Source organism: Collinsella aerofaciens (genome assembly GCF_040920445.1).
Taxonomy (GTDB): Bacteria; Actinomycetota; Coriobacteriia; order Coriobacteriales; family Coriobacteriaceae; genus Collinsella; species Collinsella aerofaciens_BH.
Genome location: NZ_JBCOTQ010000007.1, coordinates 5064 through 62734, shown reverse-complemented (window position 1 = coordinate 62734; position 57671 = coordinate 5064). Strand labels below are relative to the sequence as shown.

Genomic DNA, 57671 nt, shown 5'->3' with positions numbered 1-57671 from the left:
CCGTGACCCAGCAGGACGGTGCTATCGGTAACGCTATGGGACATATCGAAAACTCCAATCGTGGGTGGAATTATATGGGTGAGGCTCAGCGTCGACCGGTCCGCCGTCCGTTAGAACGGCGGAACCAATTAGCCTCGGTAGCGGAAATATGCTGCGCAGCTGCCCTCGGAGCTCACCATGCACGGGCCGACGGGGTGCTCGGGTGTACAAGCGTGGCCGAACAGAGGGCAGTCGCTCGGCGTAATGGCCCCGCGCAGCACGTCGCCGCAGCGGCACCCACGCGGCTCGACCGTCGCCTCAACGGGCACGTCAAAGCGAGCGCGGGCATCAAAGCGCGAGAACTCGGGGCGGATGGAAAGGCCCGAGTTGGCAATCGGCCCCAGCCCGCGCCACGTGGTGTCGCATGGCTCAAACACCTGCTCGACCAGCTGGCGCGCCACGGGGTTGCCGTCTGTGTTGACGCCACGGCGGTAGGCGTTGCCAATCGCGGGCTTGCCCTCGACAACCATCTGGACCAGCATGCAGATACCCTGCAGGATATCGACCGGTTCAAATCCTGTGACCACGCCCGGGGTATCGAACTCATCGACCAAAAAGCTAAAGGGCGTCAAGCCCGTGATGGTGGCGACGTGGCCCGGCAGGATAAAGCCGTCGATGGTGGTCTCGGGATCGTTGGCGATGGCACGCAACGCCGGCGGCGTGGTCTTGTGGGCGCAATAGACCGAAAAGTTCAAAAGCCCACGCGCCTCGGCCTCCAAGATGGCGGCGGCGATGGTGGGCGTCGTAGTCTCAAAGCCCACGCCCATAAAAATGACCGGGCGATCGGGGTTTTGCTCGGCAATGTCGAGCGCGTCGAGTGGGGAGTAGACGATGCGGATGTCGCGCCCTGCCGCCTTTTGCGCAGCGAGCGAGGTGGACGATCCGGGCACGCGCATCATGTCGCCAAAGGTGGTGATGATGGCGCCGTCGATGTTGGCGAGCGCGATTGCGTGGTCGATGTTGCGGTTGGCGGTAACGCAGACGGGGCAGCCCGGTCCGCTCAGCAGCTTGAGCCCGGCCGGCATAATGGAGCGAAAGCCATAGCGGCCGATGCTCACGGTGTGCGTGCCGCAGACTTCCATAAGGTTGATGGTGTGGTCGCCGACGAGTTCATGGATGCGTTCGATGAGCTCGCGGGCCAGCTTGGAATCGCGAAATGCCGAAAAGTCGATACCGGAGCGAGCCGGCTGTCCGGCCGCCACTAGTATGCCTCGGCCGGGTTGCTGGCCAGTTGGTCTTCTTCGACCAGTTCGGTCATGGCATTAACGAGCTCGAGCGTTTCTTGCGCTTCCTGCTCGTCGACGATCTGGATGCCAAAGCCGGCGTGTACGAGAATATAGTCGCCAACCTGCGCCGTCGGCACGAGTCTTAGCGAAACAGGGCGCTCGATGCCCATCATGTCGACGGTGGCCTTGAGGTCGTCGTCGCGTTTGACTACTTTACCGGGAACGGCAAGGCACATATTGTTCCCCTTTTATACGCTTTGCGCTGGACGGGCGCTCAATAATCCATCAGTTGATGGTAGCGCTCGCGGGGTTCGCGGGCAAACGCGTTACGCCTGTGAGACGGCGGCGTGCGAGGGCGAGCTACTGTGATGCAATCTGCGCAAGACGAGCGCTTGCGACCGCCGCCTGACCGTAGGCGATGCAGCCGTCATTGACGGGTACGGTGTGGGGGACAAGGACAGTAAGGCCCGCGCTTTTGAGCTCGCGGGCGAGGAGCTGAAGCAGAAGTCGGTTCATGAACACGCCGCCCGAGAGCGCGACGGTGTCGATGCCCTCGTGCACGCAGATATCGCTGGCGATGCGCGCCGAGGAGCGCGCGATGCCGACATGGAAGTCGAGTGCGAGCCTGTTGGCGGGCGCTCCGGCTTCAATTCCTCCCAAAAGTGCCTCAAAGAGTGCTTTCTGGTCCAGAACATAGGGGCCGTCCAGCCACGATGGGTTAGATGCGGAGTAGCCGGCGTTGTCGTCGGGAAAATGGGCGATTTCGCTGTCGAGCGCGCGCCAGGCGGCGGCTTCGAGCTCGATGGCGGGTTCGCCCTCGTAGGTTGCCTGGCCGCAAATGCCCAAAATCGCGGTTGCGGCATCAAACAGGCGACCCATGCTGCTAGTGCGCGGACTGTTGATGCCGCGCTCGATCATCGTTGCCGTTATGCTGCGCGTTTGCTCGTCAAGGCTGTTCAAGAGCCCCGCGGCTCCCGGGTGCTCGAGCAGGTCGAGCTCGCTGAGCAGGGCAAAGGCGTTGCGGCGGGCGTCGCGCACGGAGGCCGCGCCACCGGGAAGCGCCCAGGCGCGCAGATGCGCGACGCGCTCAAAATCGGTGAGACGGGCGACAAGAAACTCACCGCCCCATATGGTGCCATCGGTGCCGGCGCCCGTGCCGTCGAAGGCGATGCCGAGGACGCGTGCATCGGGCGCAAGCCGGCCTGCGACAATCGCCTCTGCCATTACGCTCGCGATGTGCGCATGGTGGTGCTGGACTTCGATAAGCGGCAGATCGTGCTCGCGCGCCTGCTCGCGCGCCCATTGGCTCGACAGATAGCTGGGATGCATGTCGCATGCCAAGGCGGCAGGCGCCAGGTCAAAGAGGTTTTCCAGACGCGAGCGCGCGGCGCTCCAAGCATCGAAAGTCGCGCCGTTTTCGACATCGCCGATATGCTGCGACACAAAACAGGTCGTATGACCGTCCGAGTCCGTGCGAGTGAGTGCAATCGTGGCTTTTTGCTGCGGCCCGCAGGCGAGTACGCAGGGCGTGGTGCCGTCGAGCGCCGGCAACGACAGCGGTTGCGGCGCATATCCGCGTGCACGACGTACGGGCATGACGTCGCCGTCGACCACGCGTACCACGGAGTCGTCGTAGCGCGACAGGATCGCGCGGTCGTTGCCGAGCAGCGCGTCGGCGATGCCGGCGGCAACGAGATGCTCCCATGCAAGGGCGTCGTCGGTCTCGATGGGCTCTTCGCTCAGGTTTCCGCTGGTCATGACCAGCGCATGCATGTCATGCGACGCGGCAGCTGCAAGCAACAGATGTTGAAGCGGCGTATAGGGGAGCATGACGCCGAGCTCGGGCAAGTCGTGCGCGACAGATGGCGCGAGGGCGAGGATGTCGGGGGAACCGCCGTTGCCCTCGCCAACAGTGCGCCGGCGCAGCAGCACAATGGGGCGGATACTGCCGGCGAGAAGCTCGCGCTCAGCGTCGTCGATATGGCACAGGCGCCCGGCATCGGCAAGACTGCGCACCATGACGGCAAGCGGCTTATTGCTGCGACGCTTGCGACGGCGCAGCTCGGCCACCGCCTGCTCGTTGGCAGCGTCACAGGATAGATGGAATCCGCCCAGGCCCTTGATGGCGACGATGCCACCGCTGGCCAGCAGCTCAACGCAGCGCTCGATGATAGCGTCGCTGGCCTCGCGTGTGGTGCCGACGGCCGGTGTCGCGGACGAATTCCCGCACGCATCGCCGTTCACAGCCTCACGCCACGTAATATGCGGCCCGCAATCAAAGCAGGCATCGGGCTGCGCGTGAAAACGCCGGTCGAGCGGATTGGCATACTCCGCGGCACACTCGGGGCACATGGGAAAACGGTCCATCGAGGTAGCCGCTCGATCGTAAGGCAGCGAGCGGATGATGGTAAAGCGCGGTCCGCAGTTAGTGCAGTTGATAAAGGGGCAGTGATAGCGTCGGTCGGCGGGATCGAACAACTCGCGCAGGCAATCGTCACAGGTGGCGATATCGGGCGAGACAAGTGTGGTGTGCGCGGTCTGGTCCTGCGACGCCACAATGTGAAAGCCCTGCTCATCGGCAGTGCTCCAACCGCCAGGCTCCAAATCCGCAATATCGACTCGCTCAACGCGAGCCGCCGCGGGCGCATGCTCAGAAAGCGCAGCGACAAATCCGTCAACCGCCTCGGCACAAGCGTGCGCCTCGATATGCACGCCGTCGCCCGCATTGAGCACCCATCCGCAAATGCCATGCGCCATGGCCTCGCGATACACAAACGGTCGCATGCCAACGCCCTGCACAATGCCCGTCACATGAATATGCACATGCCGCATGCGACACCCCTCATCAAAACCGACCAAAAAGGGACAGGTTTATTTTGGTAGGTAAAACGCTAAACCTGCCAAAACAAACCTGTCCCTTTTTGGCAGGTGCGCTGCGGGAAATTCCGCTACAGCCCCAGGCTCTGCTTAGTGGCGGCGCACGTGAGCTCGCCGTGCTTAACGCCGCGCAGGCCCAGCAGGCGGTCGGCTAGTTCGTAGACGCGCTCGCCGCGACCCTTGAGCGCCAGAATCTCCAAGCAGTTGTGGTGATCCAGATGCACGTGCATGGTCGATACGATCTCGTTGGTGTAGTCGTGCTGCACCTCGTCCAGGCGGCGTGTCAGATCGCCGGTGTGATGGTCGTAGATCATGGTGAGCGACCCGATAACATGCTCATCGGGCGTGCGCATCTGCTCCTTGGCGATCGAGGCGCGAATCAGGTCGCGCACGGCCTCGGAGCGGTTGGCCACGTCGCCGCGGCGCGCGATCTGTTCGTCAAAACGGCGCAGCAGGTCGTCGGGTGCGGTAACCGAAAAACGGACCAGCTCGGAGCCGGAGCCACTACAGTGGCAGCCCGCGTCACCGTCCGCCCCGTGCGGATGCTCGTGCTCGTGCCCGCAGCCGTGCTCGTGTTCGTGTTCGGACACCCTACACCAGCTTCACGGATCCGACGGAGTTGTGGTCGGCCTCGATGGCCTCTTCGTAGCCCTCGAGCGCGTCATGCGCCTCGTGCAGCGCGGCCATGGCTGCCTCGAGCTTGGCGCCGATGCGCTCCATGTCAAAAATCTCGGTCGCATGCAGCAACTGATGGCTCCATTCGTGAGCGAGCTCGATGGTGTCGTCGACCTGCTTGACGCTCATGGCAAGCTGGCTCATGTTCATTCCAACATCATGCATGGAAAATCTCCTTTTGTATGGGGCAGTTCAGTGGTTCAGATTTTACTACGCCCGCTCTGCGCGCAGCTGCATAAGAAAACGGGTACGAGTCTGTGCGACCCGCACCCGTTCACTGGGGGCTGTTTGTGACTACCATACTATCCGTGGTTGCACTCGGTGCATCCAGAAGTCCGGCGAGCGGTGCAAAACCGCTCATAGACGGCGAGTAAGTAACAAGCGTATTACAGATGCTTCTCCAGCAGCGCCTGCAGCCTCGCCTTGGGTAGAGCGCCAACTGAGCGGTCAATCTCCTCGCCGTTCTTAAACACAATCAGCGTGGGGATGCTCATGACGCCATACTTCATGGCCAGGTCCTGGTTGTCGTCGACGTTGCATTTGGCAACGGCAAGCTTGCCCGCCAGCTCATCGGCAACCTCGTCAACGATGGGCGAGAGGGATCGACAGGGCCCGCACCACGGTGCCCAAAAATCGACCAGCACGGGCAGGCTGTCGTTAACGATGGAATCGAAGTTCTCGGGGGTAATCTGATTAATGTCAGCCATGGTGACCTCCATAATGCGACGCGGCTCGGCCGCGTAAAACTCAGTACGACCGTGCTTATACCCAGCCGCCCGCAAAGCAACCACTCGCGGGCAGCTCTTTTATATAATGGTGGGCACGCAAACGATTGGAGAGCGCATGTCCACGTCACAAAGCCAGAAAAAAGAAGCCATCGCCCAGGCGGCCGAGCAGGAGCTCACATCGCTTGCGGTCCGTGGCGTGCGTATCGCGGGCAACGCGTGCTCGCCGATCGTGCTGGTCAAAGGCGATTTGGACGAGGCCGAGCGTTCGGGTGGCGAGCTTGCCGCCGGCCCGGATGGCGCGGCGTTGCGCAAGGCGCTTGGGGCCATCGGCTACGCGCCCGAGGATTTTTGCGTGCTGGCAAGCGTCGCCGGCGTGGGCGACGGAGCGGTCGCGGTGGGCGAGACTCTGCCGTGCGAGCTGTTCCGCGAGGCGCTTGAGGCCTTGGACCCCGAGGCGGTGCTACTGCTCGACAACAACGCGGCTGACGCCATGCGCGAGACCTACGCCGATATGCTTGTGGCGATCGATGACTTCGACACCGCCATGCTCAAGCCCGGCCTGGTCGCTCATGTGCAGGGCCGCCGCGTGCTCGCGCTCGACGGTTTTGAGGCGGCGCTCACTGACAAGGCCGCTAAGCAGCGCATGTGGGCCTACATCAAGCAGCTGACTCCGGCGGCCGCCCCGCTGTAGCGAGCCCGCGTCGACAAACGACCCCGAGCGGGCGAGCCGTACCCGCGGAACGCAAATCCGTCGCGCCCGCGCCCTTACATCACAGCGCGCAGCTCAAACCGATCGCCGTTAATGCGGAACTGGCAGTTGCCGTTCATGCGTTCGACGGCAAGCTTAATGCTCTTGGTTCCAAAGCCGTGTCCGGTGTACCCGGCTACGGGCATGCCGTCGACCATGCGCGGCGTGCGGTCAAACGTGTTGGAAACTAACAACAGCAGCTGGCCGTCCTCTAATCGCAGGTCAAAGTCGACGAATCGCTTTCCTTGGGGTGCGGCGCTTGCAGCGGTGATAGCGTTTTCCAAGGCATTTGAGAGCACGCTAAACAGGTCGGCGTCACCTACGTGGATGGTTTCGGGTACGGCGGCGCGCAGGTTGGCGGTAATGCCGTTTCTATTGATATCCGAGTTAAATGACGAAAGCGCGATGTTTACGGTCTCGTTGGCGCAGAAGCGGCGTACGGCGGTGCGATCGCCGACTTCGCAGAGTTCATCGATGCGTTTGAGCGCCTCGTCGGTGTGGCCCTCCTCAATTAAAGCGGCCAGGCCGCGTAGGAAGTGGCGCATATCGTGGCGAAGAATCGACAGCTCGCGCCCAGATTGACGCCAAGCCTCGAGCTCTTTGATGGCGGCGCTGTCGCGGGTTTCGAGCATCCAGCGCTCTCGCTCGGCGGTTTCCTTTTCTTCGTATTCGCGCAGGTAAACGGCAAGAAACATAAGATAGAAGGCACAGAGCGCAAATGCCAAAAACTCAACCGTCACCACCGAGCCCGAGTGGAACAGCGTGGTGTAGACGTTGGTGGCATAGTCAAAGACGTAATAGACGAGCGGCAGGATTAAAAGGATGCCCAGCTCGGTGGTACTTTTAATCGCCAAGCGCGGACCGATGTCACGGGCCCAATGCAACAGGACGGCAAAGACGGCGAGTGTGGTCGCGATGCGCGCCAGATAGTACGCGATCTGAGAATCGGTTGCGGCAAATGCGGCGATGCCCATCCAATTGCTGAACTGGCAGCTCAGATAGGCACTCGTAATGCCGAGCACGGCAAGCAGCGGGCTCAGGCGGTAGCGCGCGCACAAATAGATGACGAGCGGCAGATGCACGACGAGCGGATATACCTGGCGGGCAAAAAGCTCGCCGCCGACGGCATTGGCGAGGCCAAATGCGCATCCGGTTACGGCACCGACCAACACCAGTTCAAGCGCATGACGCCGGTTGATCTCGACACCGCACAGCGCCGCCGAGGCAAAGACGCCAAAGAGTAGCGTCGTGGCGTGGTGGATTGCCCAAAGGACCATTTCGACCGAGGAGACCATCAGTGTCTCCCACCCTCAAAGCGCGCCGCAAAGTAGGCGTCTTGGAATCCCTGCTTGCAGCTGCGCGAAAGCGGGATGCACGCGCCCGAGCGCATGACGATGTCCGTGCGGTCAAAGTGATCGATATTGCGCAGGTTGACCTGGTAGCTGCGGTGGCATTTAAAGAAGACCGCGTTTTGCTCCAAGCGGTCCTCGACGCTGCGGAACGACTCGAGTGCCTCGATATCGCGTCCGTCGCGCAGGTGGAAGACCACGTGCTTGTTGCGCGCCTCGGCATATTCGATGTCGGACAGGCGCAGGGCGTGGTAGCCAAAGGAAGTTTTGATCACGAGCTCGTCGGTTGCCGCCGGGCGCATGCTCGAAAGCTCGTCGAGTAACTGCGCCAGGCGTTCGTAAGTCACGGGCTTGAGCAGATAGTCGAAGGCGCGGACCTCGTAGGATTCAAGCGCGAACTCGGGCGACGAGGTGAGGAACACCAGGCGCACGGCGGTGTCGGCCTGGCGCAGTTCGCGTGCGGTGTCCATGCCGTTGACGAGCGGCATGATCATGTCGAGCAGAATGATGTCGGCGCGCGATGCGGCATGGCGGGCCAGCAGGTCCTCGCCGCGCGTGACGAGCGCAACATCGACCGTCGTGCCCGTCTCGGTCGACCAACGGTCGATCATCCGGTGCAGTCTATCTAGAAAAGCGACATCATCGTCGCAGGCAATAATCTTGAGCATTCTAAGCCCCCTTAGTAGTTCGATTTTGCCACATTGGGTGCGGACCGCTTGTGGGGGTGCGGACCGTTTGCGCCCCACGGCGTGCAACTCGCGCCAAGCGGTATTGCGGTGGCGAAAGATGCCTCCTGCGCCATCGAGAGCTCAGCTATCCTCAGCTTGCCAGTTCGAATATGGACCTGCCACATGATTGAATCTTTATTTCAACTTTACACCTAGGTTTACAGCTGTCTTGTCAGCTGTAAACCTAGGTGTCATACTAAAGCCCCAAGATTCGCCAAAAGAGAGGGGCCTTGATGGCACAGAGCGCGAACATGGATGCGTCGGAGCTTGCACGCGATATCGCGGCCGGCCTGGCATCGGCAACGACGGCAACGGAGCGTGCGGCACTGGTGCCCGCAGAGCTCGTCGAGGCCATTCAGCAACTAAAAACCCAACGTGACGCGGTGATCCTGGCGCACTATTACGTGGCGCCCGAGGTGCAGGCCGTGGCTGATTACGTCGGCGACAGCTTCTACCTGGCCAAGCTCGCCAAGAGCCTGCCGCAGCAGACCATCGTGTTGTGCGGCGTGGAGTTTATGGGCGAGAGCGCCAAGCTGCTCAACCCCACCAAGACCGTGCTGCTGCCCGAGCCGGGCGCGGACTGTCCCATGGCGCACATGGTCAAGCACGAGACGGTCGACGCGGCGCGCGCCGAGTACGGCGACGACCTGGCTGTCGTCTGCTACGTCAACTCCACGGTCGAGATCAAGAGCTGGAGCGACGTGTGCGTCACCAGCTCCAACGCCGTTAAGATCGTGTCCGAGCTGCCGCAGCAGCATGTCCTGTTCATTCCCGATCAAAACCTGGGACGCTTCGTAGCCGAGCAGGTGCCGCAAAAGCACGTCATTCTCAACAACGGCTACTGCCCGCGCCATCACATCATCACCGTCGAGCAGATCGTCGACGCGACGGAGGCCCACCCCGACGCGCTCGTGCTGGCGCATCCTGAGTGCAAGGCCGACGTCCTGGCCGAGGCCGACTACATCGGCTCCACCGCCGGCATTATCAAGTACGCCGAGGAGTCCGACGCGAGCGAGTTCATTATCGTGACGGTCCGCGGCGTGCTCTACGAGCTCGAGCGCCGCTGCCAGGGCACCGGCAAGAAGTTCTACTTCCCCGCGGTGCAGCCCACCTGCGTCAACATGGATCTTATCACGCTCGAAAAGCTCGTGCGCTGCCTGGAGACGGGCGAGGGCGAGGTGCAGATCGGCGTCTCGGACGAGGCAGCAGACCAGGCCAAGCTCACGCTCGACCGTATGCTCGAGTACGCAGCACGCTAGAACAATGTTGCATGAGGGACGGTCCCTTATGCCACATTACAAGGGAGAGGATTCCTGTGGAAACCAAGCAATACCCCGATATGGAGCGCGACGTCGTCATTGCCGGCTGCGGCGTGGCGGGTCTGTACGCGGCCCTCAATCTGCCGACGAGCACGCGCGTGATCATGCTCTCCAAGGGCGCGGTCGATGAGTGCGATTCGATGCTCGCGCAGGGCGGCATCTGCGTGCTGCCCGAGGGCTCGGACTATGATGCCTTCTTTGAGGACACCATGCACGCCGGCCATTACGAGAACCGCCGCGAGAGCGTCGACATCATGATCCGCTCGAGCCGCTCGGTCATCAACGACTTGCTAGCGATGGGCGTGGATTTTGAGCGCAAGGCCGACGGCAGCCTCGACTTTACCCGCGAGGGCGCGCACAGCCGTCCGCGCATTGCCTTCCATGCCGATATCACCGGCAAGGAGATTACGACCAAGCTGCTCCAGGCCGTTCGCAAGCTGGATAACGTGCAGATTTTGGAGCACGTAGCCATGACCGATATCCTGACGGGCGAGCGTGACGGCGCCACGGTGTGTGCCGGTGTCGTCGCCGTTTCCGTGGACGAGGACAACTCGGTTCGCCCCGCCGACGAGCTGGCAAATGCCGCCGAGGGCGTGCATGCCGGTAAGCCGTTTAAGATCCATGCCCGCCATACGCTGTGGGCGACGGGTGGCATCGGCGGCGTGTACGATCACTCCACCAACTACCCGCAGCTCACCGGTGACGCCTGCTACATCGCTCAGGGGCATGGCATTAAGATGGAGCACCTGGACTACGTGCAGATCCACCCCACGGGCCTGTTTTCGCCGCAGCCGGGCCGCACCTTCCTGATCAGCGAGAGCTGCCGCGGCGAGGGCGCGATTCTGCTCAATGCCGCCGGCGAGCGCTTTACCGACGAGCTTCAGCCGCGCGACGTTGTCGCCGCCGCTATTCGCGAGCAGATGAAGCAGGACGGTACCGAGCACGAGTGGCTGAGCTTCGCCCCCGTCGAGCGCGATGTGGTGACCGGGCACTTTGCCAATATCCGCGCGCGCTGCCTGGAGGACGGCCGCGACATCCTGGACGAGCCCATCCCCGTCACGCCCACGCAACACTACTTTATGGGCGGCGTATGGGTCGACAAGGACGGCCGCACCTCGATGCCCGAGCTCTACGCCGCGGGTGAGACGGCCTGCAACGGCGTTCACGGCAAAAACCGCCTTGCATCAAACAGCCTGCTCGAGGCGCTGGTCTGGGGTCGTCGCGCCGCGTGGTACATGCGTACCGGCGAGTCGCTGGCCGTGGAGCAGGCGGGCGATCCCGCGCTCGATGGCCGTCATCGCGCCCTGAGCGCCGACACCCTGGCAATCGATGATTTGGCCCGTGCCGCCGGCACGCAGGCCGTGGAGGAGTAGACCATGAATCCCATTACCATGAAGCTCGTCGTCGATGATCTGATTCTGCAGGCTCTGCGCGAGGACATTACCTTTGAGGACGTGAGCACGGTGAGCGTGTGCCCCACGGCGCGTCCCGCCACGGTGGAGCTTATCGCCAAGGCCGACGGCATCATCGCCGGCTTGGATGTGTTTGCCCGCACCTTTGAACTGCTGGATTCGCAGAGCTCGGTGCTGCTCGACGTTGCCGATGGCGACGAGGTGCACGCCGGCGACCATGTGGGTCAGGTGCGCGGCGACGCGCGCGTGCTGCTTTCGGGCGAGCGCGTGGCACTCAACTACCTGCAGCGCATGAGCGGTATCGCTACCTATACGCACCAGATGGCCGCGGCGCTCGAGGGCACCAAGACCGTGCTCGTCGATACGCGTAAGACCACGCCGGGCATGCGCGTCTTTGAGAAGGCCGCGGTCGAGATTGGCGGCGGCAGCAACCACCGTTACAACCTGTCGACGGCCGTCATGCTCAAGGACAACCACATCGATGCCGCCGGCGGCGTGACGCGTGCAATCGAGATGGCGCGCGCCCATGCATCGTTTACTGCGACGGTCGAGATCGAGTGTGAGAACCTGGACATGGTGCGCGAGGCCGTGGAAGCCGGTGCCGACATTATCATGCTCGACAATATGACCCATGACGACATGGCGGCCGCTATCGAGCTTATCGCCGGTCGTGCCAAGACCGAGTGTTCGGGCAACGTGGACGCCGACAACATTCGCGCCCTGGCCGATCTGGGTGTCGACTATATTAGCTCGGGCGCCCTGACGCACTCTGCGCCGATTCTCGACCTCTCGCTTAAGCACCTGCGTCTGCTGGACGGTAAATAATGGACGCCCGCGAGCGTCGCCGTGCCATCATGGGCGTGCTCGAGCGAGCCAAGGGCCCCGTCTCCGGCAGCGCACTTGCTCGTGAGGTGGGTGTGAGCCGCCAGATTGTCGTGCAAGACATCGCCCTGCTGCGCGCCGATGGGCACGATATCGTGGCGACCAATCGCGGCTACGTGCTGCAGGAGGCGGCGAGCAGTCCGGCTGTTCCCACGCGCTTGGTCAAGGTTCGCCACGGCGTGGAGCAGGCAGGCGATGAGCTCACGAGTATCGTCGACGCCGGTGGTGCCGTGCTCAACGTGATCGTCAATCACCGCGTGTACGGTAAGATCACGGCCGACCTGGACATCCGCAATCGTCGCGATGTTGAGCGCTACCTGCACGATATCGAGAGCGGCAAGAGCTTTCCACTACTAACGGTGACGAGCGGCTACCACTTCCATCGCATCGCGGCGGAAGACGAGCAGACCCTCGACGAGATCGAGGCCATGCTCAAGGAGAAAGGCTACTTGGCTGACCTCATGCCCTACGAAGACGACCTATCGTAGCCGATGCTGCAAACGCCCCTAAGCGGCAATCTGCAGCGGTGCCAAATTAGTTATCCGCACAAACAAAAAGGAGGCCTCCGCGGCGATGCGGAAGCCTCCTTTTTTGTGCACGGTGTACTTTTGAGTGTGCAAGTGGGGAGTTGTTACTCCTCGACGATCTCAGTGATCGCGCCAGCGGGGCAAGCGTCCTGGCAAGCGCCACAGGCGACGCAGGAGTCCTCGTCAGCGACGGTAGCGACGTCCTGGAGCTCCAGAACGCCAGCGGGGCAGGAGTCGACGCAAACGCCACAAGCGATGCACTCGTCGGCATCAATTACGGGATGAGCCATGGTAGTTTCCTCTCTGTTGACCGACGCTACAGGCGATGCGCGCCGGTTTGATTCGGGCAAAAACATACCACGGGAGCGACCGTTTGCAATACCCTCTGACCGGCATCTTCATACCGTTCGCCGAGTATGCCAAGGTTTACTAAAAAACGCGCAGGTGGGGCCGTTGAGCTGCGCAAATGTTAGCTAAAGGTGACTTGAAATATTGAGCTATTGAGCGCGCCTGCGGAAAGGGCATCCCGTTATTTGGCCGAAAAACGGGTCGTAGTTTCCGGTTGGGCCCGCTAGCGGAAACTGCGACCCGGTATCAGCTCTCAAAACGGGATACGGTTTCCGGTTGAGCCTTCAGACGGAAACTGCGACCCGGAATCCACGCTCAAACCGGGATGAGCTTTCCGCAAGACGGCCCCCAGGCACCCCCGGACGCAAACCTCAGCCATCTCTACATAGATCTCGATAGATTTGCCGAGAACTCAAACAGTGCGTCTACCTGCGCATTTAAGAACCTAAACTCTCAGCAATAAGAAATCTTATATGAATTGACTTAGATTTTGTATATTCCGGCCCATAAGGGGATACACTACATCCTGAAAGACAAGCCGAAGCGCCGCGCGACAGATCGTCGAGGCGGCGCGAACGCAAAAGAGAGAGGGAATTTCTAATGAGTAAGATTCTTGGTATCGACCTTGGTACTACTAACTCCGCTATGGCCGTCCTCGAGGGCGGTTCGCCGACCATTATCGTGAACGCCGAGGGCGACCGCACCACCCCGTCCGTCGTGGGCTTCCGTGCCGACGGCGACCGCGTCGTTGGTAAGGCCGCTAAGAACCAGGCTGTCACCAACCCCAAGAACACCGTGTTCTCCATCAAGCGCTTCATGGGCCGCAAGTACTCCGAGTGCACCTCCGAGATCAAGACCGTGCCGTATGAGGTCAAGGAGGGCCAGGGTGGCCGTGCCGTCGTCGACATCGAGGGCAAGGATTACACCGCTGAGCAGGTGAGCGCCATGACGCTCGCCAAGATGAAGGCCGACGCCGAGAAGTATCTGGGCGAGACCGTCACCGACGCCGTCATCACCGTCCCGGCCTACTTCAACGACGCCCAGCGTCAGGCCACCAAGGACGCCGGTAAGATCGCCGGCCTCAACGTCAAGCGTATCGTCAACGAGCCGACCGCTGCTGCTCTTGCCTATGGCCTGGACAAGCAGGGCACCGACCAGCGCATCCTGGTCTTCGACCTGGGCGGCGGCACCTTCGACGTCTCCATCCTCGACCTCGCCGACGGCGTGTTTGAGGTTCTGTCCACCTCGGGCGACAACCACCTGGGCGGCGACGACTGGGATCAGCGCGTCATCGACTGGATGGCCGATAAGTTCCAGCAGGAGAACGGTGTCGACCTGCGTCAGGATCCCATGGCCCTGCAGCGTCTGAAGGAGGCCGCCGAGAACGCCAAGAAGGAGCTCTCCGCCGCCCAGCAGACCACCATCAACCTGCCGTTCATTACCATGAACCAGTCCGGCCCGCTGCACCTCAATTACACGCTGACCCGCGCCGAGTTCGAGAAGATCACCCGCGACCTGCTCGAGCGCTGCAAGCAGCCTGTCACCAACGCCCTGCGCGACGCCAAGCTTAAGCTCTCCGATCTGACCGAGGTCATCCTCGTCGGCGGCTCCACCCGTATGCCCGCTGTCCAGGAGCTCGTCAAGACCATGACCGGCAAGCAGCCCAACATGTCCGTGAACCCCGACGAGGTCGTTGCCGACGGTGCTGCCGTCCAGGGCGGCGTGCTCACCGGCGACGTCGAGGGCATCCTGCTGCTCGACGTTACCCCGCTGTCGCTGGGCGTCGAGACCATGGGCGGCATCATGACCAAGATGATCGACCGCAACACCACGATCCCGACCTCCAAGACCGAGGTCTACTCCACCGCTGCCGACAACCAGACCAGCGTCGAGATCAACGTGCTCCAGGGCGAGCGCGAGCTTGCCCGCGACAACAAGTCGCTCGGTAAGTTCCAGCTGACCGGCATTCCGGCTGCCCGCCGCGGCGTGCCGCAGATCGAGGTCACTTTCGACATCGACGCCAACGGCATCGTCAAGGTCTCCGCTAAGGACAAGGGCACCGGCAAGGAGCAGCAGATCACCATTTCCGGCTCCACCGCTCTGTCCGACGACGAAGTCGATCGTATGGTCAAGGACGCCGAGGCTCATGCCGAGGAGGACAAGAAGCAGAAGGAAGAGGTCGAGGTCCGCAACCAGACCGACAGCCTGTGCTACTCCACCGAGCAGACCCTCAACGAGCTGGGCGACAAGGTTTCCGCCGACGTGAAGTCCAAGGCCGAGGCCGCTATCGCCGACGCCAAGAAGGCGCTCGAGGGCTCTGACGTCGAGGCCATCAAGGCCGCCGGCGAGTCCCTGCAGTCCGTGGCCTACGAGCTGGCCCAGGTTGTCTACGCCGACGCTCAGCAGCAGACCGACGGTGCCGCCGGCGCCCAGCCTGCCGACGATGACGTCGTCGACGCCGACTACGAGGTTGTGGACGACGAGGACAAATAATCATGTCCGCCCGTAAAGCTCGCACGGAGGCGGCCGCCGCTGGCGCCGCCCCCGTTGACTCTGAGGAGAAGGACGTGAAGATTCCCGTAGAGGCCGCAGACGTTACCGAGGCCAACGAGGCCTCGGCCGCCGAGGCTGCCGAGAACCAAGTAGAGGATTCCAACAAGGAGGCGACGATGACCGAGGACGAGATGGTGGAAGCCGCTATCCGCGCCGGTGAAGAAGCCGCCGACAACGACTTTAAGCTCAAGTTCGAGCAGGCTCAGAAAGAGCTTGCCGACGTGCGCAATGAGCTCGATGCTGCGGCAGAGGCTCAGAAGGCCGCCGAGGACAAGGCAAAGGACGCCACCGAGCGCACCGCCCGTCTGCAGGCCGACTGGGAGAACTTCCGTCGCCGCACCGCCAACGAGCGCATCGCCGAGCGCGAGCGCGCGACCGAGAAGCTTGTCACCGCGCTGTTGCCGGTGATCGACGATATCGAGCGCGCGATCGACCATGCCCGCAGCCAAGAGCTTTCTGACGACTTTAAGCAGTTCGTCGATGGCGTCGACGCGGTACATGCCAAGCTGCTCGACGTGTTTGCGCATGAGGGCGTTGAGCCCATCGACCCCAAGGGCGAGGCGTTCGATCCGCTCGAGCACCAGGCTGTGGGTCGCGTCGAGGACGCGTCGCAGTACGATGAGACCGTCAACGACGTGTACCAGAAGGGCTACCGCATGGCGGATCGCATCCTGCGTTCCGCGATGGTGACGGTGACCTACGGCGGCGAGAAACGCCCCGCACCGGAGCCCGAAGCGGCGCCCGAGGATGCTGCGGCCGATACGGCCGAGAGCACCGAGGAGTAATTGAGAGGGGCCCCGGGGCAACACCCGGGGCCCTTTCTGGCCTAGTGCCATATGAAAGCATGGGCCGTCGTCTGCATGGGCGGCGGACGTAACAGGAGAGGAGCTACGATGGCTGCAGGCAAAACCTTCTATGACATCCTGGGCGTATCCAAGAGCGCCTCCGACAAAGAGATCAAGAGCGCGTTTCGCAAGCTCGCGCAAAAATATCACCCCGATGCCGGCGGCGATGAGGCCAAGTTCAAGGAGATCAGCGAGGCCTACGAGACGCTTTCGGACGAGAAGAAGCGCAAAGAGTACGACCAGATGCTCATGTTTGGCGGCATGCCGGGCGCGGGCGGCGCGTATAGCGGTGGCTACGGAGCCAGTGCCGGCGCGAGCGGCTGGGGCGATATCTTTGACAGCATCTTTAGCGGCAACGGCGCCTGGGGCAGCGATTGGGGCTCGGGCTTTGCCGGGGCCGCGGGCGCTGCCGGTGCCGGTGCGGGCCGCAACCGCGCGCGCAAGGGCGGCGACCTGTCGCTGACTGTCGACGTGACGGCCGAGGACGCGTTTCGCGGCGTGACGCACAAGGTCACCTACCGCATTCCCTCGACGGGCGAGCAGCAGACCATTACGGTCTCGGTCCCTGCGGGCGCGGTCGATGGCGGCAAGCTGCGCTACAAGCGTCGCGGCGAGTATGGCGTTGCCGGCGGCGAGCGCGGCGACCTGGTCGTGACCACGCACGTGGAGGAGCATCCGCTGTTTAAGCGTAAAGGTGCCGACGTGACCATGGAGGTACCGGTCTCGGTCTATGAGGCGGCGCTCGGCTGCACGGTGGACGTGCCGACGCCCGGCGGTGCGACGGTTCGTTTGAAGGTGCCCGCGGGTACCCAGACGGGCAAGAAGTTCCGCTTTAAGGAAATGGGGGCGCCCGACGTTAAGCACCGTGGCCGCACGGGCGCGCTGCTCGTCGAGATCAAGGTGCAGGTCCCCACGAACCTATCCGATGACGAGCGCGATGCCATGACCAAGCTGCGCGAGGCCGACACGCGCGATTATCGCGAGAAGGTCAACCGTTACAAGGCGACGTACTAGGGCGGTCGTGGCGCACACCCGCGCCCGCGGGCTTATGATGGACGATAACGAGACGGAAAGGGGTCAGGTAGCATGGCCGAGGACAATAGGAATAAACCGCTGTACATGATCAGCGTGGCGGCCGAGTTGACCGGCATGCATCCGCAGACTCTGCGCGTCTACGAGTCCAAGGGCTTGGTGAACCCCCAGCGCTCGGGCGGCAACACGCGCCTGTATTCGCGTGCCGATATCGAGCGCCTAGAGCTCATCAACCAGCTGACCGACGAGGGTATCAACCTCGCCGGCGTGGTGCGCATTCTCGATATGAAGGAGCGTGCCGAGGAGCGCGAGCACGAGAACGAGAAGCTCCGCGCCCGCGTACGCCAGCTCGAAGATGAGCTGCACGAGTACAAGATGCAGAAGAAGATCACCGCCCTGGCCCCGCGCGACGGCTCAGTCAACCCCGAGCAAGTCATGCGCAAGCTGCTGGGCGCCGGCGGGGATTTGTAGTTACGCGGGTTTACCAACCCGCGTAACGGGCCGACGCTGCGCGCCGCCCAGAGCGACAATTTGTCATTCAAAAGGCAAGGCATGACCAGAAGGTCTATGCCTTGCCTTTTTCATGCCAACTTGTTCGCTCTGGACGCCGCTCGCTGTCCGTCCTCTACCTGCGGCGTTGCCTTGCTCCGGATGCGGTGGTCATTGGGGACGTTCTTAAATGACTAGTTAAAGGGGACATTCTTGCGGCACTTGGCACTTGGGGACGTTCCTTTTGTGCCGGCACTTTGGGACACTCCTTGTCCAGAGAGTGATGCAAGGGGCTCGTCCTTTGCTTTACCGAGATAAAGTGAACGTGTAGATTCGTAACCCACTCGCAACCGTTCTATGGCACGATATTGAACGAATGTATGCTATGCGCCCAAATCTTTTGGGCAGAGTGGGAGACAGTATGGTCAAGCTGTACGAGGACGGCATCTACCTGCGTAACGGCAGTGAGGTTGTGCCTGTGGCCGAGGCTGCCGAGCGCGGTATTACGCAGACGCCCGAGGATGCCAAGCGCGGCACCATCGCGTATTCGATCCTTCAAGCACACAATACGTCCGGCGACCCCGAGGCGCTCAAGATTCGCTTCGACGCCATGGCGAGCCACGACATCACCTTTGTCGGCATCATCCAGACGGCGCGCGCCTCGGGCATGGAGCAGTTCCCGCTGCCTTACGTGCTTACCAACTGCCATAACTCGCTGTGCGCCGTGGGCGGCACCATCAACGAGGACGACCACGTCTTTGGCCTTTCCGCGGCCAAGAAGTACGGCGGCATCTTCGTCCCGCCGCACATCGCCGTCATCCACTCCTTTATGCGTGAGAACTTCGCTGGTTGCGGCAAGATGATCCTGGGTTCCGACTCGCACACCCGCTACGGCGCCCTGGGAACCATGGCCGTGGGCGAGGGCGGCGGCGAGCTGGCAAAGCAGCTGCTACACGACACCTACGATGTTGCCTATCCCGGCGTTGTCGCCATCTACCTCACGGGCGCCCCGCGCCCCGGCGTTGGCCCGCACGACGTGGCGCTCGCCATCATTCGTGCCGTCTTTGCCAAGGGTTACGTTAAGAACAAGGTTATGGAGTTCGTGGGCCCCGGTATCGCGAGCATGACGACCGACTACCGCAACGGCGTCGACGTCATGACCACCGAGACCACCTGCCTGTCGAGCATCTGGGCCACCGACGAGGACACGCACGCGTTTTTGACCATGCACGGTCGCGGCGAGGACTACCGCGAGCTCAAGCCCGCCGATGTTGCCTACTACGACGGCTGCGTCGAAGTCGATCTGTCGAGTATCAAGCCCATGATCGCGCTGCCGTTCCATCCTTCTAACGGCTTTGAGATCGACGAGCTCAACGAGAACCTCGAGGACATCCTGCATGAGGTGGAGCTCGAGGCCGTCAAGATCGGCGAGGGCAAGACGCACTTTAGCCTGCTCGACAAGATCGTCGACGGCAAGTTGCACGTGCAGCAGGGCGTTATCGCCGGCTGCTCGGGCGGCAACTACGACTCCGTGGTCCAGGCTGCTCGCGTGCTCAAGGGCGCCAACACCGGCTGCGGCGAGTTCTCGCTGTCGGTCTATCCCACGAGCCAGCCCGTGGCACTCGAGCTTACACGCCGCGGCTACATCTACGACCTTATGGAGGCCGGCGCGATTGTGCGCACGGCGTTCTGCGGCCCGTGCTTCGGCGCCGGCGACACGCCTGCCAACAACGGTCTGTCCATCCGCCACACCACGCGCAACTTCCCCAACCGCGAGGGTTCCAAGCCGGGCAATGGCCAGCTGAGCGCCGTGGCCCTGATGGACGCTCGCTCCATTGCGGCGACGGCTGCCAACGGCGGCGTCCTGATGCCGGCGACCGACCTGCCCGAGGAGACTTGGGACGAGGCCTGCGAGTACACCTTTGACGACGCGCCGTACAAAAAGCGCGTGTATTGGGGCTTTGGCAAGGCGGAGCCTGCCGACGAACTGGTCGAGGGTCCCAACATCAAGCCGTGGCCCGCGATGGAGCCCCTCGGCGACGATATCCTGCTCAAGGTGTGCTCTAAGATCATGGACCCGGTCACCACGACTGACGAGCTCATTCCTTCGGGCGAGACGAGCTCCTTCCGCTCCAACCCGCTGGGCCTGGCAGAGTTTACGCTGAGCCGCCGCGACCCGGCCTACGTGGGCCGTTCCAAGGAGGTCGACGCCGTGGAGAAGCGCCGCGTGGCTGGCGAGTCCGCGGGTGACCTGGCAGCACTCGATGCCGAGCTTGCCAGCGTGTTTGAGGCGTTGGCCGGCGCGGGTGTCGCGGCAGATGCCAAGGCGACCGAGTACGGCTCCATGCTCTACGCCAAGAAGCCCGGTGACGGTTCTGCCCGCGAGCAGGCTGCGAGCTGCCAGCGCGTAATTGGCGGCCTGGCCAACATCGTCCACGAGTACGCCACCAAGCGCTATCGCTCCAACGTGATGAACTGGGGCATGGTGCCCTTCCAGATGGAGGCCGAGCCCAACTTTGAGGTGGGCGACTACGTCTTCGTGCCGGGTATCCGCGCCGCGCTCGACGGCGACCTAAAGGGGATCACCGCCTACGTGGTGCGCGCCGACAGTGCGGTCGAGCAGATCGAGCTCTACATTGCCGATATGACGGCAGAGGAGCGTGCCATCGTCAAGGCCGGCTGCCTGATCAACTACAACAAGTTCAAGGCCGCTGCCGAGTAACGTTGCTGTACGCCCCGGACACACCTTTCCCTCGTGCTCACGCGCTTCGCGAGGGTCGCCCGAGGGAAAGGTGTGTCCGGGGCTACCGCGACGTTCTCGTTGGGTCTTGAGGGACGCTGATAAATAGACTTGTTTGATGCCGCCTCCTTTTATTGGGGCGGCTTCTTTTTGTCGAAAACCACCACGAAGGGGTAGGCGCCTTTGCGGTGGTTCCGTTTGTCTCGACCTGTAACATCTGGGCCCCTATTTGACGAGCGGCTGTTACAGATTGAGACAAACGATCGCCGCCGATCATTTCATCTCAATCTGTAACATCTAGGATCGAAAAGGGCCGCTAGATGTTACAGATCGAGACAGTGGAACATCGGAACCGAAACCACCACAAAGGTGCCTGCCTGGCGGGTCCTTATTTCGATGGGGCCCAGGTTATTTCATCGTCAAATAGCCAAGTGCGTGCTGAGCCACTGTCGCGCGCTGTCTGTGGATCGGGCTCGCAAGTTTGTTCGTAGGCATCCTCGGTACACCGATCCATAAAATCGACGACTGCCGTCTGGTCGCCCTCCATGACGTAGATTACGTCGCCATCCGAGATATAGACCCCCGGTCCTTCATTGTCCACGCAGCCGGGGTCGTATGAGACGTTGCACAATTTGCTCCCGTTTGCCGCATCGAGCTCAAGGGTCGAATGATACCCGCCAACCATTTGGCCGTTCTTGGCTCGATATGTTGCGGCGCCGTACCACCGCTTAAACGTCTTGCCTTTGAGTAAACTGGTTGCCTTGCCGATAAGCTGCTCATCTTGGGTATAGCGCGTGGCTCCAAGTTCGATTCGGGGATAGTTACTGACCCCAAGCGCTGCGGGCGTACCGTCGAAATCGACGGTGATCGAATCGGGTTTGACGATATCGGTGAGGATTTCGATGGGGTAGCTTACGGTTTCAACCGCCGCCTGCGTTGCCGAGGCAGGGAGAAATGCGAGATAGATAATTCCTACGCCGACTGCGGTAATCGCAAACGCTAAGACGAGCAGGCCGATATAGGTGGAGCGTTTCACGGCGGGTACCTCGCAAACAGTATGCATTCATTAAGATAAGTGATACCAGCTTACGACAATATTCAAAAGAAAGCGATCGGTCGAAATGACGGGGCGAAAAGGCCCTATTGGGCTTCGATTTGACCTCTAATAGGAATATTTGCCTCCCCTCATTCTGGGCGAGGGGTCAAAATTGAGTTCACGAGTTTTGCGCAATACTATTCTCACTAAACCCGCTATTTTTACTATAAGCACTATAAAAACGACAGGGACGATGACGAGAGTATTGTGGCGTACGATAACCAAGCCGTTTAAGCCGGCACCCTTGTCTTGAATCGCCATCTATATCTGCGCGAACGGGCTATCGGTGGCTCTCGATTTTGTCGCTGTGCTCTCGTTGGATCTTGGGATCGCCAAACGTAGACTGGGCTTGATGTCGCCTCTTTTAATCGGGGCTGATTCTTCTCTGGACCACCACAAAGGGGACGGGCATCTTTGTGGTGGTTCTTGGTTTGTCTCGATCTGTAACAGTTAGACCCTAATTTGCCGAGTAGATGTTACAGATTGAGACAAACGGGCGCCGTTGGTCATTTCGTCTTGATTTGTAACATCTGGAGCCATAAACAGTCGCTAGATGTTACAGATTGAGATAGTAAGGGGACGAGGCCGCAGTGGGTGAGCGTGCCTGCCCCTATCTCTCAATCACTCAGAAAATCTTATATATAGAGACTTAGATTTGTGTATAAGATCGCGCAAAGCTGGCAACAATACTTCTCGAACAACGTGAAGCCGCCCCGTAGGGCGGCCGCCCCAAGAGAGGTGATTCCATGAGAATCGATAAGCTAGCAATGACGTCGCGCGAGGCGTTGCAGACCGCCATGAGCACGGCTGCCGACGCGCAGGCCGGCGCGGTGGAGCCGATTCACCTGCTGTCCGCCCTGCTCGGTGCCGGCGAGCGCAATATCTCCGTGATCATCGAGCGCATCGGTGCCGACCCGGCTCAGCTTGCACGCTCCACGCAGGATGCCATTGACCACGCGCCCAAGGTTTCCGGCGAGGGTCAGCAGATGGGTCTTTCCAACGAGCTCGTCCGCGTTATCGAGAAGGCCGAGAAGAAGGCCACCAAGATGGGCGACAGCTTTGTGGTGACCGAGCATTTGCTGATGGCGCTTGCCGAGGACAAGGGCGAGGCCGGTCGTGTACTGCGCGACGCCGGCGTCACCAAGGAGCGCATCGAGCAGGTCTACGAGGAGCTGCGCGGCGATGACCGCGTGACGTCCGCCGAGGACAAGACACAGTTTGAGGCGCTGGAGCAGTACGGCCGCAATATCTGCGACCTTGCCCGCGCCGGTAAGCTCGACCCGGTCATCGGCCGTACCGACGAGATTCGCCGTACCATCCAGGTCCTGTCCCGTCGCACCAAGAACAACCCCGTGCTCATCGGCGAGCCGGGCGTCGGCAAGACGGCCATCGTCGAGGGCATCGCCCAACGTATCGTGGCCGGCGACGTGCCGAGCACCCTGCGCGACCGCGACCTCATCGAACTCGACATGAGCGCGTTGGTCGCCGGCGCCAAGTACCGTGGTGAGTTCGAGGACCGCTTGAAGGCTGTGCTCAAGGAGGTACAGAAGTCCGAAGGCAAGGTCATCCTGTTCATCGATGAGCTCCACACCATCGTGGGCGCTGGTGCCACCGAGGGCTCCATGGACGCCGGCAACATCCTCAAGCCGGCGCTTGCCCGTGGCGACTTGCACGCGATCGGCGCGACCACGCTCGACGAGTATCGCAAGTACATCGAGAAGGACGCGGCGCTCGCCCGTCGTTTCCAGACCGTTATGGTGAGCGAGCCTACCGTCGAGGACACCATCTCGATCCTGCGTGGCCTCAAGGAGAAGTACGAGATCTTCCACGGCGTGCATATCACCGATGGCGCGCTCGTGGCTGCCGCCGACCTCTCCGATCGCTATATCGCCGACCGCTTCCTGCCCGACAAGGCCATCGACCTGGTCGATGAGGCCGCAAGCCGCCTGCGCATGGAGCTCGACAGCATGCCGGTCGAGATCGACGCCACCACGCGTCAGCTCACCCAGCTGCAAATCGAGGAGCAGGCGCTCATGAAGGAGACCGACGACGCCTCCAAGGAGCGTCTGGAGGCCCTGCGCCAAGAGATTGCCGAGGTCCAAGAAAAGCTCAACGTGCAAAAGGCCGGCTGGCTCAACCAGAAGAACGCCATCGACCACGTGCAGGAGCTCAAGGGCCAGCTCGACGAGGCCAAGAGCGAAGAGGAGCGCGCGACGCGCAATGGCGACCTGGGCCGTGCGTCCGAGCTGCGCTACTCCGTGATCCCGGGCTTGCAGCAGCAGATTCAGGATTCCGAGGCCGCGCTCGAGGCGCAAAAGCAGCAGGACGGCGAGGGCCTGAACGAGCAGGTGACCTCCGATGAGATCGCCGAGGTCGTGAGCGCTTGGACCGGTGTGCCCGTCTCCAAGATGATGCAGGGCGAGCTCGACAAGCTGAAGGGCCTGGAGGGCGAGCTGCATAAGCGCGTCATCGGCCAGGACGAGGCGGTCTCCGCTGTCGCCGCGGCCGTGCGCCGCAGCCGTGCGGGTCTCTCCGATCCGGACAAGCCCATCGGCAGCTTCTTCTTCCTGGGCCCCACCGGCGTGGGCAAGACCGAGCTCGCCAAGGCGCTGGCCGAGTGCCTGTTCGATGACGAGCGCGCGCTCGTGCGTATCGACATGTCCGAGTATATGGAGAAGTTCAGCGTCCAGCGTCTGATTGGTGCGCCCCCGGGATACGTGGGCTACGACGAGGGCGGTCAGCTCACCGAGGCCGTGCGCCGTCGTCCGTACTCTGTGATCTTGCTCGACGAGATGGAGAAGGCTCATCCGGATGTCTTTAACGTGCTGCTGCAGGTACTTGATGACGGTCGTCTGACCGATGGCCAGGGTCGCCAGGTGTCCTTCAAGAACACGATTATCATCATGACGTCCAACGTGGGCTCCAAGGCCATCGCCGATCTGTCCGGTAAGGACGAGGAGGAGATGCGCCATCAGGTCGACGCTGCCATGGCTCAGACCTTCCGCCCCGAGTTCCTCAACCGTATCGACGATATCGTGGTGTTCCATCCGCTCGGTATGGCGCAGATCGAGAAGATCGTCGACATCCAGCTTGCCGACGTTCGCGCGCGTCTGGCCAAGGAGCGCATGACGCTTGCCATCACCCCGGCGGCCAAGCAGATGCTCGCCGTGGGCGGCCTGGACCCGGTCTTTGGCGCCCGTCCGCTCAAGCGTCTGGTTCAGCGCGAGGTCGTGGATGCCATCGCCGCCGCTATCATCGACGGCACGGTGCGCGAGGGCGATCAGGTGACGGTCGATGCCGACAAGGACGGCGGCTTTACCGTCGTGTGCGACAATACGCCGGCGGCCACCTACGAGGTCCCCGACGCCGAGTAGATTTATGGGACATGCCTTAAAATCTGCCAGCCGTCTCTAAACGCCAAGGGCGGCGGATCCAATTGGGTCCGCCGCCCTTTTTCGTGCGACAATCGATAATGTTGAACGGATGCGATGCAAGGAGCTATGCAGATGAAAGACGAGATCAAGACAAGTGCGCCGGCGACCGATGCCGCACTCGCCGCACCCAAGCCTGTGCCTAAGCCGGCACCCAAGCCGCGCGACCCCTACATCCGTGCCGAGAACGAGGACGACGACGGCTACGATCCCTACAGCGATCGCCGCCCCGAGCGCGAGCCGCTGTTCGAAGCCGACCCCTGGCGCTAGTTGCATCAAGTAGCTAATTTGGCGATGATTTTCTGGGACGGGTAGTCAAAAAAGTCCCGTCCCAAATCGACTGTCCAGGGAGTCGCATTCGAGCTTGGTTGTCCTCTCAGCCACTCGGCATCCTTCGAGCAGTAATAGTGAAAAAAACTTGCCTAAGTGTTAATCAAGTCAGACATAATCTTGCTCTCTAATTAATCAAGAATCGCTATAATTTTGATTAGCTAGAGAGCAAGATTGGAGAATCATGGCATTCAACGACTTGATCGCCCAGAAAATAAAGGACTTTGAACAGCAGGGGGTTCCGCAGGTCTTTGAGCGAGACCTTGATCTAGGAAACCCACAGGAGCCAAAGCGCGACAACATCGTAAATGTGATTGTGGGGGCCCGCCGTTGTGGAAAGACGTATCGCCTGTATCAGGAGATGCGGCGGCTTCAGAGCCGGGGCGTCGAGCTTGACCGGATGCTTTACTTTAATTTTGAGGATGAGCGCTTGCGCCCGTATGAGCCATCGCTGCTGGCGGACGTGCTCGACACGTTCTATGCGCTGTATCCTGTTGCTCGAACCGAGGGCGCTTACATTTTCTTTGACGAGATCCAGGAAATCCCCGAATGGGGTGCGTTTCTGCGGCGTGTAGTCGATACGGAGAAAGCGACCGTCTATGTGACGGGATCTTCTTCTAAGATGCTGTCCTCAGAACTTAAGAGCGAGTTCAGGGGTCGTTCCCTTGTGCGAGAGCTTTTTCCGTTGAGTTTTTCGGAATACGTTCGATATAAGACGGGGAGCGTTCCCGAGCCAGATGCGACCTTTTCCCCGAGCGATGCAGCGCTGCTTCGACATCATCTGATCGGGTATCTTGAACAAGGGGGATTCATCGCGACACTTGAGCAGACGCCTGCAGACGCGATTCAGCTGCTACAGGAATATGCTTCGCGAACGGTCGCCATGGACGTCGTTGAACGTTACGACGTCAAGAACCCTCGCCTGGCATCGCTGTTCTTGACGCGGTGTATGGCATCTTCGGGACGAGAGCTGTCAGTGAACAAAGTGTACAACGAGTTCAAGAGCAGACAGATACCCGTCAGTCGTAATTCGCTCAGCGATTTACTTGAGTATTATGAGGACGCCTACCTGTTATTTTCTGTGCCGGAGTTCACGCGTTCACTGGCAAATAACATGCGGTCTGCGTCTAAGGTCTACGCTGTCGACCCTGCGATGTTTGGAGCATTCTCTCCCGCATCGGCATTGGACCAGGGCCAGAGGCTCGAGACCGCAGTGTTCAATGCGCTAAGAAGAAGGACTCCCGCGGTGAGGACCGGCTCGGTCTGCCGCCTGCTAATCAAAGAGAAGAGCAAAAGCCATGAGGTGGACTTTGTGGCTGGGGACGCGCTTCTCATGCGGGCTTATAGCCTGATTCAGGTGAGTGCGGATATGGCAAGTGAGAAAACGCGCGAGCGCGAAATTGCCGCGCTTGATGCCTCGATGGCCCAGTTTGATCTTGGCGAGTCGGCAATCGTTACCATGGATGAACAGACCGATATTCCATGCGAGCACGGTGTGGTACACGTTATGCCCGCATGGAAGTGGCTCCTTGCCTAATCATCTATGGACCTGTGGGGTCAGGACCTCCTGGCTCCTTCATCACGGTTGGGGAGCACCTTGCTGCGCCAGGCTAGTCTTGGGCCTTGACGCTCGGCATCAGAATCTGGGCGAGGTAGTCGGTCTCGAGTTTGGTCGCGGCGTCTGCCTTGCCGTCTTTACCGACCAGGTCGTTTTTGATCTGGCTGTATGTGTAGCGGTTGCCGGTCGTGAGCTCGACAAGCTCAATCGCCGTATCCATGGGGTAGGTCGACACGGGGTTCTGCGTGCGCCCGTTGATGGTTTGCGGGATTACATACGGATAGACAGGACCGCTAGCATAGACGGTGTAGCCGTTGCCTAGGCTGACCGTGCCCAAAACTGTATCGCCGGCGTCGGGCGTAAAGGTCTCGCCGTCGCGCACGGCGACAAGCGTCACGATTGGCGTATTGGCGTCATCGCCCAGATAGATACACAGCGTGCTGCCGTTTTGCCAGGTAGCAACCTTACCGTACCACTCGACGGGGATATCGAGCTGATACAGATCCGTCGCCTTATGCCGAGCATCGGCATCGCGCGCGGACTGAGCCTCGCTTGCGCTTACGGCGTTGGCGGCGGCATCGCGGCGCGTAATTGCCGCCTGCTGGAGTATCTTTGCCGCGGCGGCAGAGCTCGCGCCGCCTTCTTCGGCGTACTTGGCGGCGGCATCGATCTGGTCGTCGGTCACCGTGTCGGCTGAGGGCACCTTAAGCTTAAAGGTGGCTTGAGCGCGCAGATCCTGCCCGTCATTCTTGACCGTAACCTGGGCCTTGGTGGTCGGGACGGTGTAGATGGTGCCGTCGGCCGCGATGGGGGAGGCGGCGATGGAGAACGTGTAATCGCCGGGCAGCAGCTTAATGCCGCGACCGTGCTCGTCAACGTAGAGCGTTTCGCTCACGGAAGAACCGTCGGAATCCTGACCGCTCACCTGCACGGGAATCTTGGAGCCAGTTGAGCAGTCGAGCCCCGCGGCATGTACGCCAATTTGCACCGACATCATGGTATGGGCGTTTGCGGCAACCACGGCGGCCTGCTCTTGCCGGTATCCATTCCAAGCGGCATAGCCTGCGCCGCCGGCGACAAGCGCGACGGCTACGACGCCTGCCACCATCAGGTTGCGGCGCTTGGGCGACATCTTACGGTGACGAACCTCGGCTTCGCGTGCCGAAGGAACGGACGGTAGGGGAATATCGCCCATGGCGATGGTCTCGTCCACGGCAGGCGCAGAGCCTAAGCCAGGGAGCTCGCGGGTCAGCGAATCTTCGGCCGGCAAGTTGTCGAGCAAGATGGTTTCCTCGCTCGTGTCGGATCCGGGCTGGTCGTCGGCCTCGCTTTCGGTGTCTTCGTGATCTGCCTCATCCTCGGCAGGCTCAACGTCGCCTGTATCCTGATCATCGGGCTGTGCCTCGATTTCCGGCTCATCCTGCACATCAACGCTCGAATCGTCAAACGCAACATCGTCAAGCGAAATCCGGTCTAGGCTTTCCAAGGCCTCGGCACACGCTTCTGCATCTTGGACCGCGTCCTCTTGGCCCGTCGTCTCATCTTTCATATATCCCCCAAGCTCAATATCGGGACAACACTGTACCCAAAAACAGGACCCTATAGAGCCGCCTCATGATTTGAAATCCGATTTTATATATGCGCATGTTTTTGAATAGATGAATAGAGACGCAACGACAAAAGCCCCCGAAAAGCGAGCGAAACGCTTTCCGGGGGCTCTGCGAGGCATTGGATGAAAAACCTGGCGGGCGGGCCTATGCCCAGGCGCCAACAGCGACCAACATGTTACTCGGCGTGAGCGTAATCGACCTTGGCGCGACGAGCGGTGGCCTTCTCCCAATCGCTGGTGCCCTCAAAGACATCCTGCTTGTAGGGGTTGCGGCCGAGCTTCTTGGCACGGTAGGCGATGTAGATGATTGCGGCGACGTTGGCGATCAGCGCGGCGATCGAGACCGCGGTAGCGGCGCCGGGGTCGAGCGTGGAGTGCGTCACAAAGATGGACTCCTCCTGGAAGTAGGGGAACACCTGGGCAAACATGCACCAAATGGCCAGCGTAAAGGCGCGGTTCTGGATCCAGCCGCCCTTGTTCCAGATAAAGGCGGCGACGGTGGGCGCCAGCAGCAGCGCAAAGCCGCAGAACCAGGAGTGGGTGGGCAGGCAGTTGTAGGTGTAGCAGAAGTTCCAGATATCGTAGGCGATGATGTAGACCCAAGTCATGTCGGGCCACAACATGTCGGTCTGATCCTCGGAGGCGTAGACGCTCCACCAACCGGTCATGCAGAAGATGTTGATGAGACCGGCGATGCCGTTGAACACGTTGTTCCAGCCGGCAAGCTGTGTGGCACCCTCGGAAGTGACCCAGGTGGACTGGCCCAGGACAAAGAAGTGATAGGCGCTCTCGAAGTCGGACACGACGGCGATCATGATGTTGATGGCGACGATCACAAACGGCCACGCGCGGAACCAATGCGCCTTGCCGATCTTGCCCCACTGGTACTTAATGGCAATGAAGCCCCAGCAACCGGCCAGCGCCGCGTACACCTTCGCGTAGTGGAACCAGCTGTTCTGGTACACATGGGTGGGGTTGGTGAGCGCCCACTCGGCGCCCTGCGAGACGCCGATGGCGATGGCGACGCAGTAGATGGTCATGGCCAGCGGAGCCACGCCAAAGATGATGGCCGCGCCCAGCTTGGTGCGGCGGCCGACCTCGTTGAGCACGATCAGGCCAATAAAGACCATGGCCCAGCCGGCCCAGTGGATAAGGGTATCGCTACCCCAAACATCGAACAGCATGCTGCTCTCCTTTCACACGCCCGCGGCCCCTCTTCCGATCGCGGGCAGTTTGGCCAAATGTCGTCAGTTCTGGGGCTTGCGCTCCGGATACTTGGCGGTATAGCCCTCGATGTGGAGCGTCGAGGCGATGATTTCTTTGACCGTCTCGTCGGGCACATCGGGGTGCGTGCGGATATACATCAAAAGACCCATGATGAGGGTGTAGAACGTTTCGTAGACATGGTCGATGCGCAGCTCGTGATGGGCGACAAAATCAACCACGGTGGTGTCGCAGATGTACTGCGCCACGCGCTGGACCACGTTGTGCAAAAAGCCGCCGTAGAGCGCGCCGCTGCTTGAGGTGAGCGTACTCGGCAGCTCGTGGCCGCTGGCGACCAGGCGCTTAAAGAGCGGGGCGACGGTGTCGAGTGCGCCCTCGATATCGCCGACGGTGCGGTTGGCATTCCACTGCTCGAGCTCGGAGATAAAACCGTCGATTGCCTCGTCCATGACGGCGGTGACGGCGGCGTCCATGTCGGCGAAGTAGTGGTAGAACAGCGAGCGCGTGCAGCCGGCTCGCTTGGTCACGGCCGATACCGATAGGTGGGACACGCCCAGCTCGGAGCTTACGGTGCGCACGGCGGCGAGGATCTCGCGACGGCGTTCGTCACCCGTCAAGCGCTTTGCCGCGCTGTCGGATGCGGGGACGGCATTGACCACAGAGGTATCTGCTGTGTTGTTGCCCATGCGTTTGCCGCCTTTCATCCTCTTTTGCCTGACCGTTCGCCTAACAGTCTTGAATATTGTTGACGGTTCGTCAATACTATTTTTGACACAATGTCAACAATGGCGGGTGAACGGCATGGGGGCATGTCCGGCCTGCAAAAATGAGGGGTGCCGCGGTCTCGCCGGGCTGTGGCAAGAGAAGGGACAACCATGATTCTCAACGGACCGGGGATTAGCTATACCGAGCCCGATATCGGCGCGGAGTTCGTGCCGCCGATACCGGAGCATCCGCGCGAGGCCATCGTCAAACTGTGCGAGCACTGCACCAACCGTCTGCTGCATCGCGATGAGCTGCTGGGCTACGAGTACTGGTCGTTTGCCGAGGCCGCGACTGACGAGCAGGCCGAAGTGCTCTGCAAGATGAAGATGCGCCGTCCCTATACGCTGCCCGAGATGGTCAAGCTCACCGGCATGCCCGAGGCCGATATCGAGAAGATGCTCGACGACATGAGCTACACGGGCCTGCTCGAGTACAACTGGGAAAACCCCGAGCGCGCCAAGCAGTGGGTGCTGCCCATGCTGGTGCCGGGTTCTGCCGAGTTTCTCAACATGCGCGTGAGCCAGCTCGAGGAGCATCCGGTCTACGCTAAGTTCTTTGAACAGGCATCCAAGGGCCCGCTGTCCAAGGCCACGCCGATGGTGCCGCCCGGAGGCGCCGGTATCGGCATGCACGTCATTCCGGTCGAGAAGGCCATCGATGCCGCGAGCACGTCGGTGCCTATTGAGCATATCGAGCATTGGCTCGACAAATACGAGGGTAAGTATGCCGCCAGCACCTGCAGCTGCCGCGCGAGCCGTCGCGTGATGGGCGAGGGCTGCGCCGACGACCCCGCCGACTGGTGCATCGCCGTGGGCGATATGGCCGACTACGTGGTCGAGACCGACCGCGGCCACTATGTGACGCGCGAGGAGGTCTACGACATCTTGCGCCAGGCCGAGGACAACGGCTTTGTGCACCAGATCACCAACATCGACGGCGAGAACAAGATCTTCGCCATCTGCAACTGCAACGTCAACGTGTGCTACGCCCTGCGCACCTCGCAGCTGTTCAACACGCCCAACCTGTCGCGCTCGGCCTATGTCGCCAAGGTCGAGAAGGACAAGTGCGTGGCCTGCGGTCGCTGCGTTGAGGTGTGCCCGGCCGGTGCCGCCAAGCTGGGCCAGAAGCTCTGCAGCAAAAAGGCCGGCGGACAGGTGCCCGAGTATCCGCGCCAGGAGCTGCCCGATGCCACCAAGTGGGATTACACCAAGTGGTCGCCCAACTACCGCAACGACAACCGCATCGAGACGCATGAGTCCGGCACCGCTCCCTGCAAGACGGCCTGCCCCGCGCATGTCGCCGTTCAGGGCTATTTGAAGCTCGCGGCTCAGGGTCGCTATGACGAGGCGCTGGCGCTCATCAAGCGCGAGAACCCGCTGCCCGCTATCTGCGGCCGCGTGTGCAACCGCCGCTGTGAGGATGCCTGCACCCGCGGCCGTGTGGACGCCGCCGTGGCCATCGACGAGGTCAAGAAGTTCATCGCCCAGCGCGATCTGGACGCCTCGACCCGCTATGTCCCACCTGTGGTGACCCCGACGCGTGCCGGCGGCTTCGACCAGAAGATCGCCATCATCGGTGCCGGTCCGGCCGGCCTGTCCTGCGCTTTCTACCTGGCCGAGAAGGGCTACAAGCCCGTCGTATTCGAGAAGAACGAGCGTCCGGGCGGCATGCTCACCTACGGTATTCCCAGCTTTAAGCTGGAGAAGGACGTTATCGAGGCCGAGGTCGAGATCATTCGCCTGATGGGCGCCGAGTTCCGCTATGGCGTGGAGGTCGGTCGCGATGTGACGCTCGACGAGCTGCGCGAGCAGGGCTTTAAGGCCTTCTACGTGGCTATTGGCTGCCAGGGTGGCCGCCTTGCCGGTATTCCGGGCGAGGATGCCGAGGACGTGACCGTAGCCGTCGACTTCTTGCGCGAGGTCAACAGTGGCAAGATCGACGCGTTGCCCGGCCGCACCATCGTGGTGGGCGGCGGCAACGTGGCCATCGACGTGGCCCGCAACGCCTGCCGCCTGGGCTCCGAGCACGTTGAGATGTTTTGCCTGGAGAGCGAGGCCCAGATGCCCGCGAGCGAGGAGGAGCGTCGCGAGGCCATCGAGGACGGCGCGCACATCAGCTGCGGCTGGGGCCCCAAGGAGGTCCATCTGGACGAGACCGGCCGTGTGTGCGGTATCACCTTCAAGCGCTGCACGCGTGTCTTTGACGACGAGGGCCGTTTTGCGCCCGAGTACGACGAGAACGATCTGCGCCGTGTCGATGCCGACCGCGTCGTCATGTCGATTGGCCAGTCCATTGTGTGGGGCGACCTGCTGGCTGGCTCCAAGGTGGAGCTTGGCCGCGGCCAGGGCGCCCTTGCCGATCCCCAGACCTATCAGACCGCTGAGCCCGACATCTTTGTGGGAGGCGACGTCTACACCGGTCCGAGCTTTGCCATCGATGCCATCGCCGCCGGCCACGAGGCCGCCGTGTCCATCCATCGCTTTGTGCAGCCGGGCTCCACGCTCACCATCGGCCGCAACCAGCGCCGCTACACCGCGCTCGACCGCGACGATGTCGTGATCGAGAGCTACGACAACGCGAACTGCGAGGTTGCCCACGTGGACCGCGAGCGCGAGAAGGCCGCGCCGTTTAGCGAGTACGTCGAGACCTTTACCGAAGAGCAGGTGCGCGCCGAGACCGCCCGCTGCTTGGGTTGCGGTGCCTCGATCGTCGACCCCAACAAGTGCATCGGCTGCGGCCTGTGCACCACCAAGTGCGCGTTCGACGCCATCCATCTGGATCGCGACCGCCCCGAGTGCTCCACGATGGTCAAATACGAGCAAAAGCTCCCAAGCCTGGGCAAGTACGCGCTCAAGCGCGCCATCAAGATTAAGTTCGGTCGCAAGTAAGTAGCCATAACGGGAACGGCGGAAGAAAAAGTGCATGAATTGGGGATCGTTTACCACATCATTCGCGATGTCGAGAATGTAGCGCGCGCTCATGGCGTGCGTCGCGTTTCGAGCGTAACGTTGCTGTTGGGCGAGGTCTCGGGCGTCGTTCCCGACTTGCTGCTCGACGCTTGGCGCTGGGCAGCAGATAAAAAGCCTATCGCGCAGGGCGCGGAGCTTGTTGTGGAGTCCGTCGAGGCCGTGACACATTGCGAGGCGTGTGGCTGCGACTACGCGACGGTCGAGCACGGCAAGACCTGTCCCCATTGCGGTAGCGGCGAGACATACCTGCTGCAGGGCCAGGAGGTCATGATCAAGCAGATCGAGACCCCCGACGAGGACCCGGCAGACGCTGTCCCCGACGGCCCTTCCGACGTCCCCGACGCCGTCGACGCCGCCAACCCCCTCCACATCGCCTAGGATTCCCTATAAGTTGCGGTGAAATAGTTCCTAAATTCAGCCTTCTGGCTCTTAAACAAGAACTATTCCACCGCAACTATTTTGAGTGGTTTCATAGACCATAAGTCACGAAAAAAGTCAAGCCATGTCTGTTTAAACAAAATAGCGGCAGTACAAGCGCATTCGCGCTTGCCTAAAATCGATATTAATGAACAGCCTGCTTGTATCTGTAAAATGCATGGCTTGATGAGCGGCGCCTTGGCGGGTAATGAGTGAAAAACCAGTAACGTAATCAACTTGTAACAAACCTAGACGTTTAAACAAATAATGCAACCTTTTGCAAATTTAGCGATAATTCCACAAACTAAACAGGTATACTTCCTTAATGTCGTGTAGGGAATACGTAGACAAAAAGGAGGTTATGTGATGGTAAGTATTGTTCTTGCTAGCCACGGGGACTTGGCTGCTGGAATCAAGCAGACGGGCTCGATGGTCTTTGGCGATCAGCCGTCTGTTGCCGTGGTCTCGCTCGAGCCGAGCATGGGCCCCGACGACTTCCGTGCCAAGGTCGAGGAAGCAGTCGCTTCCTTCGAGGACCAGGAGCAGGTGCTCTTCCTCGTTGATCTGTGGGGCGGCACGCCGTTCAACCAGATCAGCGGGCTCATCGAGGGCCACGATTCCTGGGCTATCGTCACCGGTGTCAACCTGCCTATGCTCATCGAGGCATATTCGCAGCGCTTTGACGCAAAGAACACTGCACATGCGATCGCAAAACATCTCGTGACTGAGGCTAAGGCTGGCGTGCGCGTCAAGCCCGAGTCTCTGGAGCCCGAGGAGAAGAAGCCGGCTACGGCCGCCGCTGCTCCTGCAGGCGCCATCCCTCCGGGAACGGTCATCGGCGACGGGCACATCAAGATTGCCCACGTCCGTATCGACACCCGTCTGCTGCATGGTCAGGTGGCCACCACGTGGACCAAGCAGATCAACCCCAACCGCATCATCGTGGTTTCCGACGGCGTTGCTCACGACGAGCTCCGCAAGACCATGATCGAGCAGGCTGCCCCTCCGGGAGTCCATGCCAACGTCGTGCCCATCAAGAAAATGGCCGAGGTCGTCAAGGACACGCGCTTTGGTGACACCAAGGCCATGCTGCTCTTCGAGAACCCGCAGGATCTGCTCAAGGCCATCGAGGCCGGCGTCGACATCAAGGAAGTCAACATCGGTTCCATGGCTCACTCCAAGGGCAAGGTCGTCGTCACCAACGCCGTCGCTATGGGCGATGACGACGTCAAGACTCTCGAGGCCCTCAAGGCCAAGGGCGTCAAGTTCGAGGTCCGCAAGGTTCCTTCGGATTCCTCCGAGGATCTCGACGCCATGTTGAAGAAAGCTAAGGCCGAACTGGCCGCTCAAGCATAGTAAAGGAGGGTCCGATACATGTCTGCAATCACTATTCTGCTTGTTGCGATTGTCGCGTTGCTTGCCGGTATGGAAGGCATTCTGGATGAGTTCCAGTTCCATCAGCCGCTCGTGGCATGCACGCTTATCGGTCTCGTAACCGGTCACCTTCAGGAGGGTATCCTCCTGGGCGGTTCGCTCCAGATGATGGCCCTTGGCTGGGCTAACGTCGGCGCCGCTGTCGCGCCTGACGCCGCTCTGGCCTCGGTCGCTTCTTCGATCATCATGGTGCTCGCCCTCAACGGTGGCGCCACCGATTCGGGTAAGGCCGTTACCACCGCTATCGCCGTCGCCGTCCCGCTGTCGGTCGCTGGTCTGTTCCTGACCATGATCTGCCGTACCATTGCTACCGCTATCGCTCACGCCATGGACGGTTGCGCCGAGAAGGGCGACTTCTCCGGCATCGAGCGCTGGCAGTATGCTGCCATCCTCATGCAGGGCCTTCGTATCGCCATCCCGGCAGTGCTTCTGTGCGTCATCCCGGCCGAGGCCGTTACCAACGCGCTTAACGCTATGCCCGACTGGCTGTCCGGCGGCATGGCTGTCGGCGGCGGCATGGTCGCTTCCGTCGGTTACGCCATGGTCATCAACATGATGGCCACCAAGGAGACCTGGCCGTTCTTCGTCCTCGGCTTTGTCCTTGCTGCCATCCCTCAGCTCACGCTGATCGCCCTTGGCCTCATCGGCATCTCCCTTGCCCTCATCTACCTTGGCCTTAAGGATCTGGCCAAGCAGGGTGGCGGCATGGGCGGTGGCTCCGGCGACCCGCTCGGCGACATTCTGAACGATTACGAGTAGGAGGGGAGTGATACATATGGCAGAGAACAAGATTCAGCTCACCAAGGCTGACCGCAAGAAGGTTTGCTTCCGTCATCAGTTCCTTCAGGGCTCGTGGAACTACGAGCGTATGCAGAACGGCGGCTGGTGCTTCGCAATGATCCCTGCGATCAAGAAGCTCTACACCAGCAAGGATGACCAGATTGCCGCTCTTAAGCGCCACCTGGAGTTCTATAACACCCACCCCTATGTTTCCGCCCCCGTCATTGGCGTTACCCTCGCCCTCGAGGAGGAGCGCGCCAACGGTGCTCCGATCGATGATGTCGCCATCCAGGGCGTCAAGGTCGGTATGATGGGCCCGCTCGCCGGCGTCGGTGACCCCGTCTTCTGGTTCACCCTTCGCCCGATTCTGGGCGCTCTGGGCGCTTCCCTGGCCATGTCCGGCAGCATCGTCGGTCCGCTGCTGTTCTTCTTCGCGTGGAACATCATCCGTTACGCTTTCCTGTGGTACACGCAGGAGTTTGGCTACAAGGTCGGCTCCTCCATCGCCAAGGACCTCTCCGGTGGTCTGATGGGCAAGGTCACCGAGGGCGCTTCCATCCTGGGTATGTTCATCATCGGCGCCCTGGTCGAGCGCTGGGTGTCCATTTCCTTCACCCCGATCGTCTCCACGGTCAAGCAGTCTGCTGGCGCTTTTATCGACTGGGCTAGCCTGCCCTCCGGTTCCGAGGGTATCAGGGAAGCGCTGACGATGTACAACTCCGTCGGTGCTACCGCCCTTGATCAGATGAAGGTCACCACGCTTCAGGCCAACCTCGATCAGCTCATCCCCGGCCTTGCCGCCGTGTGCCTGACCCTGCTGGTCTGCAAGCTCCTCAAGAAGAAGGTCAGCCCGATCGTCATCATCCTGGCTCTCTTCGCCGTCGGCATCATCGGTCGCTTCTGCGGCTTCATGTAAGCACGCTTCGGCTTAAGACCGAGAGTTGCTAGGTAAGGGCTTTTGAGCCATTGAAACGGACCGCACCCGGTGGGTACACTGGATGCGGTCCGATTGTTTTTATTGGAGGGCGAGGCGCGTATGGCGCAATCTCAGAACAGCACGGTCGATCTGGCAACGCCGGCAACCTGCCTGATGGGGCTTACCAGCCACGGTAACGTGATGGTGGGCAATAAGGCGTTTGAGTACTATAACGAGCGCAATCCCGAGGATTATATTCAAATCCCGTGGGACGAGGTCGACTATATTGCCGCCGAGGTTTTGCGCGGCACCAAGAAGATTACGCGTTTTGCCATCTTCACCAAGGACAACGGTCACTTTACGTTTTCGACGCGCGACGACAAAGAGACGCTTCGCGCGGTCCGCAAGTACGTCGACGAGGATAAGCTCGTGCGTTCGCCCGACTTTATCGATGTGACGGCCAAGGGCGCCAAGAGCATCCTCTCCGTTATCAAAAACCTCTTCCACAAAGGCAACTAGCTCCTCATAAGTTGCGGTGAAATAGTTCCTAAATATGGCTTTAGATGCTTCAGACAGGAACTATTCCACCGCAACTTCGAAGTCTAGTCATGCGACGTATTGCGATGCAGTAAATCTGCTACACTAGTACAACATGCCTCCGTAGCTCAGGGGATAGAGCACCGCTCTCCTAAAGCGGGTGTCGACGGTTCGAATCCGCCCGGGGGCACCATAAGATTATGACGGCGTCGCGAGAGCGGCGCCGTTTCTGGTTTGTGGGAGCTGTCGGCGGATTCGGACCGTCGACACCCGCGTCACCAATTTCCCGCGGGGGGAGTTTTCGAATCCGCCCGGGGGCACCAGAGAAATATCGAGCCTGGTACCGCTACGGTGCCGGGCTCTTCTGGTTTAAGGCATGCCGGAGTATTCGCTGCTTCAGATAAAGAAAGCGCCCGCTTGCTGGGGGAGCAAGCGGGCACCTGTGAGCGAATATGTTTGCGGCGAGAGCCGTGATGAGCGGTGGGGTGACGACTAGTTGGTCGTACCGGAATCGTCACCCGTGCCCGAGCCAGAGCCAGAGCCCGAGCCAGAAAGTGCGACTGTTAGCGTGATCGTGCTGTCGGTGGACTGCTTGCCGGTGGGGGAGACGCCCGTAACGGTGGCATCCTCGTTACCGCTTACGGGATTGCCGTTCTGGTCACAGAAGCCGATGTTATAGAAACCGGCGTTGTTGAGCGCGGTGACGGCGGCGGAGATGCTCTTGCCGTACAGGTTGCCCGGAATACTGGCCTTGCCGGACTTCTTGGCAATGACGACGGTAATCGTGGCGCCGGGCTTCTGCTTGCCGCTGGGGTTCCAGCTGATCACGGTGCCCTCGGTAACCGAGTCGTTCTCCTGGTAGCTCACGTCGACGCCAAAGCCTGCCATATCGAGGGCGTTGCGTGCTTGGGCCTCGGTCATGTCGGTCAGGTCGGGGACGGACGTGGTATCTGGGCCGCTCGAGACCTTGTACGAGATGGTCGTGCCCTTCGCGACTTCCTTACCGGCTTCGGTGACCTGCTCAAAGACCTGGCCCTCATCGGCCTCGTTGGCCTCCTCGGAGGCGTTGCCCTTCAGGCCGACGCTTGCCAGCGCAGCTTCTGCCTGGTCCTTGGTCAGGCCGACAAGCTGGGGAACCTCAACCTTCTCGGAGGGCTTGGGGCCCTTGGAGATTACCAGGTTCACCTTGGTGCCCTTGGCCTTCTTGGTGTTGCCGTTGGGCGTCTGCTCGGCGACCTTGCCCTCGTCGACATCGTCGTTGTAGCTTTGGTCGATGGTGCCGACCTCGAGGCCGGCTTCCTTGATCAGCTCGACGGCAGTCTGCTGGTCCTTGCCCAGCACATCGGGCACGGTGACCTGCTCGCCGCCAAAGAGTCCTGTGGCAAAGGCCACCACGATGCCGATGACGGCAACGGCTGCCACCACGGCGGCGATGATCTTGTTCTTGTTGGATTTGGGCTTTTCGACCTCGTAGGAGCCGGTGGAGCCCGAAACCGAGCTACGGGCGGTATTCTGGCCGCTCACGCCCGAGACGGGACGCACCATGGCGCGCGTCTGATCGGAAAGCTCGCGAGTCTTGGTGGCGCCCAGCTCACCGGGGGCACCGATGATGCGCGTGGGCTCCGAGACGTTGACGGCACGGCCCGACAGGTAACTATTGAGCACCTGACGAAGCTCGTCGGCGGTCTGGAAGCGGTTTGCCGGGTCCTTCTCCATGCACTTGAGGATGATGCGCTCAAGGTCGGCGTCGACACCGGAGTTGATCTGGCTCGGCGGAATAGGCAACTCGTTGACCTGCTTGAGTGCGACCGAGATGGCGTCGTCACCGTCAAAGGGAACGCGGCCGGTGGCGCATTCATACATCACGACGCCCAGCGAGTAGATATCCGAGGTGGGGCCGAGGTCCTGACCACGGGTCTGCTCGGGGCTGACGTAGTGGGCGGTTCCCAGCACGTTGTTGTCTTGCGTGAGGTGGCTGTTCTTGGCGCGCGCGATGCCAAAGTCCATCACCTTGATGTTGCCGTCGGGCAGCACCATGATGTTCTGCGGCTTAATGTCGCGGTGGATGATCTCGTGCTTGTGGGCGACCGAAAGCGCGGAGCTGATCTGCGAGCCGATCTGGGCGACCTTCTTGGGGTCGAGGGCGCCGTGGCTCTTGATGCCGCTCTTAAGGTCGGTGCCGCGCAGGTACTCCATGACGATGTAATAGGTGTCGCCGTCCTTGCCCCAATCGTAGACGCCCACGATATAGGGGGAGGAGAGACCGGCTGCTGCCTGGGCCTCCTGCTTAAAGCGTGCGGCGAAGGTTGCGTCGCCAGCATACTGCGGCAGCATAATCTTGACGGCAACCGTGCGGTCGAGGACCTGGTCCTGTGCACGGTAGACGGTCGCCATGCCGCCTGTTCCCACCTTATCCTTGAGGAGGTATCTTCCCCCGAGGACCCTCTGTTCCATTCCTGCTCCTAACATAACTATTCGCTCAACGATGTGTGTAGTACCTACGATGTGGCCGCTGGGGCCGTGTGGCGCTTTGCCGCTAACTCTTCGGCCGCGGCGCGCCTCGGGTGCCCGATTCGATCATGGGTATCACGCTCCCTGTGCGGCAAGCGCCGCGGTCAGGACGATACCGGCGATCTTGGCGGCCTTGACGTCATGCTTGTCGAAATCCTCCAAGGCCACCGAGATGGCGACCGTGGGTGAATCGTAAGGTGCAAAGCCAACGAACATCGAGTTGACGTTGGTGCCGCCGGTCTCGGCCGAGCCGGTCTTGCCGGCGACCTTGACGCCGGGGATCTGGGCATCGGTGCCGGTGCCGGACTGGACGACGGCAAGCATGGCCTGCTTGACCTGGTCGGCCGTGGCGGAGCTGACGGCCTGACCCAGCGAGCGGGACTGCGTGGTCTTGACCACGGTTCCGTCCGGGGCGAGTACCTGGGCTACAAAGTACGGGTCCATGACCACGCCGCTGTTAGCGATGGCGGCGGCAATCACGGCGTTTTGCATGACGGTGGTCTGCGGGCCGGGCGTGTGGTCCATGCCGACAGGCTGGCCGGCGCCGGCCCAGGCGGTCTCCCACTCGGTCATGAGCGACGGGTCGGCCATGATGGAGGCCGCGGAGGTCAGGTCCTGGCCGAGCTTTTGGCCGTAGCCAAAGGCGTTGGCAAACTGTACGAGCGTGTTTGCGCCAACTTCGTTTGCCACCTGGCCAAAGACGACGTTGGAGGACACGGCAAAGGCCTGCTGCAGGCTGATGGTGCCGTAGCTCTCGTTGGCATAGTTGGTGACCGGTGCGTTGCCGATATCCATGGAGTCGGGCGCCTGGTAGGTGCTGGTCAGGCTGGCGGTACCGGTTTCGAGTGCCGCGGAAAGCGTAACGACCTTAAACGTTGAGCCCGGCGTGTACAGCGCGTCCATGGCGCGATTGTACATGGAGCCGTCCTCGCCGCCGCCCGTCTGCAGCAGGGCATCGATGTTGGTGTTGTCGTAGGTGGGCGAGCTGGCACATGCGAGCACCGCGCCGGTACGCGGGTCGATGACCACTACAGCGCCCTTAAAGCCCTTGAGCGCCTGCTCAGCAGCCGTCTGGATACGCGAGTCGATGGTGAGCTTGGCGGTGTTGCCCGGCTGGGTCTGGCCCGCGAGCGACGCGATGGCGTTGTTCCAGCTGGAGTAATCCTTAGAGCCGGTGAGCGTGTCGTTCATGACGCTCTCGATGGCGGTGGTGCCATACTGCTGGCTCACGTAGCCAACCACGTGCGCTGCTAGGTTACCGTTGGGGTAGGAGCGTACGTAGGTGCCGTCCTCCTGCTGCAGCGACTCGGCCAGCGTCACGCCGTCGGACGTGATGATGGAACCGCGCTGGATGTACTTGGAGCGGGCGATGGTGTGGTTGTTGGTCGGCATGTCCTGATAGTCCTTGGCCTTGATGACCTGGACATAGGTGAGGTTCCCGATAAGGATGGCGAACAGCGCCGTAAAGGCGAGCACCGCGCGGGTTAGACGGTTGGCGAGCGCAACGCGGCCGAGCACACCGGATTCAGGCGTGTCGAGCAGGCGACGTCGCATGCGCGAGCCGACGGAATGGCTGCCGCTGCCGTAGGAAGACGAGGTGGCAAAGCGCGTGCCCGTCGGGGCGGCGGCAGATGCGACCTGATCATCGGTGATGGCGGCCATGGTGCCGGTGCCGGTAAGCTCGGCCTCGCGTCCGGTAGCCTCGTCACCGGCGCGCAGCAGGAGCGCGACGATGATAAAGCTCGCCAGCAGCGAGGAGCCGCCCTGGCTCATAAAGGGCAGAGTGACGCCGGTCAGCGGGATCAGGCGGGTGACGCCGCCCACGATCAAAAAGGCCTGGAAGCTGATGGCTGCCGTAAGACCGGTGGCGCTAAAGGCGGCGAGGTCGGATTTAGCGCGGGCAGCTGTGGTGAGGCCACGCACGGCAAAGAGCATAAACAGGATGAGCACGGCGCCGCCGCCCAAAAGACCCATCTCCTCGCCGATGGCCGAGAAGATAAAGTCGGACTCGACGACGGGGATGTTGTTGGCCATCCCGTTGCCGATGCCAACGCCGACCAGACCGCCATCGGCAAGCGAGAAGAGCGACTGGACAATCTGGTAGCCCTGGCCCTGGGCGTCCTTAAACGGATCGACCCAAACCTGGAAACGCACCTGAACGTGCGACAGGAACTTGTAGGCGCCCACGGCTCCAACGGCTAAGAGCGCAAGGCCGATAACGACATACGAAAAGCGCCCCGTGGCAACGTAGAGCATCAGCAAGAAGATGGTGTAGAACAGCACGGCCGAACCCAGGTCGCGTTCGAAGACGACGACGAGCAGGCACACGCCCCACACGGCAAACAGCGGCAGCAGCAGTCGCAGACGAGGGATCTTAAAGCCCAGGATCTTGCGGTTGGAGATGGAGAGCAGCTCGCGGTTCTCGGCTAGGTAGCCGGCCAGGAACAGGACGATAAAGACCTTGGCGAACTCGCCAGGCTGGATGGTAAAGCCCGCGATGCGAATCCACAGCTTGGAGCCCGAGATCGTGGTGCCGATAAAGATGGGCAGCATCAGCAGGATGATGCCGATAATGCCAAAGGTGTACTTGTAGCGCATGACCACGTCGAGGTTTTTGACCAGTGCAAGCGTTCCCACCATGAGCGCCACCGAGACAAACAGGATGATGAGCTGTGAGATGGCGAGAGCGGGGGCGAGACGCGTCACGAACGTGATGCCGATGCCCGAAAGTATAAATACGATGGGCAGGATGGCGGGGTCGGCACCGGGCGCCAAGATGCGCACGGCAATGTGGGCCGCGGCAAAGGCGGCAAAGAGGCCGATCGGTACGGCGAGCGTCTCAAAGGAGATGGCAGCGCCCGCGGTGAGGACGTACATCGCATACAGCAGGATGACGGGGAACGCCGAGGCGATGAGCAAGAGCAGCTCGGTGTTGCGGCGACTCATAAGCGGCACTCCCTTTCTAATTCTTATCGGAGGCTTCGGCCTCGGCGGACTGTTCGGCGGTTTTCTCGGAATCTGATTCGGAGGCCGATCCCTGATTGGTGTTGTCGCGAATCGTTTGCGCGTCGATCACCTGGCGGGTCTGCTCCTCGTCGATCTGGTGGCGGTACTTGGATATCGTGTCCTGCGCATCGTCGACACTTGTTTGCGGAATGCCCGCCTTGAGGCGGTTTTGCGTGTCTTCGGGCAGGTCGGACAGCTTGATGCTGGTTTCGCTTTCGAGCCAGTGGAGCTTGAGTCCGAGTGGCTTGCCGGGCAGGCCGCGCCAGACGGCGACATTGCCCTGGTAGGTACCCAGGTAGTACGAGCCGGTGACACCCGTGTAGGCCCAGATGCCAGCTGCCAGCACAAAGACGAGGGCCAGGATGGCGGCGATAGTAACGTTGCGGCGACGCACGCGTTGCGCCTCGCGCATGACGCCATCGTCAACCAGGTCAACGACTACTACGGTCACGTTGTCGTGGCCGCCGGCGGCAAGCGCCGCGTCCACTAGGTTGTCGACGCAGATTTGCGCGGTTGAGGACTGTGTGGCGATGTTCTCGATATCGCTATCGGGAATCATGCTCGAGAGGCCGTCGGAGCACAGGATCAGGCGGTCGCCTTCCTCGATATGCAGAGTGAAGTGGTCGGCATACATGGCGGGGTCCGAGCCCAGTGCGCGGGTGATGACCGAACGGTTGGGGTGGACGCGAGCCTCGTCTGCCGTGATCTCGCCGGCGTCCACGAGCTCCTCCACGTAGGAGTGGTCGCGGGTCACGCGGATGAGCGTGCCCTCGTGGAGCAGGTAGGCGCGAGAGTCGCCCACGTGGGCGATGGCGAGCGTGTCGTTTTCGATATAGGCGCAGGTGGCTGTGCAGCCCATGCCGGGCTTGCCCAGGCCATTCAGGGCCGCCTCGATTACGGCGGCGTTGGCTGCCTCGACGGCTGCGGCCAGGCGTGCGGCGTCGGCAGACTGAGGAGCTGTCTTGGCAATAGTCTCGACGGCGATGGAAGAGGCTACCTCGCCGGCGGCGTGACCGCCCATGCCGTCGCATACGCAAAAGAGCGGCGACTGCACTAGGTAGGAATCCTCATTGTGCGGGCGCACGCAGCCAACGTCGGAGCGGGCGCCCCACATGAGTTGCGTGGTGGTGCCGGCATCATAGGTCGAGTCGGTCTCGATGCGTTCCTCGGTCAGGGGCTCAAAGCTCATGGTCGACCCGGGGTCTTTGAGCTTGGCCTCAACGGCGGCAACGTCGATCTCTGCTGTGTCACCGGGAGAGACGGTGTCGGTCTCGGCGTTTGATTCAGAATCGCCGGTGTCCGGGGAGCCGGGCTCCTCGGACACGCGGGCGGTCGACTCGTCGTCTTGCGGGCTGACGTCTATAGGCTCGGGCGTCGAAAAGTGCGACGGCGCGGGCGTGCTTTGCGACTGGGCGGCGGGCTCGGCCACGGCATCGGACTCGCTTGCGGGCGCAGGGCCGTCCTCGGGGGATGGCCCTGCCTCGGGCGCCGGCGTAGACGCGGGCGCAACCTCGGATGCCGGGGCTATGGGAAACGCCGGCGCGGCGGGCTCGGGTGCCGCAAACACCGCAGCGCTCTCGTTGATTGCCGCGGCGACGGGCTCTGCAAAGTGAGCCGGCGCCGGGGTTGCTTCGGGCGCTGTGGGCTGTTCCGCAGCATGTGCGCCGATGGGCGCCGCTACGGCATCCTCTTCGTCCTCGTTATCGGCGAGATCCGAAATATCATGCGTTACATGCGAAAGAGGCAGGGAGAACACGGTGTCCTCGGGTTCCACGGGTGCGGAGCCCGCCGGAGCGGCGTGGGCCGGCGTGGCTGTGGCGGCAGCCGGTGCCTCGGTCATAATTGCGGACTTGTTCTCCTCGTCGATCATCGACGGTTCACCTTCATGACCACGTCGCCAATCTGGACTTCGTCGCCCTCACGCAGCGTCGCGGGCTCCACGAGCTGGCGGCCGTTGACGAGCGTGCCGTTAAGTGAGTTGAGGTCCTCGATGATGAGCGCCGGGCCCTGCAGCGAAAAGCGCGCATGCGAGGCCGAGACGAACGGTTCGTTGATGCAGATGTCCGAAGATGGCGAGCGACCGACGATGACGGGGCCGAGCATGTCTACGTGGATGCCGCGGATACCGCGCGGACCCTTGTCCACATCAATCGTCCAGATAGCCGAGTCGCGGCGCTGCCCGCGCACAAGTCCCACGCTGGTCTTCATGACGGCGAACAGGAAGATATAGAGCAGGGCGACCAAGACGATGCGGCCTGCAAAAAGGACGATATCGATGTTCATAAGCGACTATCCCCTAAATTCAAAGGTACTCAGGCCAAACGTCAGCAGATCGCCGTTGCGCAGCGGGCAGCGCGTAATGCGGCGGTTGTTGACGAGCGTGCCGTTGGTGGAATTGAGGTCCTCGATCGACCAATCCGAGCCCGTAAAGGTGAGCTGGGCGTGGCGGCGCGACACGTTGGGGTCGCGCAGGGCAATGTCGGAAACTGAGCGCTCGCGACCGATGGTCACCTGTGCGGAGGTGATGCTATGGCTCTCGCCGCTCACGACGTCGACGAGCTGGGCGAGCGGGCGCTGCGGGGCGCGAGTGCTCGCCATGTTGGAGGCGATGCCGGCTGCGGCGCCTAGGCCCACGGCGGCACCGGTCGCGGCGGCTCCGCCCATGCCGGCAAGCGCGTCGCGCGAGACGGTCTGAGGCACCGGGATGGGTGCGGCGGCGGGGTCGGGGACGCTAGGCGCGAAGGGGTCTGCCACGGCAAGCGGGTCGGGAGCGGCGGCGCGAGGCGTCGGCTGCTGCTGGGGCATGGCGGCGGGGCGCTGCTGCTGCGGGGCAGCAAACTGCTGCTGGCCGGCGCGCGGGGCGCTGGCGGCACGGCTTGCCGCGGAGTTGTTCTGGCCCAGGCCGTTTTGATAGGCGCGCTCTTCTTCGTACAGGCGGCCGAGCGTGGGGGCATCGACGTTCTCGGCAAAGACCGAGAACTTGCCGGCGCGCAGCTGCGGATCGATCATAAAGCGCACGAGGGGCTCGCCGACAAAGACATAGCGGCGCTTTTCGGCCTGCGCCTTCACAAACTCGCGGACCTCGCGCGAAAGCTCGGGGTAGAACGGGGCGAGCATGGGATCGTCGTCGGCGGCGATCAGGATGGTATAGAGTGCCGGCGCCGTGTTGACGCCGTTGATCACCAGAGTCTGATCCTCCATGTCGCGAGCGGCCTGCTTGGCAAGCTTCTTAAAGGAGAACGGGGCACGGGTGGCACCGAAGATGCCGGCCACGTGGTCCTCGAAGATGTTCAGGAAGTTCACGAAAGATCACTCTCCGTATAGGTTCTTTGGTATCCGAGCAAATATAGGCATATCCCAACGATTATAGAGGATAGGATTCCCGCAACCGCCGCCTTGGCGATGACCGGGCCCGCAAGGCTGGCAATTTCCATATGGTGTGCAAGACAGGACGCCGCTGCGCAGCCGATGCCGGTGACAGCGATGGCGGCGATTGCGACAAGGTTTGAGCCCTGATTGGCACGCTTGGCATGGGCATTGAGCAGCGCGGATGACGCTGCGGCAGTTACCGCGGCCAGCCCAAAGGCAGCCCAAAGGAGCGGGTCTCCCAGCGCTGCGGCAACGTTACCGAGCCCCAGCACGCCTCCGGCTGAAAGCGCGACTGTCGCCAGGCGGGCAAAAAGCGCGCCCATGCCCGTTGCCGCGGCGGCGCTTGCCGGGCCGAGCCAAAATGACGCGACGCCGGCGGCGACCCCAGCTGCCAGGAAGGTATTGCCGGTCAGACAGCCAAGCGCGAGTGCACAGGTGAGTGCGGCGCTCGCGGCAGCCTCGGTGCGACCCCAGGCGATCCACCAACCGGACATGGCGGCGGCAAAGATCACCGCGACGGGCAACATCGACAGGATGCCCTGCGCCTGCATGGTGGCGTTGGCCATGAGCACCAAAAAGCCCACAGCCGAGATGGCCGAGCCAATCTGGGGGGCCAGGCCAGCCGCCGCTCCGATCGCGATAGCCGCAATGACCAGGCCGGGAAGCGCCGCGACCCCGGCCGTTTGCATCAGCAAAAAGCTAAAGGTGCCGCACGTTAGCGCCGAGATAATGCGCATGGTGTAGTCGCGCGCATGGCTCCAGCGCGTGCCTGCCCAGCCGAGTGCGGGGTCGACCTCGATGGCGTCGTCCTCGTAGTGCGACGGCTCGATACCGTCGAGCTCCTGCTCGTCATCCGAAAGCTCGCCAACCATTTGCTCCAGGCTGCGACGGCCCTCGCGCACGCTGCCCAGACCGGCAAGGAGCTGGTCGCAAAATGCCTCGATGCTGTTGGGGCGGTCCTGCGGCATGGGGGAGAGCGCGCTCATGAGCGCGGCCTCGGCTCCCGGGGGAAAGTGTGGTATCAGCTCGCTGGGATAGGTGGCGCCGCCGATGATGCGGTCGAGCGAGTCGGCGGGCGTGGCCGCCATAAAGGGAGCGCTGCCGCACAGGCCCTCGTAGATCACACAGGCGAGGGCAAAGACATCGGCGCGCTCGTCGACCGTGCCGGTCTCGATATCGAGCTGCTCGGGCGGCATGTAGCCGATGGTGCCGCCGTGCGAGCCGCCAAAGCCACCGGCGGACGACAGCCGCGCCATGCCAAAGTCGGTGAGCTTTACATTGCCCGAGTGGTCGATGAGCACGTTGGCGGGCTTAATGTCCAGGTGGAGTACGCCATTACTATGGGCGAAGGTGAGCGCCTGGCCCAGGGCATCGGCAATGGCCGCGGCCTCGTCAAAGGTAAGTGAGTGGCCGTCCACGCGGTGCAAAAACTCGGCCAGCGACATGCCATCGACATATTCCATAACCAGGTAGGCATAGGCTGTGTCGTGCGTAAAGTCGATGACCTGCACGATATTGGGATGTTGAAGCATGGCGGCAGTGTGCGCCTCGCGCAGGACATCCATGATGTCGCTGGCGGGCATGCCGGCACCGTTGATAAGGGGGATGCGCTTAATGGCGACGCGGCGGCGCAGGTGCGTGTCGCGGCAGATCTCGATGGAGCCAAAACCGCCGGTCGCAAGTGTCTCGAGCGGCTGGTACCGCTTGAGCAGCTCGCGAGAGCTGGTGCCCTCCAAAGGAACGTCCGGCGAGAACCGGGCGGTATGTTGCGAGAAAAGCGGCATGGCCAACCCTCGTGCGTTTAAAGTTCGTTTGCGAGTGGCGGGCGCTGAGCCGAGCCGTTCGCGGTGGCATAGATGCTGCTAGTGTAGCACGCGCGGGTGGGCGACATTCAATTTAAGCTCCGTCTGGGGTCTGGACCCTGCGTCCGGCCTAGCGCTTCTTCTTGTTCTTCTTCTGCTTGCGCTGCTTGCCCTTGGTCTCCTGGGGCTTGTCGCCCTGTTTGGCTTCGGCAGCGGCCTTTTCTGCCTTCATCTTCTTGCGCTTGGTCTCGATGCGGAGTTTTTTGTTGATGCGGGCCTTGAGGAAGGGGCCGAACTGCTCGGCATCGCCACGGACGAAGGTTTCCTTAGGGATCGTCACGCCCTGGTCGGCGAACATGGCCACAAAGATGCGCTCGCCGTCGAGCACGTGGTCGAGCTTCTCAAACGGGAAAAACTGCGACTTGCCGCTCTTGCCCCAAACCATCAGGCCGTCCTCGTTGGCGGCGACGCGGCGATAGCGGCCACCCATGGACTCGTCGGCCTCGACGGCGTCGATAAAGTCGCGGGCGAGGGTGTGGTGCAGGTTTTTGCTCCACCAGGCCAAAAAGGCGCCGAACACGATCAACACGACGCCAAACTTGATCCAGTTGCCGCCGGCCACCAGCATGCCGATGCCGATGAGCGCGGCAATTGCCGCGGCGACATACAGCGAGCCGCGACGCCTGGGCGAGGCGACCAGGCGGGCGAAGTCGGTGACCAGGTCGTTTTCGTACTGGTACTCGTTGAGGTACAGGATGCCGTCATTGGCTGCGGCCTGCTCCTCGAGCGCGACCTCGACCTGGTCGGCTGCTTCGGAGGGAACGAGGTTGCTCTCTGCGTCTGCCATGCTCTTTGGACTCCTATCGCGGCGGGCTCGCCGTACGGGTTATTATGAATGCAGTATGCCGTGCGACCGCATGGCCGTCGCGGCAACAAGACTCAGTATACCCGGGGGAGCACCCATGGAATCGTTGTACCGAAAGTATCGCCCGCTCACCTTCGACTCCGTGGTGGGCCAGCAGCATATCGTCTCGACGCTCGAGCACGCCATCACCGAGGGACGCCTGTCCCACGCGTACCTGTTCTGCGGACCGCGCGGCACGGGCAAGACCACCATGGCGCGCATTCTGGCCAAGGCGCTGCTGTGCCGTAATGCCGAGGCAGCGCGCGCCGAGGGTGCAAGCGGCTGCATGCCCGACGGTACTTGCGAGGAGTGCGAGCTCATTGCCGAGGGCAACCACCCGGATGTCTACGAGCTCGATGCCGCAAGCCGCACGGGCGTGGACAATGTGCGCGAGGAGATCATCAACTCCGTCAACTTTGCCCCGGTGCGCGGCAAGTACAAGATCTATATCATCGACGAGGTCCACATGCTCACGACGGCGGCGTTCAACGCGCTGCTCAAGACGCTTGAAGAGCCGCCGGCACACGTGATCTTTGTGCTGTGCACCACCGACCCGCAAAAGATTCTGGAGACCATCCTCTCACGCTGCCAGCGTTTCGATTTCCATCGCATCGGCAACGAGGATATCGAGCATCGCCTGGCATACGTGTGCGAGCAGGAGGGCTTCGATTACGACGACGAGGCGCTGGCTATCGTGGCGCGCCATGCAAAGGGCGGCATGCGCGACGCGTTGTCCACGCTGGAGCAGCTGAGCGTCTTTGGCAACGGTTCTGTGCATGCGGACGACGCCCGCTCGCTTTTAGGCGAGGTTTCGGACCAGATTCTGGGCGAGTTTTCCCGCGCCATTGCCGATCGCGATGTTGCCGAGCTGTATGGGCTTATTCGCGCGCAGGTCGAGGAAGGTAACGATCTGCTGGAGCTGACGCGCGACCTGGTGGCGCACGTGCGCGACGTGTATGTTGCCTGCGTTACCGGTGCCCGTGCCGAGTTGTTTGAGGGCGGCTCCGAGCAGGCCGAGGCGCTTGCTGCCGAGGCCGCTGCCTTTGGCGAGCATCCTGCCGACCGCCTGGCTCGTGTGCTGACAGTGCTCGACGATGCCGCACTGGAGATGAGGGGCGCGAGCGACGTGCGCCTGGTGCTCGAGATTGCCTGCACGCGTCTGGCGCGTCCCGAGGCTGATTTAACGATTGAGGCATTGGCCGAGCGCGTGGCACGCCTGGAGGCCATGGTTGCCAACGCCGCCGTGCCGGCGAGCGTGGCTGCTGCTCAGGCCGCCGCGCCTGCAGCATCCGTACCCGCTGCTGCCCACCAGCCGACGCTCATTTCGGGCGCCCGCGCTGCCGCCCCGGCGGCATCCGCTGCCCCCGCTGCTACGTCCGCGCGCCAGGGCGGTATGCCTTGGGACCGTGGTGCTGCTGTTCCGGCTGCCCAGCCTTCGCCCCGTTCTGCGTCCGTGTCAGCTTCCAAGCCTGCAGCGCCTGCACCTCAGCCTGCGCCTGCACCTCAGCCTGCGCCGGCTCCGACGCCTCAGCCCGTTGCGGCCCCCGCGCCTGCCATAGCTCCGGCACCTAAGCCCCAGTCCAACAATGCCGCCCAGGTTGCCGTCGCCGGTGCTGCCGAGACGCCCGCGGTCGAGGATGCCGGAGAGCTGCAGCGCAAATGGGCCGAGGTTGTCGAGCGTGTCAAGGCACGTCAGGCTTCCTACGCAGGGCTTTTGCTCAACGCCCGCGCCACGGCCGACGACGGCTCCAAGCTCACGGTCTCGTTCCCCGCGGGTTCGACTTTTGCCATTAAGATGCTCGGTCGCGCCGATACGCAGTCGGTGGTCCTGCCGACGGTCTGCGCGGTCTTCGGTCGTCGTACCGTCGACTATGTCCTGGATGGGGGTGGCACGCCGGCTCCTCAACATGAGGAGCATTCTCCATCTGCACGGGCTGCGGCATCTGCGGACCCGCAACCCGTGTCCTCGGCGGCCCCTGTATCCTCGAGCGCCAGCGCGCCGCAGCAGCAAACGGCACCGGTAGCGGCATCGACCCCGTCGGCGCCTAAGCCCGCGGCGCCCAAACCGGCTGCTCCGACACCCGCGCCCAAGCCCGTCTCGCCCGCGCCCAAGTCGTCTGACCTGGGCAAAGCCCCCTGGCTACGCTCCGACAACCCCGCCGGTGCTCCTGCCACGGGTAAGCTCCCGACCGAGCCCGCACCCCGTGCGCCCGAGCGCTCGGCTGCCCCCAAGGCTCAGCCTGTCGCGCAGTCCGCGCCGTGGGAATCCGAGCAGGTACCCTACGACGACGCCATGGTCGGCGGCTTTGCTGCCGATGCTGGCGGGGACGATCTTCCTCCGTTCGACGTGCCGGGTGCGACGCCCGCGCCCAAGTCCGCTGTAGCTGCCCCCAAAGAGGAGGACGCTTCTGCAGCTCCCTGGGAGTCCAACCCCGGCGCCGGCAGCCCCTTCGGCCACCAGGGCGCAGCCCCGAGCATCCCGCAGACCGAGGACGAGGCCAAAGACCTCATCCGCAGCGTCTTCGGTCAGGCCACCATCTTCAAGCCGGTGGAGTAGCTGCGCAGGCGGGTATACTGCTCAAGAAGAGGACCCCTTGTCCGGGCGCATCTGTATTTCGGACATGTGTAGTGTGGTGCCGCGTATGTCGCATTTGAGCAGACAGGTGCGTGACGGTCGGCCTAGGATGCTGAGGTCGATACGATACGTCGCATGGCTGTCCGTGTACTCGACTTGCTCGGCGTTAATGGTTGCTCCGATTGCCAAATAAACGCCTAGCTCGGCATCGACAATCTTGAAGTCCTTTATCTTGACCTTGAACTCTTGATAGAGGGACGGGCTGTTGTAGTAGACGGTTCGGGTTCCGTCGGTGCACTCATCGGTCGTCTCCCATTTGACGACGGGCTGGTCCGAGCTGGCTATCAGCAGTTCTGCTCCAAAAGCTATGGCATGGGTGATGACAACCAGCAATGCCCAGCCGACAAAGAGATAGAGAACCACATATGCAACGGGGTGTTTTGAGCGGATGTTTTGGAGCGCGTTGGGGGCATTCATGGGGCACCTCCAAATTACTATCTATGGCAATCAAATTATACCCTGCCGCCATGTGCGCCGCCTCGAGCAGCGGTTCGGCATTTAGCTATTTAGTGGCGCACATGAAATGCCGGATTCGGCTCTACTAGATTGAGTGTGCGATATTATGCAACCTTGCATAATTCGACCTTGCATAATCTTTGAGTGCGGTTTGTATTGGAGGACATGTATATCGACTGAGGTAACACGTCCGCCCCGCTCTCTCGCCGCGCGCCGTGGTACGATTTTTGAGTTTGAAAGTCCCGCCGTGCTCCGGCTGCCCTTGCAGCTCGGCGTGCGGCCGCACGTAAAGGAGCCATCATGGCCGGTATGAACATGCAGCAGATGATGAAGCAGGCTCGCAAGATGCAGGAGCAGCTTGCCGCCGCGCAGGAGAACCTCAAGTCCCAGACCGTCGACGCCTCTGCCGGCGGCGGCATGGTCAAGGTGACCGTTAACGGCGAGATGGAGCTCGTCAACCTCACCATCGATCCCGATGCGCTCGATCCCGAGGACGTCGATATGCTGCAGGATATGATCATGGCTGCCGTCAACGAGGCCGTCCGCGGCGTCAACGAGCTCGCCAACAAGCAGATGGGCGCCATCACCGGCGGCCTCAACATCCCGGGCATGCCGTTCTAAGACACGCATATATATGAGTGCCAACCACAGTCTGCAAAAACTGCTCGATGAGCTGGGCCGTCTGCCGGGCATTGGTCCCAAGTCGGCCCAGCGCATCGCCTATTACCTGTTGGAGGCCGACGCCGAGGAGGCGCGCCGCCTGGCCGAGGCCATCCTGGAGGTCAAGCAGGAGGTCCACTTTTGCAGCCGCTGCTTTAACTACGCCACGGCCGACGAGTGCTCCATCTGCCAGGACCCGATGCGCGATACCACTCGCATTTGCGTGGTGGGCGAGCCGCGCGATGTCCAGGCAATCGAGCGCACGGGCAGCTACCACGGCCTCTACCACGTATTGGGCGGCGTGATCAGTCCCATGGACAAGATTGGCCCCGAGCAGCTGCACATTCGAGAGCTGCTGGCACGCTTGGGCCACGAGGACATCCACGAGGTCATCATCGCCACCAACCCCAATATTGAGGGCGAGACCACGGCGAGCTATCTGGCCCGTACCATCAAGCCGTTGGGCGTCGAGGTGTCGCGTCTGGCAAGCGGCCTTCCCGTGGGCGGCGACTTGGAGTATGCCGACGAGCTTACGCTTGGCCGCGCCATCGAGGCCCGTCGCGCGATTTAGGTGGCGAGCCTGCTCCTGCCGTATGTTTTCCTCACAGTCGCACGGGGTAGTCATAATTTCCCCGTGCGACTGTGAGTTTGTTGTGCAACAAAGATGCTTCGTATCCGCTTATCGCATGGATGCTTCCGCTCGCATCCTTAATTTGCTCATTCGTTGCGCAACCTTTTGGGTTCGCTGATACACTCAAATATGGATTCGAATGAATGCGCCGCTCCCGAGCGGCGTGTTTTTGTTGGAGGAGAACGCATGCGGCCCGGTGGCACTCAGACAAAGCGCGGCGCCGCGGTGCGCATACGACGCCGACTGGGCTTGGCGCCGCGGGCGTACGCACTGCTATCGTGCTCGCTGGTGCTGGTCATAGCTGGCGTTTCTGCCTATGGCATGACCGTGCCGTCCATGATGCAGGCGCATGCCGCACGCGAACCGCGCGTGGGGCATGAGGCCAAAAGCGATCTGGGCACCACGACTGGATATGCTTGGGCAAGTGTGGTCGGGCATATTGTGTTTGGCACCGACGATGCGGACGGCGCCGAGGCCCCGGACAACGAAGTCACGCTTGCCAATGGCAAAACCATCGTGCTCACCAACACCAAGATCATCGATCGATTGTCCAACAATAGCGTGGCGGCAACGGTGAATAAGGTCGAGCAGCAGAAGGAGCAGGACGCCCAGCAGTCCGGAAAGCCCGGTAGCTCGGATACTTCTGGCTCCGGCTCGAATTCGTCGAGTTCGAGCGGCGGCTCTGGGTCGGGCTCCTCTACCGGAGGGTCTGGAAACGGTGGCTCGACGGGCGGCAACACTGACAACGATGCAAACTCCGGTGGCCTTTCCGCTGCTGAGGAAGAGAGCATTCACAGTTGGCTTGTGACCAAGTACAACATGCTCGACGGCTACGTTTCTCGTGCCAATGACGTGGTCTCGACCTATAACTCTACGGGAGATCCCAGGCCGTGCGACAGCCTGGTCGGGGAGATGTTCGTCATTCGAGCCGAGTTCGGTCGTCAGACATTCTCGCCCCGGTCAAAGTGGTATCAGCAGTATGCCAATCTGTGGGGCTGTTATACCAACCTATGTCAATGGGTCGGCCATTACGGCGATGATGACGTCGCGCTCGGTAACTTCAACAATAACGTGGCGGCGCTTGCCCTATGATGACCGATCTTGCATCCACCACACCACAATCGCTCGGTCGCGATCCCATGGTCGGCCTGCGCCTGGCGCGTGTCGACGGGTTTGAGCCGGCCATTGCGCTCGGTCAGGACGAACTGCCTGCCTATCTGCGTCGTTTCACGATGCTGTTTGCCGACGATGCCACCATGCGCCGTGGCGGTATCGGCCGCGTGACGCGTGCCGTCAACGCCCAAGGCGAGGCCGTGGCACTCAAGCAGCTCATCTTGCCGACGCGCGATGAGTTTGACGACGATGCCGCTCACGAGGCGCTGGTCGCCAAGTTCAAGGCGGCGTTTCGCGAGGAATACGAATGCCATCGCGCCCTTTCGGGCCTTAAGGGCTTTCCCCGCCTCTATGGCTGGGGCGAGGTCGACGGTGTGCCTGCAATTGTCATGGAATGGGTCGAGGGCGAGACACTTGCCCGCTTGCGTTCGCGACTCGCCGTGGACGATGCCGGACGCCTGTCGCCACTTGTGGCGGCGCGTCTGGGTCGCGACCTGTTCGATCTGCTCTGCCGTATGAGCCTGGTGGGTGAGGGCTTTGTCCATCGCGATATCTCGCCCGCTAATATTATGGTGCGTACGGCGCGTCTGCCGCTTGACCGGCAGCTTGCCGAGGGCACCTTTGACCTGTGCCTGATCGACTTTGGCTCGTCGCTGGCGCTCGAGCCTGCGTCGGCCGTGGCCGGTACCGGCGGCAAGGCGTCGTTTACGGAGCGTTATGCCACGCTGCGTCGCGCGACGGTTGCCTATGCCCCGCCCGAGATGCTCACCGACGATATTCCCGACCTGCGCGCTTTGCGTATGTCGCCGGCGATCGACGTCTATGCCGCGGCAAGCACGGTTTACGAGCTCATTGCCGGCGTCGCGCCATACGAAGCCGCGCCGAGCACTTCGGGCACCTCGGGTTCGCGCAAAAAGACGCGCGACATCGCGAGCCCCTACCGTCTCAAGATGGACACACGGCCCGACTATCCCATTGGTGCCCATGCGCCCGGTTGTGATTTGGCTCAGCTGCTTCGTCGTGAGCCCGATGTGGCGCTCGCCGCGGCCGAGCAGGCCCAGCAGCTAGGGCTAGAGCCGGATTCCGAAGAGCTACGCGATGCGCTGGCGTTTGTCGATGCCCAGCTGTTCGACGTGGTGATGGCCTGTCTGTCCAGCCATCAAAAAGATCGTCCCGAGCCGGCGGCGGTCGAGGCGGCGCTCTCGGCGTTTTGTGACCACTATGCGCAAAATGTCGGTCGTTCGCTCCGCGGCGAGCCGCTCACGCCGTGCCCCATGGATGCGTCTGGCCGCGCGGTTCGTCGCGCGCTGATGGTCGGCGCGACGGTCGTCTGTGGCGTGGTTTGGGCTGTGGTCGTGGTTTCGGCCGCGCTGCTGGCGTCGGGCGCCCGCGTGACGGCGACTTTGGGATCGCTCGTGTGGTCTGGGTCGCTACCGGGTATTATTGCCGCACTGGCGTTGGCGCTGCCAGGCATAGCCGGCGTTGCCGCGGGGGCACTTGCGCGCAATCGGCGCTCGGGGTTCCTGCAGGGTGTGCTTGCGCTTTCTGCCTGCGAGGTTCCGGTGTTGGTTGTGGCTGCATGTAGCGTATTTTCCCAACGCGCCGTGATGGGCGGCCTTGTTGCCGCTCTGGTTGCAACCTATACGCTTACGTGGTTTTTGCTTGCGATGGGCTTTGCCTTTGAACTTCCCGTTTCGGCACCGCGACGCACAAAAGCCCAGATGGCGACTCCGCTTGCCGGTGGAGCCGCAGCTGCCCGTACTTTTGGCGGACCTGTCGAAGTATCGTCCGATTCTATTTCTACGACCAAGGAGGCCTAGGTCATGGCATCTCAAGTTGAGCTCACCCCATGCGGGGCCATGTTTGACATCTTTAAGCGCGCGGCGCATCTGAGCCATATCGAGCTGTGCGGCTTGGTGCTTTCGTCCCGTCCGCTCGCCGACGGCCGCAGCCCGCAGAGCCGAGCCGCCGATCGCTCTTGGGTTTCCCGCTTTATCGTTCGCGCACCGGTCGGCACGCTTCAGCAGCGCTACTTTGCCGAATACGGTACCTCGGCTGCGCGTATTATGTCGCAACTGGCCCTGCGCCAGCGCAATCCCATGGACTCCACGGCTGTGATCAATATGGTGTGCGGTCCTGCAGGTGAACCGATGGTACGCGCGCTCGAAGAGTGCCACCAGGACACGAATCTCTATCGCAACGCGCTCGATCGCCTGTCCCAGGCGGCGGAACTCATGCCCGCCGAGCGCGCCGAGGCCGTGCTGGTGCTGTTTGTCGCCGTCGGTTGTTCGGCGGATGTGCGGTCCTCGGTGAACTATGCCATCGACTACGCGCACGCGACCTGTGGAGGAGGCACATCCACGCCGCGTTCGCTTGGCATGTCGCTGACCGCGGGCGAACGTGAACCCGCCCCGGCGCACCCCTTGGGCTTGCTGCGCGTACAAAACAGTTTTGTCGTGAGCGCCCCGCGCTGGATTCAGCCGAGTGAGCAGGGTGTTGAGATTGGCGCGCTGGCCACTGGTGAGGGCGATATTACCGACGTCGGCGACGATGTCTCGGCCCGCCATGCCCATATCTGGTGCGATGCTCAAAATATCTGGCACGTCGAGGACTTGTCGTCCACCAACGGAACCGTGGTGGTAAACGGGGCCACGCGCGTCTGCATTCAAGTCGAGCCCGGCCGTTCCGCCCAACTCAATCCCGGCGATGAGCTCAAGCTCGGCGAATCCACTACCTACGCCATCCTCTTCGGTGCTCTCTAGCCGGCAGATAGGGACGTTCCTTTTCTCTGCCGGCTGGGGACACTCCTTGGCGCGCCAGAGCCGGTCGCCCGGGGATGGAGGGGCCATTTTGGCCCTTGGCGGTCAGTCGGGGCGAAACTAGAAGATCTTTCCGATTCGCGGCTGTTCATGCTTGTAGAGCATCTAAAACAATAGGATGTTATTCTGGAATATGCCGGGTGCGTGAACTTGCCTGTCTTAGCCTTAATAAGGTATAGGGG

The 57671-nt window shown here is 61.9% G+C and carries 47 protein-coding genes and 1 tRNA gene (1 of these 48 only partly in view); 26 read left to right on the top strand and 22 right to left on the bottom strand.

Annotation, left to right across the window (positions count from 1 at the left end):
• The 7 genes from hypE to trxA form a co-directional block, all read right to left on the bottom strand.
• A protein-coding gene (gene hypE, locus AB5405_RS02085) for a hydrogenase expression/formation protein HypE (RefSeq protein WP_368137438.1) crosses the window boundary here: on the bottom strand, positions 1–44 show its beginning. 991 nt of this gene lie to the left of the window's left edge; the window shows 44 of its 1035 coding nt (coding positions 1–44); its start codon is at positions 42–44; its stop codon lies beyond the left edge, outside the window.
• An 84-nt stretch (positions 45–128) separates the two neighbouring features.
• Complete coding sequence (gene hypD / locus AB5405_RS02080; protein WP_368137437.1) at positions 129–1241, bottom strand: hydrogenase formation protein HypD; 1113 nt, start codon at positions 1239–1241, stop codon at positions 129–131.
• Positions 1241–1501: a HypC/HybG/HupF family hydrogenase formation chaperone gene (locus AB5405_RS02075; RefSeq protein WP_117773714.1), complete on the bottom strand. Its 261-nt coding sequence runs from the start codon at positions 1499–1501 to the stop codon at positions 1241–1243. The genes hypD and AB5405_RS02075 overlap by 1 nt, the downstream gene beginning before the upstream one ends.
• Positions 1502–1625: 124 nt before the next feature.
• Positions 1626–4097: a carbamoyltransferase HypF gene (gene hypF / locus AB5405_RS02070; RefSeq protein WP_368137435.1), complete on the bottom strand. Its 2472-nt coding sequence runs from the start codon at positions 4095–4097 to the stop codon at positions 1626–1628.
• Between the two features lie 116 nt (positions 4098–4213).
• The gene (gene nikR / locus AB5405_RS02065) at positions 4214–4732 is read right to left on the bottom strand and encodes a nickel-responsive transcriptional regulator NikR (protein ID WP_368137434.1); all 519 of its coding nucleotides are present in this window, start codon (positions 4730–4732) and stop codon (positions 4214–4216) included.
• A 1-nt stretch (position 4733) separates the two neighbouring features.
• On the bottom strand, positions 4734–4982 hold the full coding sequence (locus AB5405_RS02060) for a hypothetical protein (protein WP_368137433.1): 249 nt from the start codon (positions 4980–4982) through the stop codon (positions 4734–4736).
• A 221-nt stretch (positions 4983–5203) separates the two neighbouring features.
• Positions 5204–5524 (bottom strand): thioredoxin, encoded by a 321-nt coding sequence (gene trxA / locus AB5405_RS02055; protein WP_022093990.1) that lies wholly within the window; start codon positions 5522–5524, stop codon positions 5204–5206.
• Positions 5525–5660: 136 nt separating this feature from the next.
• On the opposite strand from trxA, the gene AB5405_RS02050 reads away from it, so the two are divergent.
• On the top strand, positions 5661–6236 hold the full coding sequence (locus AB5405_RS02050) for a hypothetical protein (RefSeq protein WP_161115202.1): 576 nt from the start codon (positions 5661–5663) through the stop codon (positions 6234–6236).
• A gap of 74 nt (positions 6237–6310) precedes the next feature.
• Here AB5405_RS02050 and AB5405_RS02045 read toward each other — a convergent pair whose 3' ends face one another.
• Together AB5405_RS02045 and AB5405_RS02040 are read right to left on the bottom strand one after the other, a co-directional pair.
• Positions 6311–7588, bottom strand: coding sequence for a GHKL domain-containing protein (locus tag AB5405_RS02045; protein WP_368137432.1), 1278 nt, complete (start codon positions 7586–7588; stop codon positions 6311–6313).
• A complete protein-coding gene (locus tag AB5405_RS02040) occupies positions 7588–8310 on the bottom strand; it encodes a LytR/AlgR family response regulator transcription factor (protein WP_368137430.1) in 723 nt (240 codons plus the stop codon). Before AB5405_RS02040 ends, AB5405_RS02045 begins: the two co-directional genes overlap by 1 nt.
• Positions 8311–8603: 293 nt before the next feature.
• Between AB5405_RS02040 and nadA the strand changes: the two genes are divergently transcribed.
• From nadA to AB5405_RS02020, 4 genes are read left to right on the top strand one after another with little or no spacing between them, the layout of a single operon-like run.
• On the top strand, positions 8604–9629 hold the full coding sequence (gene nadA, locus AB5405_RS02035) for a quinolinate synthase NadA (RefSeq protein WP_161115199.1): 1026 nt from the start codon (positions 8604–8606) through the stop codon (positions 9627–9629).
• 56 nt (positions 9630–9685) lie between these two features.
• Positions 9686–11062 (top strand): L-aspartate oxidase, encoded by a 1377-nt coding sequence (locus tag AB5405_RS02030; protein ID WP_368137428.1) that lies wholly within the window; start codon positions 9686–9688, stop codon positions 11060–11062.
• Positions 11063–11065: 3 nt separating this feature from the next.
• Positions 11066–11926 carry a carboxylating nicotinate-nucleotide diphosphorylase gene (gene nadC / locus AB5405_RS02025; protein ID WP_138341717.1) on the top strand — a complete coding sequence of 287 codons (861 nt, stop codon included), beginning with the start codon at positions 11066–11068 and terminating at the stop codon, positions 11924–11926.
• Positions 11926–12471 carry a transcription repressor NadR gene (locus AB5405_RS02020; RefSeq protein WP_368137426.1) on the top strand — a complete coding sequence of 182 codons (546 nt, stop codon included), beginning with the start codon at positions 11926–11928 and terminating at the stop codon, positions 12469–12471. Before nadC ends, AB5405_RS02020 begins: the two co-directional genes overlap by 1 nt.
• Positions 12472–12614: 143 nt before the next feature.
• Here AB5405_RS02020 and AB5405_RS02015 read toward each other — a convergent pair whose 3' ends face one another.
• Entirely contained in the window at positions 12615–12866 is a 252-nt protein-coding gene (locus AB5405_RS02015; RefSeq protein ID WP_158564522.1) for a ferredoxin family protein, read from the bottom strand.
• A 592-nt stretch (positions 12867–13458) separates the two neighbouring features.
• Here AB5405_RS02015 and dnaK point away from each other — a divergent pair.
• The 5 genes from dnaK (at position 13459) to AB5405_RS01990 (ending at position 20499) form a co-directional block, all read left to right on the top strand.
• Positions 13459–15351, top strand: coding sequence for a molecular chaperone DnaK (gene dnaK / locus AB5405_RS02010; protein WP_055310046.1), 1893 nt, complete (start codon positions 13459–13461; stop codon positions 15349–15351).
• Positions 15352–15353: 2 nt separating this feature from the next.
• Positions 15354–16196 carry a nucleotide exchange factor GrpE gene (locus tag AB5405_RS02005; protein WP_138341721.1) on the top strand — a complete coding sequence of 281 codons (843 nt, stop codon included), beginning with the start codon at positions 15354–15356 and terminating at the stop codon, positions 16194–16196.
• 108 nt (positions 16197–16304) lie between these two features.
• Complete coding sequence (locus AB5405_RS02000) at positions 16305–17270, top strand: DnaJ C-terminal domain-containing protein (RefSeq protein ID WP_368137425.1); 966 nt, start codon at positions 16305–16307, stop codon at positions 17268–17270.
• Between the two features lie 72 nt (positions 17271–17342).
• The gene (locus AB5405_RS01995) at positions 17343–17759 is read left to right on the top strand and encodes a heat shock protein transcriptional repressor HspR (RefSeq protein ID WP_343006476.1); all 417 of its coding nucleotides are present in this window, start codon (positions 17343–17345) and stop codon (positions 17757–17759) included.
• Between the two features lie 439 nt (positions 17760–18198).
• Complete coding sequence (locus tag AB5405_RS01990) at positions 18199–20499, top strand: hydratase (protein WP_368137423.1); 2301 nt, start codon at positions 18199–18201, stop codon at positions 20497–20499.
• Positions 20500–20905: 406 nt separating this feature from the next.
• On the opposite strand, the gene AB5405_RS01985 is transcribed toward AB5405_RS01990, so the two are convergent.
• Positions 20906–21553, bottom strand: a complete 648-nt coding sequence (locus tag AB5405_RS01985) for a hypothetical protein (protein WP_138340855.1) — start codon at positions 21551–21553, stop codon at positions 20906–20908.
• A gap of 806 nt (positions 21554–22359) precedes the next feature.
• Between AB5405_RS01985 and clpB the strand changes: the two genes are divergently transcribed.
• The 3 genes from clpB to AB5405_RS01970 all read left to right on the top strand — a co-directional run bounded on the left by clpB (position 22360) and on the right by AB5405_RS01970 (position 26911).
• Entirely contained in the window at positions 22360–24987 is a 2628-nt protein-coding gene (gene clpB, locus AB5405_RS01980; protein WP_368137421.1) for an ATP-dependent chaperone ClpB, read from the top strand.
• 132 nt (positions 24988–25119) lie between these two features.
• The gene (locus AB5405_RS01975; protein WP_368137419.1) at positions 25120–25314 is read left to right on the top strand and encodes a hypothetical protein; all 195 of its coding nucleotides are present in this window, start codon (positions 25120–25122) and stop codon (positions 25312–25314) included.
• Positions 25315–25558: 244 nt separating this feature from the next.
• Positions 25559–26911 (top strand): ATP-binding protein, encoded by a 1353-nt coding sequence (locus AB5405_RS01970; protein WP_006235203.1) that lies wholly within the window; start codon positions 25559–25561, stop codon positions 26909–26911.
• 73 nt (positions 26912–26984) lie between these two features.
• Here the strand turns inward: AB5405_RS01970 and AB5405_RS01965 are convergent, their stop codons facing one another.
• The 3 genes from AB5405_RS01965 to AB5405_RS01955 form a co-directional block, all read right to left on the bottom strand.
• Positions 26985–28481, bottom strand: a complete 1497-nt coding sequence (locus tag AB5405_RS01965; RefSeq protein WP_368137417.1) for a hypothetical protein — start codon at positions 28479–28481, stop codon at positions 26985–26987.
• A gap of 236 nt (positions 28482–28717) precedes the next feature.
• Positions 28718–29725: a DUF5692 family protein gene (locus AB5405_RS01960; RefSeq protein ID WP_368137416.1), complete on the bottom strand. Its 1008-nt coding sequence runs from the start codon at positions 29723–29725 to the stop codon at positions 28718–28720.
• Positions 29726–29788: 63 nt separating this feature from the next.
• A complete protein-coding gene (locus AB5405_RS01955; RefSeq protein WP_368137415.1) occupies positions 29789–30451 on the bottom strand; it encodes a TetR/AcrR family transcriptional regulator in 663 nt (220 codons plus the stop codon).
• A gap of 189 nt (positions 30452–30640) precedes the next feature.
• Here AB5405_RS01955 and AB5405_RS01950 point away from each other — a divergent pair, with 189 nt between their 5' ends.
• From AB5405_RS01950 to AB5405_RS01920, 7 genes are all read left to right on the top strand, one after another.
• Complete coding sequence (locus tag AB5405_RS01950) at positions 30641–33418, top strand: FAD-dependent oxidoreductase (RefSeq protein ID WP_368137413.1); 2778 nt, start codon at positions 30641–30643, stop codon at positions 33416–33418.
• A gap of 30 nt (positions 33419–33448) precedes the next feature.
• Complete coding sequence (locus tag AB5405_RS01945) at positions 33449–33877, top strand: hydrogenase maturation nickel metallochaperone HypA (protein ID WP_368137412.1); 429 nt, start codon at positions 33449–33451, stop codon at positions 33875–33877.
• Between the two features lie 405 nt (positions 33878–34282).
• Entirely contained in the window at positions 34283–35272 is a 990-nt protein-coding gene (locus AB5405_RS01940) for a PTS sugar transporter subunit IIB (protein WP_349074889.1), read from the top strand.
• A gap of 18 nt (positions 35273–35290) precedes the next feature.
• The gene (locus AB5405_RS01935; protein ID WP_368137410.1) at positions 35291–36109 is read left to right on the top strand and encodes a PTS mannose/fructose/sorbose transporter subunit IIC; all 819 of its coding nucleotides are present in this window, start codon (positions 35291–35293) and stop codon (positions 36107–36109) included.
• Positions 36110–36125: 16 nt separating this feature from the next.
• Positions 36126–37046, top strand: coding sequence for a PTS system mannose/fructose/sorbose family transporter subunit IID (locus AB5405_RS01930; RefSeq protein ID WP_368137409.1), 921 nt, complete (start codon positions 36126–36128; stop codon positions 37044–37046).
• A 120-nt stretch (positions 37047–37166) separates the two neighbouring features.
• Positions 37167–37565: a DUF956 family protein gene (locus AB5405_RS01925; RefSeq protein ID WP_368137408.1), complete on the top strand. Its 399-nt coding sequence runs from the start codon at positions 37167–37169 to the stop codon at positions 37563–37565.
• A gap of 135 nt (positions 37566–37700) precedes the next feature.
• Positions 37701–37776, top strand: a tRNA-Arg gene (locus AB5405_RS01920).
• Positions 37777–38075: 299 nt separating this feature from the next.
• Here AB5405_RS01920 and pknB read toward each other — a convergent pair.
• The 7 genes from pknB to AB5405_RS01885 form a co-directional block, all read right to left on the bottom strand.
• Positions 38076–40037: a Stk1 family PASTA domain-containing Ser/Thr kinase gene (pknB, locus tag AB5405_RS01915; RefSeq protein ID WP_368137406.1), complete on the bottom strand. Its 1962-nt coding sequence runs from the start codon at positions 40035–40037 to the stop codon at positions 38076–38078.
• A gap of 132 nt (positions 40038–40169) precedes the next feature.
• A complete protein-coding gene (locus AB5405_RS01910) occupies positions 40170–43040 on the bottom strand; it encodes an FtsW/RodA/SpoVE family cell cycle protein (RefSeq protein ID WP_368137405.1) in 2871 nt (956 codons plus the stop codon).
• Between the two features lie 16 nt (positions 43041–43056).
• A complete protein-coding gene (locus AB5405_RS01905; RefSeq protein WP_368137403.1) occupies positions 43057–44970 on the bottom strand; it encodes a Stp1/IreP family PP2C-type Ser/Thr phosphatase in 1914 nt (637 codons plus the stop codon).
• The gene (locus AB5405_RS01900) at positions 44967–45383 is read right to left on the bottom strand and encodes an FHA domain-containing protein (RefSeq protein WP_368137402.1); all 417 of its coding nucleotides are present in this window, start codon (positions 45381–45383) and stop codon (positions 44967–44969) included. Before AB5405_RS01900 ends, AB5405_RS01905 begins: the two co-directional genes overlap by 4 nt.
• A 6-nt stretch (positions 45384–45389) precedes the next feature.
• A complete protein-coding gene (locus AB5405_RS01895) occupies positions 45390–46403 on the bottom strand; it encodes an FhaA domain-containing protein (protein WP_035136732.1) in 1014 nt (337 codons plus the stop codon).
• The gene (locus AB5405_RS01890; RefSeq protein WP_368137400.1) at positions 46400–48253 is read right to left on the bottom strand and encodes a serine/threonine-protein kinase; all 1854 of its coding nucleotides are present in this window, start codon (positions 48251–48253) and stop codon (positions 46400–46402) included. The genes AB5405_RS01895 and AB5405_RS01890 overlap by 4 nt, the downstream gene beginning before the upstream one ends.
• Before the next feature lie 148 nt (positions 48254–48401).
• Positions 48402–49118, bottom strand: a complete 717-nt coding sequence (locus AB5405_RS01885) for a hypothetical protein (protein WP_368137399.1) — start codon at positions 49116–49118, stop codon at positions 48402–48404.
• A gap of 115 nt (positions 49119–49233) precedes the next feature.
• Between AB5405_RS01885 and dnaX the strand changes: the two genes are divergently transcribed.
• The gene (dnaX, locus tag AB5405_RS01880; protein ID WP_368137398.1) at positions 49234–51732 is read left to right on the top strand and encodes a DNA polymerase III subunit gamma/tau; all 2499 of its coding nucleotides are present in this window, start codon (positions 49234–49236) and stop codon (positions 51730–51732) included.
• A gap of 21 nt (positions 51733–51753) precedes the next feature.
• Here dnaX and AB5405_RS01875 read toward each other — a convergent pair whose 3' ends face one another.
• Positions 51754–52227: a hypothetical protein gene (locus AB5405_RS01875; RefSeq protein ID WP_006235175.1), complete on the bottom strand. Its 474-nt coding sequence runs from the start codon at positions 52225–52227 to the stop codon at positions 51754–51756.
• A gap of 339 nt (positions 52228–52566) precedes the next feature.
• Between AB5405_RS01875 and AB5405_RS01870 the strand changes: the two genes are divergently transcribed.
• The 5 genes from AB5405_RS01870 (at position 52567) to AB5405_RS01850 (ending at position 57432) form a co-directional block, all read left to right on the top strand.
• Positions 52567–52887 carry a YbaB/EbfC family nucleoid-associated protein gene (locus AB5405_RS01870; RefSeq protein ID WP_006235174.1) on the top strand — a complete coding sequence of 107 codons (321 nt, stop codon included), beginning with the start codon at positions 52567–52569 and terminating at the stop codon, positions 52885–52887.
• Between the two features lie 13 nt (positions 52888–52900).
• Entirely contained in the window at positions 52901–53497 is a 597-nt protein-coding gene (gene recR / locus AB5405_RS01865) for a recombination mediator RecR (protein ID WP_006235173.1), read from the top strand.
• A 246-nt stretch (positions 53498–53743) separates the two neighbouring features.
• Complete coding sequence (locus AB5405_RS01860) at positions 53744–54649, top strand: hypothetical protein (RefSeq protein ID WP_368137397.1); 906 nt, start codon at positions 53744–53746, stop codon at positions 54647–54649.
• A complete protein-coding gene (locus tag AB5405_RS01855) occupies positions 54646–56490 on the top strand; it encodes a serine/threonine protein kinase (protein WP_368137396.1) in 1845 nt (614 codons plus the stop codon). The genes AB5405_RS01860 and AB5405_RS01855 overlap by 4 nt, the downstream gene beginning before the upstream one ends.
• A gap of 3 nt (positions 56491–56493) precedes the next feature.
• The gene (locus tag AB5405_RS01850) at positions 56494–57432 is read left to right on the top strand and encodes an FHA domain-containing protein (RefSeq protein ID WP_118270928.1); all 939 of its coding nucleotides are present in this window, start codon (positions 56494–56496) and stop codon (positions 57430–57432) included.
• The last annotated feature ends 239 nt before the right edge of the window (positions 57433–57671 follow it).

What these genes read in the sequence shown, in the direction of transcription:
- AB5405_RS02075 (WP_117773714.1), bottom strand. Translation starts at nt 1,501, where the DNA reads ATGTGCCTTGCCGTTCCCGGTAAAGTAGTCAAACGCGACGACGACCTC.
- hypF (WP_368137435.1), bottom strand. Translation starts at nt 4,097, where the DNA reads ATGCGGCATGTGCATATTCATGTGACGGGCATTGTGCAGGGCGTTGGC.
- AB5405_RS02060 (WP_368137433.1), bottom strand. Translation starts at nt 4,982, where the DNA reads ATGCATGATGTTGGAATGAACATGAGCCAGCTTGCCATGAGCGTCAAG.
- trxA (WP_022093990.1), bottom strand. Translation starts at nt 5,524, where the DNA reads ATGGCTGACATTAATCAGATTACCCCCGAGAACTTCGATTCCATCGTT.
- AB5405_RS02050 (WP_161115202.1), top strand. Translation starts at nt 5,661, where the DNA reads ATGTCCACGTCACAAAGCCAGAAAAAAGAAGCCATCGCCCAGGCGGCC.
- AB5405_RS02045 (WP_368137432.1), bottom strand. Translation starts at nt 7,588, where the DNA reads ATGGTCTCCTCGGTCGAAATGGTCCTTTGGGCAATCCACCACGCCACG.
- AB5405_RS02040 (WP_368137430.1), bottom strand. Translation starts at nt 8,310, where the DNA reads ATGCTCAAGATTATTGCCTGCGACGATGATGTCGCTTTTCTAGATAGA.
- nadA (WP_161115199.1), top strand. Translation starts at nt 8,604, where the DNA reads ATGGCACAGAGCGCGAACATGGATGCGTCGGAGCTTGCACGCGATATC.
- nadC (WP_138341717.1), top strand. Translation starts at nt 11,066, where the DNA reads ATGAATCCCATTACCATGAAGCTCGTCGTCGATGATCTGATTCTGCAG.
- AB5405_RS02020 (WP_368137426.1), top strand. Translation starts at nt 11,926, where the DNA reads ATGGACGCCCGCGAGCGTCGCCGTGCCATCATGGGCGTGCTCGAGCGA.
- AB5405_RS02015 (WP_158564522.1), bottom strand. Translation starts at nt 12,866, where the DNA reads ATGTTTTTGCCCGAATCAAACCGGCGCGCATCGCCTGTAGCGTCGGTC.
- dnaK (WP_055310046.1), top strand. Translation starts at nt 13,459, where the DNA reads ATGAGTAAGATTCTTGGTATCGACCTTGGTACTACTAACTCCGCTATG.
- AB5405_RS02005 (WP_138341721.1), top strand. Translation starts at nt 15,354, where the DNA reads ATGTCCGCCCGTAAAGCTCGCACGGAGGCGGCCGCCGCTGGCGCCGCC.
- AB5405_RS02000 (WP_368137425.1), top strand. Translation starts at nt 16,305, where the DNA reads ATGGCTGCAGGCAAAACCTTCTATGACATCCTGGGCGTATCCAAGAGC.
- AB5405_RS01995 (WP_343006476.1), top strand. Translation starts at nt 17,343, where the DNA reads ATGGCCGAGGACAATAGGAATAAACCGCTGTACATGATCAGCGTGGCG.
- AB5405_RS01990 (WP_368137423.1), top strand. Translation starts at nt 18,199, where the DNA reads ATGGTCAAGCTGTACGAGGACGGCATCTACCTGCGTAACGGCAGTGAG.
- clpB (WP_368137421.1), top strand. Translation starts at nt 22,360, where the DNA reads ATGAGAATCGATAAGCTAGCAATGACGTCGCGCGAGGCGTTGCAGACC.
- AB5405_RS01975 (WP_368137419.1), top strand. Translation starts at nt 25,120, where the DNA reads ATGAAAGACGAGATCAAGACAAGTGCGCCGGCGACCGATGCCGCACTC.
- AB5405_RS01970 (WP_006235203.1), top strand. Translation starts at nt 25,559, where the DNA reads ATGGCATTCAACGACTTGATCGCCCAGAAAATAAAGGACTTTGAACAG.
- AB5405_RS01965 (WP_368137417.1), bottom strand. Translation starts at nt 28,481, where the DNA reads ATGAAAGATGAGACGACGGGCCAAGAGGACGCGGTCCAAGATGCAGAA.
- AB5405_RS01960 (WP_368137416.1), bottom strand. Translation starts at nt 29,725, where the DNA reads ATGCTGTTCGATGTTTGGGGTAGCGATACCCTTATCCACTGGGCCGGC.
- AB5405_RS01955 (WP_368137415.1), bottom strand. Translation starts at nt 30,451, where the DNA reads ATGGGCAACAACACAGCAGATACCTCTGTGGTCAATGCCGTCCCCGCA.
- AB5405_RS01950 (WP_368137413.1), top strand. Translation starts at nt 30,641, where the DNA reads ATGATTCTCAACGGACCGGGGATTAGCTATACCGAGCCCGATATCGGC.
- AB5405_RS01940 (WP_349074889.1), top strand. Translation starts at nt 34,283, where the DNA reads ATGGTAAGTATTGTTCTTGCTAGCCACGGGGACTTGGCTGCTGGAATC.
- AB5405_RS01935 (WP_368137410.1), top strand. Translation starts at nt 35,291, where the DNA reads ATGTCTGCAATCACTATTCTGCTTGTTGCGATTGTCGCGTTGCTTGCC.
- AB5405_RS01930 (WP_368137409.1), top strand. Translation starts at nt 36,126, where the DNA reads ATGGCAGAGAACAAGATTCAGCTCACCAAGGCTGACCGCAAGAAGGTT.
- AB5405_RS01925 (WP_368137408.1), top strand. Translation starts at nt 37,167, where the DNA reads ATGGCGCAATCTCAGAACAGCACGGTCGATCTGGCAACGCCGGCAACC.
- pknB (WP_368137406.1), bottom strand. Translation starts at nt 40,037, where the DNA reads ATGGAACAGAGGGTCCTCGGGGGAAGATACCTCCTCAAGGATAAGGTG.
- AB5405_RS01910 (WP_368137405.1), bottom strand. Translation starts at nt 43,040, where the DNA reads ATGAGTCGCCGCAACACCGAGCTGCTCTTGCTCATCGCCTCGGCGTTC.
- AB5405_RS01905 (WP_368137403.1), bottom strand. Translation starts at nt 44,970, where the DNA reads ATGATCGACGAGGAGAACAAGTCCGCAATTATGACCGAGGCACCGGCT.
- AB5405_RS01900 (WP_368137402.1), bottom strand. Translation starts at nt 45,383, where the DNA reads ATGAACATCGATATCGTCCTTTTTGCAGGCCGCATCGTCTTGGTCGCC.
- AB5405_RS01890 (WP_368137400.1), bottom strand. Translation starts at nt 48,253, where the DNA reads ATGCCGCTTTTCTCGCAACATACCGCCCGGTTCTCGCCGGACGTTCCT.
- AB5405_RS01885 (WP_368137399.1), bottom strand. Translation starts at nt 49,118, where the DNA reads ATGGCAGACGCAGAGAGCAACCTCGTTCCCTCCGAAGCAGCCGACCAG.
- dnaX (WP_368137398.1), top strand. Translation starts at nt 49,234, where the DNA reads ATGGAATCGTTGTACCGAAAGTATCGCCCGCTCACCTTCGACTCCGTG.
- AB5405_RS01875 (WP_006235175.1), bottom strand. Translation starts at nt 52,227, where the DNA reads ATGAATGCCCCCAACGCGCTCCAAAACATCCGCTCAAAACACCCCGTT.
- AB5405_RS01870 (WP_006235174.1), top strand. Translation starts at nt 52,567, where the DNA reads ATGGCCGGTATGAACATGCAGCAGATGATGAAGCAGGCTCGCAAGATG.
- recR (WP_006235173.1), top strand. Translation starts at nt 52,901, where the DNA reads ATGAGTGCCAACCACAGTCTGCAAAAACTGCTCGATGAGCTGGGCCGT.
- AB5405_RS01860 (WP_368137397.1), top strand. Translation starts at nt 53,744, where the DNA reads ATGCGGCCCGGTGGCACTCAGACAAAGCGCGGCGCCGCGGTGCGCATA.
- AB5405_RS01855 (WP_368137396.1), top strand. Translation starts at nt 54,646, where the DNA reads ATGATGACCGATCTTGCATCCACCACACCACAATCGCTCGGTCGCGAT.
- AB5405_RS01850 (WP_118270928.1), top strand. Translation starts at nt 56,494, where the DNA reads ATGGCATCTCAAGTTGAGCTCACCCCATGCGGGGCCATGTTTGACATC.